A 57,671-nucleotide genomic window follows, 5' to 3' on the forward strand; every position below is an offset into this window, starting at 1 on the left:
AAAACTAATATAGCAATGGGATATGTTCCGTTTGATGGAACTTTAAACCCTAATGGATTTCCAAAAGGTAAGGTTGGAACTAAGTTTAAAGTTCATCTTCCTGAAAAATATTCGGACACTCCAGGAACACCTGTGGATGCTGTAGTTGTAGATATTCCATTCAAAGAGTCTTTCAACGCAAATACGAGAGAAGTTGTAAAAGGGTAAAATTTACTAAGGGGGAGCTAATTTCAGTTCCCCCTTTTCAATTCTAATGACCAAAAGTTTTCTAATAGCAGTTTGCATTATCATTGCTATTGCTTTAATAATATTCCCATTAATTGTTTCTTATAAGGCTCAAAAAAATAAAAATAAAAAAAATTAATGTTTGCTGAATTTTTAAATATAATCTTTAAGTCAATTAAATTAGACAAAACTCTTTATTCGGATAATAAAAATTTTGGGGAAGCATCAATATACTTTGCTGGGATTATAATGATCCTAGATGGTATCGCTGGAGCAGTAGCAGCTAATACTATTATTAAAACAGCTATTGCAATGTCTGGTCTAACTGCAATAGTTACTTGGCTAATATGGGCAATTTTTATTTTTGTAATTGGAGTTAAATTATTTCCTGACAAACAAACCAAAGTATCGTTCAAAAAAGTTTTAACAGCTGTTGGATTTGCGCATGCTCCTGGTTTATTAAGATTTTTTGCTGTCACACCAGATTTAATGATACCAATAATTTTTCTTACACAGTTTTGGATTTTTGCAGGTTTAATAATTTCAACTAAACAGATATTGAGTTTAAAATCTAATTTTAAATCTTTTGGGATTGTACTTTTATCCTTTTTAATTATTGCATTTTTATCTATCTCATTTGTGATGAGTAGAATGAATATGCTTCCAGTAAGTCAAATCAGTTAAAGTGGAAAAATAGTCTTAGATACTCTACAAGATTTACATAATTTAAACCCAGTAAGAATTAAATTTTGAGTGACACTTTCGTCTTCCTCTTTGCATTCGTCACAAATATTATTTAATTCTTCAGTATCTACCTTTGGATTTTTTTCATCAATTTTATCAATCATTATCTGTCAAACCAGCACCTGCCGCACCCTCTTTTAAACTGTCACTCTCTTCAACAAAAGTTTCTTCGGATAACTTGTATAAATTATTCCATTCATCGTTTGTAAAGTTATCTTCATTTTCAAGTAGATTGACCTCAATTGTATTCGCTATCTTTGGAAATTCTTGATCAATAAAATTTGAAAAAATATTTACATTTAGATTTAGTAACATTTTTTTTTCATCTATTTTTACATTAATTTTTTTTCCAATAATTTCTGATGAACGACTTATGAAGGAAATAAAAATTATTGGATAAGCAACATTTTTAAACTCAATTTTTTTTAAATTTTCTAAAACATTTATTTGATCTAAAAAACTAACGCCTAAAGTAATTGGACAGTAAGGATTATTCAATGAAGAGTTATTTTCACTAATTAAATTTAAACTTTCAAATTTACTTTTATTTTTTTGATTTAAATATTCATTAAGGTGCTTAATACCCGGTAAACTAAATAGCTCTAACAATCTTATACTTTTTCCTGTTTCCTCAGAAACTCCCCAAGAATATCCTGCCGCCTTTGAAGCTCTTTTAACAGTAGTTTCAATTTCACTCAGTGATTTCATTATTAAATATTGGTTTTATATACCCATTGCTCGTCATAACTTTTTAACTCATTTGGAAGTGGAGCTCCTTGGAACATGCAAATTCTTAACCATTTGTCAGATCGTGGATCAAATTTTAATGCCCCAAAAAAAGACAATTTTAGTCTAAGCATATCAATAGGCATTAAATCTTTACCAATTGTATTATCTTGTATCTCTGAATAAGGAAATTTTTCTACAATGAATGCTCTCCTCACGACATGTCTTAATTCAGAATTTGATGTTAAAAATTCAGCAATAGTTAAACTATTTTTTGAGACTAATAATTTGTCATAAAGTTTTTTTATATCTCTTGCTATTGCTAAAGGCTGTTCTAATTCTGATCCATGCTCTTCAAAACGATCCGCTAATCTAGGTTCCTCTTTATTTTTTGAAATAAACCAAAAGTTTTTATTATTTTCTTTTTCTTCAAAATTAATATCTAAAATGTTTGGATACTTTGCTTCAATGATATTTCGCAATTCTTCAACTTTTCTATAAGTTGGAATATTAAAATATTTCTCTTCATCTGAGCTCATTTCTTTTACCAAAGGATTTACAATATTATTATAAGGTTCCATCATTATTGAAACAATGTATTCAATACATTCCTCGCAAGTATTATCCTCCAACCATTGATATATTTTGTTAAAAGGATATTCGATCTCAAAATCAAAATCTTTGTTTATAAAGTTTAAAAATCTTTCAACATCTTTTAGTAATGATGTGATTTTTATTTGCTGATATTCGCTATCAGTATTCCAGCTTGTAATATTTTTTAATGATTTTGTTACACAATCTATAAACAAATCACTATCTTGACTTTCTACATCTTTGATTTCTCTAATTTTTTTAAGTGCTTTTTCTCTACTTAAAATCCAATTATTTAATAGAGTTGGGTGATTGACTATAAATGGAGCCATGCCCAAGCCTGTTGAATTACCTATTCCCAAGTTTTTACAAATATTATCATCTAACTTAACGGCTGTTTTTGGATTTTTATAATAAGCAACATGATTAACTTGATCAAAAGTAAATTGTCTTACCAAATATACCAACATCATTTCTAATCTGAATGGGCCATTAATTTCTTCACGATTTTTAATTCTAAATCGATCTGCTAGACCAAACTTACCAGAGCCATATACTGCTGTAGTCCTATATAAATAGCCTACTTTTGATAATAAGTTTAAATCTGGCTGTTGACCTTTGCTCAAACTTTCAACTACGTGATTATAAATTCTTACTGATTTGTTTGCTCTAGATAAAGTTAATTCTTTATAAGAAAGTCTACCAACTTCTTGTTTTGGAACTTCATTTTTTAATCTTTCAATATCTTTTTTTGTAGGAACTCCATCATGTAATGTAAAGGCAGCATCCCATTTTGTTGCAATAACTCTATCTGATCTTTCTTCATCTTTGATTTCATTTGCAAAACAAACTAAAGAATAAACTCTTTTATTTTTTTTAAATGAATAAACAGCTTCTCCAAAACCATTTTCGTTTAAATTAAATAAATCTCTTTTATACTCCCACTCTTTAAATTCATTAAGAAAACTTCTTAAAAAAGATAATTTTGATTGATGAAAAGATCCTAGCCTTGATAATTTCATTATCTTGTTTGGGTCTCTTAATTCAACTTTCATAATTAAATAGATTTATAAAAATTGTACCAGTTATTTCCAAGTATTCCATGTGTCTCGGTATCTGAAAAACCTGCTTTTTTTAGACCTTTTTCAATATTTGAGAACCCTCTTGCATCAAGAAACCAGTCAGGTTGTTTTGGAAAACCTGGTTTATTTTTTGAACCTTCACCATAATTTTTACTTTTAGACCAAGAACCATTTCTCATCCATTCAACAACAGTATCTGGATGATCTAAACAAAGATCTGATCCTATTCCTATTTTTTTTACATCCATTATTTCAGCTGTTTTTGCCACCATTTCACAAAAACTATCTAGACTACAATTTGTATTATCTTTTAAGTGATGAGGGTATAATGATAAACCCAACATACCACCACTATCGCTCAAAATTTTTAATAAATCTGAAGATTTGTTTCTTTTAGCTGGATGCCAAAAAGAAGGGTTAGCATGAGTAATTGCAATTGGTTTTTCACTAAACTCAATTGCATCTATAGTACTTTTTTCTGCAGAATGTGACATGTCAACTACAAGGCCAACTCTATTCATTTCTCTTATAACCTCACGTCCAAAATTTGTAACTCCACTATCTACTTTCTCATAACAACCTGTTGCAAGTAAAGATTGATTGTTATAGGTCAACTGCATAAATCGACATCCTAATTCATGAACCTTTTCAACAAGATTTATGTCGTCTTCAATTGGTGAACAGTTTTGAAAACCAAAAAATATTGCAGTTTTATTTTCTTTATTAGCTTTATCAATATCTTGAAAATTTTTACCAAGGAAAATTAAATCAGAATTTTCATGAAATAATTTTTCCCATTTTTTTATTTCGATTTGTAATTCATCAAAATCTTCATGGTAGACAATAGTAACATGGACAGCATCTAATCCAGCGGATCTGTTTATCTCAAAGATTTTTCTAGACCAGTTGCAATATTGAAGATTGTCGATTTTATAATTCATAGTATGCTTAACTCTAATCAATATGTATTTTAAATACTATTAATTTTATTGAAATTTTTAGTTAATTTTGAAATAAACAGATTGATCAATTTTCATGAAAAAAAATAATAAATTAAAAGTTTCAATCATAATGGGAAGTCAATCAGACTATAAAGTAATGAAACTGGCCGAAAAAACCTTAAAAAAAATTGGAGTTTCGTTTGAAACAAAAATTATATCTGCTCACAGAACACCACAAAGAATGTATGAATATGCTGCAAAAGTTGAGCAAAATCATATAGGAGTAATAATTGCAGGTGCTGGAGGATCTGCTCATCTTCCAGGTATGATATCAGCACTTACACATCTGCCGGTACTTGGTGTTCCTGTTGAAAGTAAAAAGCTTAAAGGTTTGGATAGTTTGTTATCAATTGTACAAATGCCTAAAGGAATTCCTGTAGGAACGCTTGCTATAGGAGAGGACGGCGCTATTAATGCTGCTTTACTAGCAGCAGCAATAATTGCTAATAATAATTCGAATGTTCGAAAAAAACTTAAAAATTTTAGAACATCACATACTAAATCTGTAAAGAAATCTCCAAAATAAAATGTCAGAAATTACTCTTGGTATCATTGGGGGTGGTCAACTTGGAAGCATGCTTGCAATAGCAGCTAAAAAAATAAATGTGAAAACTGTTATTTTTTGTGATGATATAGATGCACCAGCACAAAATTTTTGCAATCAATTTATTAATGGAAGTTATGATAATAAAGAAAAAATATCAGAATTTTTAAATCAGGTTGATTTAGTCACTTATGAATTTGAAAATATTCCATATGAAACATTAAATGAAATTAATAAATTTAAACCAGTTTTACCAAAGCCTTCTGTTAACAGATTAATCCAACATCGATTGGCTGAAAAAGATTTTGTTAATAAATTAAATATTAGAACAACTAGATATGTATCGATTGAAAAAAAATCTGACATAGATGCATTGGAAGATTTTCTGCCAGGAATTTTAAAAACAACAACACTCGGTTATGATGGAAAAGGTCAATATCCAATTAAATCAGGCGATGATCTTAGTGTTTTGAATATTGATTTTTCAAAAGGATATATTCTTGAAAAACTTGTAAAATTAAAAAAAGAGATTTCAATTATAATTACAAGGTTTGGTAATAATAAATATGAAATTTACGAACCAATAGAAAACACCCACGAAGATCAAATTTTAAAATATTCAAAAATACCAGCTGAGATTGATGAAAAGATTTTTAATCAATCTAAAGATTGGGCAATGCTAATTGCAGAAGAACTTAAATATGTTGGAACTTTATGTGTAGAATTTTTTATTGACAGAAATAATAATCTTTATGTTAATGAGATTGCACCTAGAGTACATAACTCAGGACATCTAACAATAAATGCTTTTAATGTGAGTCAATTTGAAAATCATGTAAGAGCTGTGTGTGGTTTAGAACAAATTCCTTTAAAAAAAATATCTAATGCTAAAATGATGAATTTGCTTGGCCATCAAATTACTCATTACAGAAACATACAAAAGTTTAATGATAACGAATTTTTCTTTGATTATTTAAAAAAAGATATAAAAGAAAAAAGAAAAATGGGTCATATCACAACTTTAGTATAAATGTTAAAATCAATAGAAGGTAATTTTGATAATACAGAAGTTAATGAGCTTCTAACTAAGCATTTTGTTGAACTTAGAGCTGCCTCTCCAGAAGGTAGTGCTCACGTCCTGGATATTCCTGGTTTAAAAGTTCCATCAATTAAATTTTGGAGCTTATGGGATGATGAAAAACTGATCGGTTGTGGTGCTTTAAAGTTTTTAGATAATGAACATGGGGAATTTAAATCGATAAGAATTCATGACAATTTCAGAAATCAAGGTCAAGGGATTAAGGTAATCAATCATTTAATTAGTGAAGCTAAAAAACTTAAAATAAAAAGATTAAGTATCGAAACAGGAGCGGGTGATTTTTTTATACCGGCAAGAAAACTTTTCAAAAAAACTGGTTTCGCAGTATGCGAGCCTTTTGCGCACTACAAAGAAGACATCAATTCTGTTTATTTAACTAAGATAATCGATGATAATTAATAAATTATTTTTAATTATTGATCTATTTTGTTGACAAAACTCAATAAAATCTAAAGAAAGCCATTATTACTTAATTATAAGTAATAATTAAACATAACAAAAAGTAAGAAGAAAAATATGAGTCTACAAGGTAAAGTAAAGTGGTTCAATCCAACCAAAGGTTTTGGTTTTATTGAAAGAGAAGATAAAGAAAAAGATGTGTTTGTACATGTTTCAGCAGTAAGAGACGCTGGTATGAACGGTTTAGATGAGGGTCAAGCTTTGACTTTCGATGTTGAAGATGGTCCTAAAGGTCCTTCAGCAGTTAACTTAAAAACTGCATAATTTCACACTTCCTATTGGCTGAAAAATTTATTTTACTTTAGTAAATTTATTATTCAGCCAATACCTTATTTAATAACAATCTTTAAACACAATTATTAATTATAGATTTAAATTAAAATATTAATAAATTAATCAAGATTATGATTGGAATTTTAGGTGGAATGGGAACTCAAGCTGGTCTTGATTTTTGTAACAAACTTGCGGTTTTAAATAGAGGAAAAATTGATCAAGAGTATCCATTATTTATACTTTATAATAAATCAAATATTCCTGGCAGACCTGAATCTATAGGATCTCAAACTAAAAATCTTTCGAACAAATCTACAAACAAAACAAGTAGAGCAAAATATAACAAAGTTTTAAAGAGCTTACTCAAAGGTTGTAAGCTTCTAGAAAAGAATAAATGTAAATTTATAGTTATACCTTGCAATACAGCTCATTATTGGTTCGATGATTTACAAAATAAAATCAATATTCCAATAATCAATATGCCAAAAGAAGTTTTCAAATTTACAAAAAAAAAATGTATAAAAAACTCCAAAGTTGGTCTCTTGGCAACTGAGGGTACTCTTAAAACTGGAGTTTATAAAAAATTTTTTGAAAAAGATTATCAATTAATAGAGCCATCTCAAAAAATACAAAAATTGTCAGTCAATAAAGCAATTAAATTAGTTAAAATGGGTAATGTAAAAGCAGCTGCAAAAGCAATTAAACCTGCAATTGACTACTTAATTAAAATCAAGTGCAAAAAAATTATTTTAGGTTGTACAGAGCTACCTATTGCAATTTTTGCATTTAAATCATTTGAAAATGTTAAATCCTCAAAAGTTTTCTTAGATCCTAACTTAATTTTGGCTCATTCAGCTATGGTTATGCATAAAAATTAGCTTATGTCTAATGAGAATGAAAAGCCATATGTTTTAAGAGCTGCAGAATTTGTTTATTCAAACATAATTGAAATTAAAAAACAAAATCCTGAAATCAATAATATACAGGCATTTGAAATTTTTATGACTACTAAAGAATATGAAATTTTAAGTTCAGGAGAATTTCACAATAAATGGTTTTTAGAACTTAAGAATAATAAATTTATTGATAAGATAACTAAGAAAAAAATTAATGAAGAAACTTTAAAAATTTTAGAGCTTCAAAAAGATTCTATGGTTAAATTTTTAATGAAAATACCTAAACTTTATTATACCAAAAGTCATTTTCCATTAGAAATATCACAAAGAGCTTTCAATCATTTATGGAGAGTTTGTGAAAGCTATGAAATGTGGTGTAAAGAAACTAAGCAAGAAAACTTGATATATCTAAATATTATTGAGTAATATTATTTAAATCAAGTATTGATCTAGTAACCTCTATTCTTTTTTTTAGTAATTTTTGTAAATTTTGATTATCTAGTTTTTGTCTAGTCATTTTAATTCTTGTTTCAACTAATTGTCTTAAATCTTCGTCAAAAGAATTTTTTTTTATTTTTTTATCTATTTGTTCGTTGACTAAAGTTTCTTTAATTAAAACATAGGAATTTTTTCCAGTTTCTTTCTCTATATGTTGATTGACTATGAATTGTGCACTAGCTTTATAAATATTACCCGAAGTAATTGCTGTTACGCTTGGACCTACTAGTGAAAGAATAGGTACAAAACCTGTCAAAAAGAAAAAAGACAGTATAATTGTTAAAATTCTAAATAATCTAAACTTCATAATTAAACTTTAAGTGATTTGATTCTCTGTTGCTACATTTAATTTGTTCATTATAGGTACTGATTTGTTTGATTTTATTTGATTTATTTGTTTATTAAAGATGATGATAAGAATATTTCCTTTCATATTTATACTTCTGTGGTCTTCAGCCTTCATAACTACAAAACCTATCATAGATAATAGTGATCCATTTGCTGCTCTTGCATTTAGATTTGCCTTGGTTGCTTTTGGTTTTTTTTTATTTTCTATTTTTTCAAAACAAAAAATTTTAGTAAGCAAAAGAAACTTTATTGAATCTTTTTTTAGTGGTGTCTTATTTCATGGTTTTTATCTTGGTGGTGTCTTTTACTCAATTTCAATAGGCATGCCTACAGCAATTGCAGCATTAATTGTAACTCTTCAACCAGTTCTAACAAACGTATTAAGTGGTCCAGTCTTAAATGAAAAAGTATCCACAAAACAATGGATAGGTGTTTTATTAGGATTTGCTGGTGCAGGACTTGTATTGGGTTTTGATGTTGGTTCTAAAATACCATCAACAGGATTGATCGCTACAATAATTGCTTTATTAGCAATCACATTTTCAACTTTGTGGCAAAAAAAATTAAGTAACAACTTACCTTTATCTGTAAGCAATATGAATCAAGCTATTGGTGGATGTATATTTCATTTATCAATAATTATTTTGTTTGTTGATCCATATATTGATTTCTCACAAACATTTATTATTGCTATGAGCCATCAAATATTTTTGGTATCATTTGGAGCATTTACAATATTAATGTTTTTAATTAAAAATAATTCAGCAAGCAAAACTGTTTCTATATTTTTTTTAATTCCAGCAACGTCTGCTTTTATGGCATGGCTTTTCTTAAATGAAAGTTTAACTAGTTTAGATTTAATTGGATTTATAATTACTTCTATAGGTGTTTATATTGCAACAAGAGATTGAAAATTTAAGCTTATAAAGAATGAAAGCCAAACTCTAGAGATGCATCTGTGATAGAATGATATAAAGATTCGCCAAAACTTCTTAGAGCAAATAACCTTACTTTATTTGGATTTTCACCCAACTTATCTACAGTAAAAGCTATTCCATTATAAGTTGAGTTAATTGAATTATTTTTCTCCAATGTATTAAAATTAAAAGGACATCCTTTTTTCAAAACTTCAATCGAATCATTTCCTTCGATTTCAATAATAGCTCTAGAATGAGATAAATCTGTTATAGCAAAATCTGTATCTTTAAAATTATCTGATACATTTTTAATTAAATTTTTTTTTGTCGAAACTAAAAGCCAGTTTTTTGGTCCATTCCACATAATCCTTGTAGTTTCGTTAAACACTACATTTAAAGGTTCATTTTTTAATTTTAAACCATCAATATCAATACCCTCAAATGAAACTGAAGAATTTTTGTACTGAACTATTTGAACTATTAGTAAATTTTTAATTTCGGATATTTTAAGTATATCATTTTCATTTTTACCTTCATAATCTCCAAATTGCCCTTTTGTATGAACATTTGATAAAGCTGAAATTAATGTCATGATCTAACCCTTTCACCTTTTGGGTCTACGTAATGTGATGAAACTATCTCAACTGGTATTACTTTATTTTTAAGTGGCGACATTGCAAAAAGCTTTTGACCTATCATATTTTTTCCATCTTTCAAAATTGCTAAAGAAAAAGGATTATCATATTCAACACTCCAACATGATGCAGAGATATGACCTAACTTTGGATTTGGCAATGGTGCTTTATCATCTTTAACTAAGTGAGAGCCTTCTGGTATACTTGTTTGTTTGTCTAATGGAACTACCCCCACTATTCTCTGTCTATCTTCAGCTGTAAATGCAGATCGTTGTAATGATCTTTTTCCAATAAAATCTTTCTTTTTACTAACAAGACCTTCTAAGGCGTTATCGAATGGAATTGTTCTACCATCAAGTTCTGATCCAGCAACATGTCCCATTTCAATTCTAAGAGTTGATAATGCTTCTGTTCCATATGGTTGAATATTAAATTCTTCACCAGCTTCAATTATTTTTTCCCACATGAAATTTCCATAATCAGACTCAACATTTACTTCATAAGCAAGCTCGCCTGAAAACGAAATTCTAAATATTCTTGCTTTAACACCAAATAAATCTCCCTCCATATAGCCCATAAAAGGTAAGCCTTCATTTGATACATCAGAATTTGGAAATAATTTTTTTAATAAATCCCGAGATTTAGGTCCAGCGATAGCTGCTCCAGCCCATTGTTCTGTGGTTGAAACCACATTCACATTTAATTCAGGCCAAACTAATTGCAAATAATATTCTAAATGAGAGAGAACGTTTGCAGCTTGAGCTGTAGTAGTAGTCATGTGATAATGATTTTCTGAAATTCTTGTGGTTGTTCCGTCGTCCATAACAATTCCATCTTCTCTTAACATTACACCGTATCTTGCTTTACCAACTGGTAGCTTAAGCCACGCATTAGTATAAACTCTGTTTAATAACTCTGCTGCATCAGGACCTTTGACATCAATTTTTCCTAAAGTCGTTACGTCACAAACTCCAACATTTGCTCTTACATTTTTAGCCTCTCTTTTAGATGCCTCAAATAAATTTTCATTTCCTTTTTTATAATATCTTGGTCTTAACCAAACACCCGCATCAACAAAAACTGCATTATTTTTTTCATGCCATTCATGCATTGGTGATTTTCTGGTTGGTTTTGAATGTTTTCCAACTTCCCTTCCAACAATTGCTCCAATAGAAACTGGAGTATATGGAGGTCTAAAAGTTGTATGACCTACCGCAGGAACAACTTTATTTTCTATTTCAGATACTAATTGCAATCCATTTAAATTGCTTGTTTTTCCTTGGTCTGTTGCCATTCCTAGAGTTGTATATCTTTTAACGTGTTCAATTGATCGATACCCTTCTCTTAAAGCTATTTCTACATCAGATACTGCTACATCATTTTGAAAATCTAAAAATCTTTTATAATTTTTACCTTTTGGCAATGGAACACACCAAAACTTATCATGTTGAGAAGATTTCTTTTCAACAACATTTGGAATAGCTATCTCATTATCCTTTTCAGTAATTTTTTTTGATAATTCACTTCCTGCTTTAAATGAAGTTTTTAATGTTTCATCAAGCGAAAATATTCCATTAGCTGCACCTAAAGTGATTTCATTTTGTTTTGATTGTCCTGGAACAAATGCATCAATTTCTTCTTTAAACTTTGTTTTATTTCCTGATTGTGAAGCTAAATGAATGGTTGGTGTCCAAAAACCTGAAACGCAAATACAATCACATTGTATATTTTCTATTTTACCAAGTTGTTTTTTATCTTCAGAAATACTTGCTATATCTGCAGATTTTACTTTTTTGTACCCTTGTGCAGCAACCACAACATAAGAATTCTTTATATTAATTCCTAAATTTTTTGCTTCATCAATTATTTCTGATTCAGCGTTTTTTCTTGAGTCTAAAACAACTGGATCTACTCCATGTTTTTTAAATTCAATTGCTGTTTCGTATCCACTATCATTATTTGTAAATACCAATGGTTTTCTTCCAACTAAAACACCATATACTTTTAAATATTCTTTAGCAGCTGAAGAAAGCATTACTCCTGGTGTATCATTATTTCCAAAAACTATTGGTCTTTCAATTGATCCAGAGGAAATCAAAACCTCTTTTGCACGAATGTACCATAGTCTTTTATTAGGATGGTATTTTTTAGTTGATGGTAAATGATCACTAACTTTTTCCGACATCACAAGCATGTTGTGATCATAGTATCCAAAAATTTGAGATCTATTTTTTACAACAACATTTGGCATTGTTTTGAGCTCTGCAATTATCCCCTCAGCCCAATCTTTTCCTGATTGATTGCCAATATTGACATCACTTGTTAGTAAAGATCCGCCAAATCTTGGTTTATCTTCAGCTAAAATTACTTTAGCTCCATTTTTTGCAGCAGCATATGCTCCTGCCAATCCTGATGGTCCTGAACCTGCAATTAATAAATCGCAATATTCGTATTTATGTTCATACCTTTCTTTATCATGCTTGGTTGAAGCTACTCCTAAACCAGCTGCTTTTCTTATGAAAGGCTCATAAATTCGATACCAAAAACTTTTTGGCCACATGAAAGTTTTGTAATAAAAACCTGCTGGTAAAAAAATTTTTAAAAAATTATTGATTGCACCTATGTCAAAATTAACATTTGGCCAACAATTAACACTTTTTGCTTCTAAACCTTCAAATAATTCCTGTTCTGTTGCTTTAATATTAGGTTCTGTTTCACCATTTCTATAAAGTTGAACTACCGCATAGGGTTCGTCTACACCTGCTCCAAAAAAACCTCTTGGTCTGTGATATTTAAAGCTTCTTCCTACTAAATGAACCCCATTAGCTAATAAAGCTGAAGCTAATGTGTCACCTTCATAACCAAAGTAAGTTTTCCCATTAAATTTAAAAGATAATTTTTTATCTCTATTTATTAACCCACCATTTTCAATTCTAAAAGCTTGGGTCATTAAGCAACTTCCTCATCAGCTTTAAAAGTTCTAAAAATTTCATGAGTTGCAGTATCTCTCTCAACCTTTATCCATTGTCTACATCCAGAAATATGTTGCCATAGCTCTAAATGCTTTCCTCTTATACTTTTTCTATTGTAAACAAAATTATCCCATTCTTGATCAGTAACTTCTTTATTAAGTTCCGGTCTTTTAACGCTTGCATCGCCACCATATGAAAATTCATTTTGAGATCTCATTCCACAGTGTGGACAATTTATGTAAAGCATTTACGATATCCAGGTTTTTGTTCCAAGTCCCTTTTCATCAATAAGGTGACCAGTACTAAATCTATTTAAACTATAACCAGCGTTTAATTCATGAACTCTATCTTGTGCAATAGTGTGTGCAAATGTCCATCCTGATGCAGGTGTCGCTTTAAATCCTCCGTAGCACCATCCACAATTTAAATACAATCCTTCAATATGTGTTTTATCAATAATTGGTGAACCATCCATTGACATATCCATTATACCACCCCAAGTTCTAAGCATTTTTAATTTACTTAAAAACGGCATCATCGCTATTCCCTCAGTTAAAACGTGTTGTAATGTCGGTAAATTTCCTCTTTGAGCATAACTATTATACCCATCAAGATCGCCTCCCATCACCATCTCACCTTTATCTGATTGACTTACATAAAAATGACCAGCACCAAATGTAACTACTTTATCTAAAACTGGTTTAACTGGTTCAGAAACACAAGCTTGAAGTAAATGTGTTTCAATTGGTAAAGTCATATTTAATTTTTCAGCTAATATATTTGTGCTTCCAGCAACACACAGACCAACTTTTTTCGCTTTAATATTTCCTCTTGAAGTTCTTATTCCTTTTATTTTGCCGGCTGAAACATCAAACCCAATCACTTCACAATTTTGAATTATATCTACACCCATAGAGTCAGCTTGTCTTGCATAGCCCCATGCAACAGCATCGTGTCTTGCTGTACCTGCACTTGGTTGCATCAAACCACCAAAAATTGGAAATCTTACATTTTCAGAAAAGTCAGCCATTGGAATAATTTCTTTAACTTGTTCTCTATTTAAAAGAACTGCATCAATTCCATTTAACCTCATCGAATTTCCTCTTCTCGCGTATGCATTCATTTGAGCATCAGAGTGCGCAAGGTTAATTATTCCTCTTGGAGAAAACATTACATTGTAGTTCAAATCCTGACTCATCTTTCTCCATAAATCCATTCCAAACTCACTGAACAATCCATTTTCATCGTGCATATAATTGGATCTAATAATTGTAGTGTTACGTCCTACATTTCCCCCTCCAATCCATCCTTTCTCAATAATTGCAACTTTTGTAATGTTGTGCTCTTTAGCAAGGTAATATGCAGTAGCCAAGCCATGACCGCCTCCACCTATGATAACGACATCATATTCTTCTTTAGGTGTTGGGTCTTTCCAAGCTAAATCCCAATTTTGATGGTTTGAAAAAGCGTTTTTAACAAGGTTAAATAAAGAATATTTTTGCATTTAATAATTTTATAACAATCAATTTAAATAGTGCTTATTTTTTTTATATATATTTTTTAGAAGTTTCCAAAAATGGCAAAAAAGGATAAGAAGTCACAGGTAAATATTTTTTAATTTAAGGGATTATTCATGAGTGATGTGAAATCTGACATTCAAATAGCTCGAGAAGCTAAGATGCAACCAATAAAGGATATTCTTTCTAAGGTTGGAGTGCCAGATGAAAATTTTGCTTTTAGTCCAATGGGAAGACACATAGCCAAAATAAATCTTGAATATTTAAATACTCTTAAAAAAGAAAACGGTAAATTAATTTTAGTTACAGCAATCACTCCAACTCCAGCTGGTGAAGGTAAAACTACAACTTCTGTTGGTTTAAATGACGGTTTAAATAAAATTGGAAAAAAATCTATTGTTTGTTTAAGGGAACCAAGTCTTGGTCCATCATTTGGAATGAAGGGTGGAGCTGCTGGAGGTGGTTATGCCCAAGTAGTACCAATGGAACAAATCAATCTTCATTTTACAGGTGACTTTCATGCTATTACATCTGCTCATAACTTACTATCTGCATTAATTGATAATCATATTTATTGGGGCAACAAACTTAACATTGATGTTAGAAGAGTTGTTTGGAGAAGAGTAATGGATATGAATGATAGATCATTAAGATCAATCATTGTAGATCTAGGAGGAGTAGCTAATGGTTACCCAAGACAAGATAGTTTTGATATCACAGTTGCATCTGAGCTAATGGCTATTTTTTGTTTAGCAACAGATTTAAAAGATTTAGAAAACAGAATTGGAAATATTACAATTGGTTATACTAGAGATAAGCAGGCAATTTATGCAAAAGATTTAAATGCACAAGGTCCAATGACTGTTTTGCTTAAAGAAGCAATAAGACCGAACGTAACTCAAACTTTAGAAAACAATCCAGCAATAATTCATGGTGGGCCTTTTGCAAATATTGCTCATGGATGTAATTCAGTTATTGCAACTAAAGCAGGACTAAAATTAGCTGACTATGTTGTTACAGAGGCAGGTTTTGGAGCTGATTTGGGAGCTGAAAAATTTTTGGATATTAAATGTAGAAAATCTGGTCTCAAACCAGATTGTGTTGTTATTGTAGCAACAATAAGAGCTTTAAAAATGCATGGGGGAGTTGCTAAAGAAGATTTAAAAAAAGAAAATGTATCAGCTCTAAAAGAGGGAATGGTAAATTTACGAAGACATATAAACAATATTAGAAAATTTGGGTTACCTGTTACTGTTGCTGTTAATCATTTTATTACAGATACAGAAGATGAAATGAAAACTTTGTTAGATTTTTGTGAAACGCAAGGAGTAAAAGCTTCTAAATGTACTCATTGGTCAAATGGAAGCGAAGGAACTGTTGAACTTGCTAAAAACGTTACAGAAATTTGTGAAGATAAAAAAGATACATTTAAGTTTTTATATGAGGATGACCTTCCGTTATTCAAAAAAATAGAAAAAATTGCACAAGAAATTTATAGCGCCTCTGAAGTGGTAGCAGATACAAAAGTAAGACAACAATTAAAAGATTTTGAAGAAAAAGGTTATGGTAAGTTACCTGTTTGTATTGCAAAAACTCAATACAGTTTTTCAACAGATCCAAATTTAAAAGGTGCTCCCACAGGGCATGTTTTGCCTGTAAGAGAGGTAAGACTTTCTTCTGGTGCTGAATTTATAGTTGTTGTGTGTGGAGAAATTATGACAATGCCAGGGCTTCCAAGAGTTCCAGCAGCCGACTCTATAAAATTAAATGACAAAGGTGAAATAGAAGGTTTATTCTAAATTTAAATAGCCTAACCAGTTCTCTAATTCTCTCATTCTAGAAACTTTATCTAATTTATTATTCTCAGTTTCTATATGTTTAATATGATTATCGACTTCAATCTCATCTTTAAAAGCACCTTTTTCTAAAAGTCTCTTTTTTCTAAAAATAATCAAATTAATCATTTTATTATAAGTAATCTCGGGGTGGTATTGAAGGCCCCATATATTACAGTTGCCAACTTCAAAATTTAATCCTTGCACATCATTAATTGAGTTTGAGGCTAATAAAGTTGAATTTACTGGCATTGTTACCACTTCATCAAAATTAAATGCAGGGGTATTAAATTTTTTATCTTTATTTTTATAAAGTGGATGATTTAATCCATTTTCATTAATTTCTATATTTGAAGCAATACCTCTATGAGATCCTTTTGTAGCTTTTTTAACCTCCCCTCCTGCTGCTGTTACTGCTACTTGCATGCCCCAACATATTGCTAAAATTTTTTTGATTTTTTTCTGACATTCTTTCATAAATTCAATTTGTCTTTTTATTTCTGGAGTATTGTTATAGATGTTTAAACTACTTCCTCCCCAAATAAGACCGTCGTAGCTTTCAAGTGCATCAATATTTTTATTAATATTTTCATCCGAAGAAGGATTGACCACGTGGGTTACTAATTTATCTGTGAAAAACCCCAAACTATCTTTAAGGCTTTCTGTATGTGTTTGAATTCCAGCCTCAGAAAAACTTTGATTTTCTTCTTGTAAATTTCCTTCTACTATCAATATTTTTTTCATTAAAATAATTCTCCAGAAATACTTTTTATATACATTTCTTTTAGATCATTTTGACTTAATTTTTTGGGATTCCCTCCTGTTGATGGATCTTCAAATGCCATTAAGGAAAGTTCATCTAAATCAATATTATTACAATCCATTATATCTGACAATTTGTGTGGAATATTTAAATTATTTCTTAATTCTAAAATCCAATCTAAAAAACTATCAAAATTTTTATTTAAGCTAAGATAATCACAAATCGATATTATTTTATTTTCAATTGATGGTTTATTAAATGTTAAAACATAAGGCATAAATATTGCATTGGATAAACCATGATGAACATTAAATTTACCATTTACAGGATGACTCAACGAATGAATTGCTCCTAGTCCTTTCTGAAATGCAGTCGAACCCATTGAAGCTGCGGATAGCAAATCCATTCTTGCATTAACATCTTTTCCATTTTTAAAGGCTTTAATTAATGAATTTTTAATTAGTTTTATTCCCTCTATTGCCATACCATCAGCCATTGGATGATAACCTGGTGCACAAAAAGCTTCTAAATTATGTGCTAAAGCATCCATTCCAGTTGCTGCTGTTAATCTTGGAGATAAATCTATAGTAAGCAAAGGATCTAAAATCACAATTGAAGGTAGCATTTTAGGATGAAAAATAATTTTTTTTGCACCAGTATCTTTGTTGATAATTGCAGATGCTCTTCCAGTTTCAGATCCAGTTCCAGCAGTAGTAGGAACTGCTATGATTTTTGAAATTTTAGAACTATCTGCTCTAGTCCAGTAATCACCAATATCCTCAAAATCCCAAATAGGTCTAGATTGATTACACATAAATGCTATTGCCTTTCCAACATCTAAACCACTACCACCTCCTAAAGCTATTACGCCATCACAGCCCGAAGTATTATAAACTTTAACACCTTCCTCTACGTTTTGACAAATTGGATTTCCCGTAAAATTAGAAAAGGTAATTAGATTTTTAAAACTTTTTTTTAAACTCAATATTATATTTTTTATAATATCTAAATTAATTAAATCTTTGTCAGTTACAAATAATGGGTTTGAAATACCTAGCTCTTTACATGCCAAAGATAAGTCTTCAATTCTTTTTTCTCCTATCCACATAGTGGTGGGATAATTCCAATTAATACCCATAAACAAAATATAATTTTATTTTTTTTAAAATTGTTAGTAAGATATATTTATAAATTTATTAATGATAGGAAAAATTCTATGTCAAAAGTAGCAATCATAGGCGCTGGTCCATGTGGACTTTCAATTTTAAGAGCATTTGAACATTTAGAAAAAAAAGGAGAAAAAATTCCTGAAATAATTTGCTTTGAAAAACAAGAGAGTTGGGGTGGTTTATGGAATTACAATTGGAGAACAGGTTCTGATCAATATGGAGATCCTGTGCCTAATAGTATGTATAGATACTTATGGTCAAATGGACCTAAGGAGTGTTTAGAATTTGCTGATTACTCTTTTGATGAACATTTTGGAAAGCCAATTCCCTCTTTCCCTCCAAGAGAAGTCCTGCAAGATTATATTTTAGGAAGAGTAAGCAAAGGAAATATAAAAAGTAAGATTAAATTTAATACTAGAGTTACAAATGCTGTTTATAAAAATGATAAGTTTGAAATTGGCTACCATGACAAAGTAAATAATAAAGTTTTAAATGATACATTTGATTATGTGGTTGTCTCTACAGGTCATTTTTCTGTGCCTTTTATTCCTGAATACGAAGGAATGAATTCTTTCCCAGGAAGAATAATGCACTCACATGATTTTAGAGATGCTGAGGAATTCAGAGGAAAAGATGTAATTGTTTTAGGTAGCAGTTATTCTGCTGAAGATGTGGCTCTACAATGTAATAAGTATGGCGCTAAAAGTGTAACAATCGGTTACAGACATAACCCAATGGGTTTCAAATGGCCAAAAGGCATGAAAGAAGTTCATTATTTAGATAGGTTAGAAGGGAAAAAAGCCATATTTAAAGATGGAACAGAACAAAATGCTGATGTAATTATTTTATGTACAGGATATTTGCATCATTTCCCATTTTTAGATGAAAGTTTAAAATTAAAAACACATAACAGATTGTATCCACCAAAACTTTATAAAGGTATTGTGTGGCAAGATAATCATAAGCTTTTATACTTAGGTATGCAGGACCAATTTCATACATTTAACATGTTTGACTGTCAGGGATGGTATGCAAGAGATGTGATAATGGGGAAAATCAAAATGCCTAGTGATGAAGAGATAGATAAAGACATTAATAAGTGGGTCGCTATGGAAGAAAAATTAGAAAACCCTGACCAAATGATTGATTTTCAAACAGAATATACCAAAGAACTTCATGATATGTCAGATTACCCTAAAATTGATTTTGAATTAATTAGAAAACATTTCAAAGAATGGGAGCATCATAAAGTAGAGGATATTCTTACTTATAGAAATAAATCATTCTCGTCTCCTGTAACTGGATCAGTTGCACCTGTGCACCATACACCATGGGAAATAGCGATGGATGATTCAATGAAAACCTTCTTAAATAAATAATAAATTAATAATTTATTTTTAATTTTTTATTTTTGGTAATTGCATTTAGCAAAGTGGTCATTAATGGAATTTTTTTTTTATTAATTTTATTTAAAATATATGGTGCAATTTCATAAGCTAAATCAGCTCCTTCAACAGTATCATTTGTCATAAATTTATTTTTAGCATTTTTAAAAGAAAACCCTTTACCCAAGTATTCACCCATTTTACTATTTCTTCCTCCTACAGCACTAACATACAAATCACCTAAACCTGCTAAGCCTCTTACAGTTTCTTTTTTACCTTTAAAATGTTGAATTAAATATTCCATTTCATCAAACGATTTTCTAAATAATGCTGAGGAGGTATTATTCCCTTCACCTGATCCTATAACCATAGAATAAATATTTTTTATAGCGGAGGAAAATTCTATTCCTCGAACATCTGAAGAGTATTCGGTTTTATAATATTTTGCTGAAACTAGTTTTCCTATTTGTCTTGCTATCCTTATATTTTTATTTGCAATAACTGTATAGCTCTTTATTTTTCTTGCCAATTCTTTTGCCAAACAAGGTCCTTTTAACACAGAGATATTTAATTTTTTATTTCTTAAATCTAATTGTTCTGACATTGTAATTATTTTTTTTGTTTTACGATCAAATTTAAGTCCTTTTGTTAAAATCAATAAATAAGTTTGTTTATTTAAGTTCTTTAAATATTTTTTTACCAATTCTATTCCAACAGAACTTACGGCTACTACAATTAAATCCCATTTTTCAATTAGTAATTGAGATGAAAATCTTCTAATTAATAATTTTTTTGGCAAAGTAATTTTTAAACTAGGATGAAATTTCTTTTTATTAAGAAGTTTATTTAAAAGTTTTGCATTATATGGCTCTGTTAAAGTTACTTTATTGTTATTGTCTAACAATGGAAAAGAGAATGCTGCCCCCATTGCTCCAGCTCCAATAATTAAAACTTTCTTCATAACCAAAACTATGCCAAAGTTTTTTTAATTGCTAGTTTCCATCCTTGTAAAAGTTGATTTCTCAATGAATTTTTGATTTTTGGAGAAAAAGCTCTGTCTTTTTGCCAAATATTTTTGATTTCATTTAAAGATTTAAACTCACCAACCTGATATCCAGCAAAGAGAGCAACACCTAAAGCAGTAGTTTCCAATACTTTTGGTCTAATTACTTTTAGATTTATTGTATCTGACAAGAATTGAGAAAACCAATTGTTTGCAACCATACCACCATCAATTTTTACTATTCTAGGTTTCAAACCGTCTTTATTCATAGCGTTAAAAAGGTCATAACTTTGATAAGCAACGGACTCTACTGTTGCTCTTACTAAACTTTGCCAATTACTATCTCTGGTTAAACCTGTAATTAAACCTCTTGCATCTGGTCTCCAATACGGTGCACCCATGCCGCTAAAAGCGGGAACGATATAGATGCCATCATTTATATTTGATGATCTTGCTATTTTTTCTGTTTCTGGTGCTTTTTTTATTAATTTCATTTTATCTCTTAACCATTGTATGCCAGCGCCAGCTATGAAAATTGATCCCTCTAAAGCATAAGTAGTCTTATTATTCAATCGATAACATATTGTTGTTAACAATTTATTTTTGGAATTTATTTTCTTAGAGCCTGTATTCATAATTACAAAAGCCCCTGTTCCATAAGTGCTTTTGATTGAACCTTTATCAAAACAAGTTTGACCAACCGCAGCAGCCTGTTGATCACCTAAAACAGCAGATATTGGTATCTCTTTTCCAATAATTTTTTTATCAGTTTTGCCAAAGTCATCAGCTGAATTTTTTACTTTGGGTAGAATACTCTTTGGAATATTTAATTTTTTTAAAATCTCATGATCCCATTTATTGTTATTAATATTAAACAGCATTGTCCTACTTGCGTTTGTAGCTTCGGTTAAATGTTGTTTTCCTTTAGTTAATTTCCAAATTAAAAAAGTATCAACTGTCCCAAATAATAAATTGTTTGACTTTATTAATTTTTTAGACTGCTTAACATTATCTAAAATCCACCTTACTTTTGTTGCTGAAAAATAAGGATCAATAAATAATCCTGTTTTCTTTCTAAAATCTTTTTCATATTTTTTGTTTTTAAGTTTTTTACAATATTCTTGAGTTCTTCGATCTTGCCAAACTATTGCATTATAGATTGGCTTTCCTGTTTTCTTATTCCATAAAATTGTTGTTTCCCTTTGATTGGTAATTCCAATACTAATAATATGGCCTCTGGTTTTATTGGCCTTATTAACAACATTCTTAAGTGCTTTAAGGGTTGTTGACCAAATCTCATTTGGATTATGTTCTACCCACCCATTTTTCGGAAAATATTGTTTAAATTCATATTGTGAAACAAATTCAATTTTCCCTTTAGTGTTAAAAAGTATTACTCTTGAAGAAGTGGTACCTTGATCAATAGAAATTATAAATTTTTTCAACGGACTACGCTATGCCTAAGTGTTTTTTTCTTTTTCCAACCCAAGTTCTAATCAAATTATCAAAGATCAATCCTATAAACGCAACACAGATACCTAAAGTTAAACCAATTCCAGCTCCATTTTTATCTGAAAGTGCTTTTAAAATGTATTGACCAAGATCTTCCGTTCCAATGAAGGCTCCAATTATCACCATAAATAAAGCAAAAACTATTGTTTGATTTAAACCAAGCATCATATGAGGAAATGCTAATGGAAACTCAATTTTAGTTAATCTTTGAAATTTATTAACACCAGACATTGTTGCAGCTTCATGCAAGCCAACAGGAACACTTCTTAAACCTTCAATTGTATATCTTGTTGCAGGAATTGTGGCATAAACAATCACTGCAATTAATACAGAAGTATCTGTAATTCCAAAAAGCATCATTACAGGAATTAGATAAACAAATGATGGGAATGTTTGAAATATATCACAAACACCTAACATAAACGCTGCCGATTTTTTATTTTGAAAACATAATGTGCCAACTGTAAATCCAATTAAACAAGAAATAACTACTCCAAAAGTTGCCATATATAATGTAACTAGCGCTCTATCCCACCATGGACTTAATGCTATAAATAAAGTCAAAGCAGCAACAACTAATGCTGATCGAACTCCTCCAATTAAATATCCTGCACCAACTGCTAGTACCAATGTAGCAACTGCAGGCATTCTTAAATACAAAGCTCTCATCGGCTGAAGCACATCTTGAATTAACCATGTATTAAATGCTTTAATATAAACGAAGAAAGTATCAAAAATCCAATCAACTCCTTTATTCCAAAAATCTGCTGTTGATATTCCTTTGTTATGAGGAATTTCAAACAAGTAATTAAAACTACCTTTGAAAATAAAAGTCCCAACATATGCAAGAATTATTCCAATTACGAATGAAGCTGCAAAAAATATTACGTTTTTATTTCTTTGGAAAAATGTCAGATTACCAAAATAATCTGTTTGTTTATTTGCCCAAGCTAAAGACATTTTATCAAGAAGAATTGCAATTAGACTAATACACAATCCTGCTTCCAATGCTAATCCAATATTAAGTTGGTTCAAAGCTAATAATAAATTAAATCCTAAACCTTTGGCACCAATGAAAGCAGATATAACTGCCATTGAAAAACAAACCATAATAACTTGGTTAACTCCAATTAAAATATCTCTTCTTGCTGTTGGAATTAGTACCTTGAACATTAATTGCCAATTGGTACAACCACTCATTCTTCCTGCTTCAATAACTTCTGGGGGTATGGCTCTTAAACCTAATATTGTTAATAATATCATTGGTGGAACCGCAACAACCATAGTAATAATTACAGCAGCGTGATCACCTACTCCAAATAAAACAAGTGCAGGAACTAATACAGCGTATTGTGGCATAGTCTGCATTACTAGAAGAATTGGGTACAATGCTTTTTCAACACGTTTACTTTTGTAAGCTGCAATACCTAGGCCTAAACCAAAAATAAATGAAAGTGGAGCTGCAACAAGTATAAAAGAAAGCGTTTGCATTGATGGTTTCCATTGACCAAATATAGAAATATAGATCATTGTTAAACCTGCAAATAAAGCCAATCCTTTTCCACTTAATTTATAAGATAGTATAGCTGCTCCAGCTGCAACAATGGTCCAAGGTAAACCTGGTAACTCTAACCAAGGATAAGCATCAATAAAATCCCAACTTGTAAATGCAACAATAGTTTCTAAACCTCCAAGTAAAATCTCTCTAATTAATTCAATTAAAAAAGTCATAAATGAAGTTAAATTTCTACTTATCTCTAATAGTAATGGTCGAGTTTTAAATTCTTGAGTATCTTCGTTCCAAAATTCCATTGGCATCCATTCATTCATTAAGAAAAATAAAGAGTCATTTATCCAAATAGGCAGCCATCCTAGAAGTGGAGGCAATCTCCAAAAAACATCAAAGGCATAATACCTAACCTCTTTACCTAGAAAAAAGTAAACACTTTGGTTTGGATCTTTAACAAATTCGGCCTGGCCTCTTATAAATTTATAGGTTTCAGGAACATCAATTGCAAAACATAAAGCAAAAAATACAATTAATAAAAATAACCACTGAAATAATTTTGGATATTTTTTTAAATACTCCATATTTTAACTACCGTTTTTTCTTCCTCCAAAAACTGTATCTATTATTTTTGAAGGTTTAATTGATCCTACAATATTATTATTTGAGTCAATTACTCCTACTAATTTTTCTTGAGTAAGTATTTTTTCTGCAACATTTTCTATAATTTCATCTTTTGATACTTTTAAATCTCCTAAATTATCTTTACTTGAAGCATCCATTACATCCTCAATAATCAAAACCTTCTCTCTCGGTACTTCTTCAGTAAACTTTCTTACATATTCAGTTGCTGGATTAAGTACGATATTTGCAGGTGTATCTAATTGTTCAATTATACCATCTTTCATGATTGCTATTCGATCAGCTAACTTTAATGCCTCATCAAAATCATGAGTGATGAACATGATGGTTTTCTGTAATTTTTCCTGAAGTCTTAAAAACTCATCTTGCATTTCTTTTCTAATCAATGGATCTAATGCAGAAAAAGGTTCATCTAAAAACCATATATCAGGCTCTACTGCTAATGACCTTGCGATTCCTACCCTTTGTTGTTGTCCACCTGAAAGTTCTCTTGGAAAATAATTCTCTCTTCCATCTAGTCCAACTAGTTTTACCATTTCCATTGCTCTACTAATACTCTCTTCAGTATTAGTGCCTTTTATCTGAAGCGGAAAAGCAATATTTTCAACAACTGTTTTATGAGGTAACAAAGCAAAGCTTTGAAAAACCATTCCCATTTTATTTCTTCTAAGCTCAATAAGCTCTTTATTATTTAATTCTAATAAATCTTGACCTTCAATAAAAATCTTTCCACCGGTAGCATCCGTTAATCTTGAAATACATCTAAGAAGTGTTGATTTACCTGAACCAGATAAACCCATTACTACTAACATTTCCCCTTTTGCAACTTCAAAAGAAGCATTATTTACTCCAACAATACATCCTCTTTCCTGAAAGGTTTTTGCGTCTACATTGCCATTAGACTCTTCAAGCATCTTTTTGGCATTTTCTCCAAAAATTTTATAAACCGATTCGCATTTGATTACAGTCTCAGACATAAATTGTTTTAAAGTTATATTAAATTCTATAAAAATAAAATGTTAATAATTGTTGCCTTTCCTAATTAAAAATTTTTAATAAAATAAACTCTGGTATCAATTCCAGTACTTAAAAAACTTAAAGCTTCTCCACTTATAGTAATACTTTCATCAACACCTACATTATTTCCACTAACTGTAAAACCCGCAAAACATTTGTTTTTTTCTTCATCCCATTTAACAAAAGTCTCATCAATTTTATTTCCATTAATTGTATATAGCTCATGTGCTCTAAAATTTAAAAAATTAGCTCCCATTATTGCTCTTTGAGGAATTAGCTTTGTAGCTTTACATACTTGCTCATATACTTCATCTGTTAATTTGTAGTGATCAGTTCCATCAAATGAGACCAATATACCAGAAGGTAATTTAGATATTAATTCGCTAAGTTTTTTTTCTTCAGCAATTCTTTCTTCTTCTAACTTCATTCTTTTTACTAAATCATCACCTTGTCCAAAAATTCCATTTAAAATACTAAAAGATAAAATTACTATTAGAGTAATAAATATAAGACCAATAAATTGTCTCAAAGACTCAGGTAAATCTTTTATTTTATTAATATAATTTTCTTTAGACATTATTCTTGTAACTTACCGTTCTTCCAAATACCTGTTTTTTGTTTTCCATCAGACCAAGTAAATGTTCCTTGACCATTCATAAAACCATTCGCCCACTCTCCTTCGTAAGTAGAACCATCAGGAAATGTTAATGTACCTATTCCACTCCAGACACTATTTTTGAATTCTCCTTTATAAATATATCCATTTGGCCAAGTCTCTACACCTTGTCCTTGTTTTTTTGTTGAAACCCATTCTCCTTCATAAGTTGTTTTATCGGTATAAACCCACTTACCATATCCATTATCACAATTACCTTCTTTACAGCCTGTACTTCGTGCAAAGACTGATGTGCAAACTAGAAAGCTTAAAAGAAAAACAAGAATAGATCTTTTCATAAACATATTTTACACAAAATTATTTAAAAAAAAATCCCCCCCAACAATGTTGGGGGAGATTCAAAATTTTAACTTTTATCCTTATTTAGTAAAAGCTTGCCAAACTGACTTGTTATCAGCTAACCATTTTTTAGCTGCATCTTCGTGAGTCATTTTGTCAACGTCAACTAAAGCTGCCATTGCACCAATTTGACTTGTAGAGAATGACATTTTCTTAAACGTTGCTGCTGCCTTAGGATGAGTTTTTGGGAAATCCTCATGAACTGCTTTTTTCAAGTATCCATCAGGAGAACCACATTTACCATCTCCGCCATCTTCTGGTCTGCAACCAGCTGTGTATGGAGGGAAGTCAATAAATGTAAAACCAGCACCATCTGTAAAGTTAGGCGTCCAGTTGAAGATAATTGTTCCTCTTCCTTCTTTTTCAGCTGCAGCTAACTCTGCCCAAAGTGCATCAGCACTTCCGGCAAATTTAACCCACCATAAATCACCTAAACCTAGTGCATCAACCCTTTGTGGAATTAAGTCACCATGCCAAGTTTGTGGACCTTCCAACATTCTTCCTTTTCCATCTGGAGAGTCAGGTGTTGTAAAGTTTTTTGCACAATCTGGATTTTTTAAAGCTGTCCAATCTGGTAGACCTGGGCATAATCCTTTTTCAGTAACCCAGTTTGGATATCCCATATCCTCAAGAGTTCTTGCTTCATGGTCACCCCAATCCAATAAACCACCTTTATCTAAAGCAGTAGTAAATGATTTACCGAATGCAGATTCCCATACCTCGTGAGATAAAGTTACATCTCCAATTCTAATTGACTCATAAACTGCTTGTGAGTCTGCGTTAACGTATTTAACGTTATTGCCCATACTTTCGAAAATTCCACCAATAACGTAGGCCATTACAATTTGACTTGACCAGTTATGAGTTGGGATAACGATAGGCTTCTTGCTATCAGCGTTAGAAATTCCTGCAAAACTTACTACAGAAATAACTAGAGCAGATAGTAATGATATTATTTTTTTCATGTATACCCCTCTATTAATATTAATATCCAATAGTCTATGACAAAACGAATAGGTAGGTAAAGAATTATTAGTTCTAAAAAATATATATATATTTAAACAATAAAAATGATGATAAAAAATATAACAATATTTAAAAAATTAAAATGATAGGAACAAGTAAAGATATTAAATATCCTGGTTTAAATATTTTACCACCTGGAGTTGAAAGACACGTTGTCAATGGTGGTGGTCTTACTGGTTTTCAAATTTTTCCTGATGATGAAATAGAAATAATCAATAATGAAGGTAATCAAATATGTGAGATTATTTCTTTTGATAAAGATGGAAATTCAGATGTTGGAATATTAAATCTTAAATCAAATAATGAAAAAAACTTCATAAGAAATATTCTTAGTGGGAATGATGAAACAATTTTAGCTACCAACTATCAATTACAAAAAAGAAATTTAAAAATTTCTAATTCAAAATCTTCAATTATATTTGATCTAGACACAGAGCCTGGTGAAAAAATTAAATTAAAGTCAAAAGATAAATGTTATGTAATATTTTCAGCTCCTGGTAAAGATATGGATGTTACAGAACAAAATCCACCAACTGATTTAACCATATTCGTTAAAAGAGCTAAAATTGTTAATGATAAGGAATTGAATGTAATTCCCGATCCTGTTTTCGAACCTGTTTATGAAGAAAATATAAAGAAAGAAAGTTGTATATCTTATGAGGTTAAGGAAGGAGATTATATTCAAGTGATAAGTCCAACTGGTAGACAATGTTCTGACTTTGTGGCATTCGATACAAGAAAATTAGAAAAAGGGATTGAAAAAGGATTAGACTGGCAAACCACGAGAACATTCATGGGTAATACTTTCCCGGGACCAGGTTTGTTCTCTAAATTTTATGACACAGATCATGAGCCACTTGTTGAAGTAATAAGAGATACTGTTGGAAAACATGATACTTTTAATCTTGCATGTACTTCAAAGTATTATGAAGACTCAGGATATTTTGGTCATCCAAACTGTTCGGATAATTTAACTGAAAGTATGTCTAAATACGGTGTTCAGAAACAAAAAGGTTGGCATGCAATTAATTTGTTTTTTAACACTTCTGCTGGAGGATTGAACTCTGTTATTTCTGATGAATCATATTCTAGACCTGGTGATTATGTAATGTTTAAGGCTTTGAAAGATTTAACAATAGGAACAACTGCATGTCCAAGCGATATAGATCCTTGTAATTCATGGAATCCTACAAATATATTTGTTAGAACTTACGACAAAAACAAAGAATTTAAAAAGTCATTTGGTTTTAGAATGAAAACAGACTCTGAAAATAAACTTACTAGAAATTCTGGTTTTTATGAAAGAACTTCAAAATTAACTAGAAACTTTGTTGATGCTAGAGGCTTTTGGCTTCCAAACGATTACACCAAACATGGGTTAGTTAATGAGTACAATGCTTGCAGAAATGATGCTGTGTTAATTGATCTATCATCACTAAGAAAGTTTGAAATAATTGGTCCTGATGCTGAGGAGTTAATGAACTACACTCTTACAAGAAATATAAAAAAACTTTCTGTTGGACAGGTTGTATATTCAGCAATGTGTTACGAAAATGGAATGATGTTCGATGACGGAACTCTTTTAAGATTAAGCGAAACAGGTTTTAGATGGATATGTGGAGATGAGTATGGTGGAGAATGGCTAAAAGAAATTGCAAAAAAAAAGAATTTTAATGCTATTGTTAAAAACTCAACTGACCAAATAAGTAATGTATCTTTGCAAGGTCCAAAAAGTAGAGAAATTTTAAAAAAAATTATCTTTACACCACCAACACAGCCTTCGATAGATGAGTTGGGCTGGTTTAGATTTACAATTTGTAGAATAGAAGAGCTTCAAGGTATTCCGTTAATTGTTTCTAGAACAGGTTATACTGGTGAATTAGGTTATGAAGTTTGGTGTCATCCAAAACATGCTCCTGAAGTTTGGGATAAATTAATGGAAGCAGGTAAAGATGATGGGTTGATACCAGCTGGGTTTGCTGCATTAGATAAACTAAGAATTGAGGCGGGTTTAATTTTATTTGGCGCTGAATTTGATGGAGAGCAAGACCCTTTTGAAGCCGGTATAGGTTTTGCTGTTCCATTGAAAACAAAGGAAGAAGATTTTATTGGTAAAGAGGAATTAATTAAAAGAAAAGCTAACCCTCAAAAGAAATTAGTAGGACTAGAACTTAATGGAAAAGAAATAGCAGGCCACGGTGACTGTGTCCATATTGGAAGGTCACAGGTTGGTATAGTTACGAGTGGATGCTTGTCCTCTACGTTGAATAAAAATATTGCTCTGTGCAGAATTGATGTCCAATACTCTGAAATCGGTACTGAAGTTGAAATAGGTAAAATCGATGGTCATCAAAAAAGGATTGGTGCTAAAGTTGTTGGTTTTCCATTCTACGATCCAACCAAATCAAGAGTCAAAGCTTAAAAATAATGCCAAAAGAAAAAAAGACGTTATTAGATTTTTGGGAAGATCAAATGAGACAATCTCATACTGCTAGTAACTATTTTTTTAGAAAATCTCCTTCTCACTATCATATGATGTTATTAGTAATGTCTGCACATAAAGAAAATAAAAAACTATCTGTTGAAGAACTTAAAACTAAATTATTTAAAACATCTAGACCTAAATCTGCATTAATTATTACTGAAGCTTGTGAAAAAGGATTCTTTCGTCTTGAAAAAACATCAACAGACCAAAGGATAAAAAATATAATACCTAGTGATTCATTTATTAAAGAATTTAATGAATACCTGGATACCTTAAAAAATATAAGTTATTAGCGATAAATTTCACAAAAATCGAAATATCTAAATTATATATATAATTTTTAGTTCTATAAAAAATTATATTAATTACTATTTGCAAAAAATAATGTTTTTTTATGACGACATTACCTTCGAAAGCAAAAGTAGTTATAATCGGTGGTGGAATTCACGGTCTAAGTACTGCTTGGAAACTTTCTGAAACTTACAAAAATCCTGGTGACATCGTTGTCTTAGAAAAAAAAGATACTGCAGCTGGTGCAAGCGGAATTGCTTGTGGTGTTGTAAGAAATAATTATTTCCAACCAGCAATGAGAGAGCTTATGGCTCACTCAGTTTCAGTTTGGGAGAGTGATCCTAAAGCATTTAAATATAACCCTGTTGGCTACTTACAAATTTCACCTGAAGTAATGCATGAAGATGTTGCAAGTATTTATGAGCAACAAAAAGCAATCGGATATGAGTCAGTATTTATTGAAGGTGAAAAAGATTGTTCGAATTATATGAAAAATATTTTTGATGATTGGCAAGCACAAGGCATCACTTCAATACTTCATGAAAAAAAAGGTGGATACGCATTTAACAAAGATTCAATTAAAGCACTTGAAAGCAAATCTACATCAAACGGTGTTCAGGTTATGAAAGGTGTAAAAGTAACAGGTTTTAAAAGAGGAAGTAACAGTCAAGCTGTTACAGGGGTGGAGACAGACAAAGGTACAATTGAGTGCGAACAGGTTGTTATCGGTGCAGGTCCATGGGCGAGAGATTTTTGGAATATGTTAGAGTTACCTAAAACGGCTAACATTAAAGGCAAAGACGGTAAAATGCATGTAACAGATATGTGGACATACTGGATGCTACAAGAAGGTGTTATTGGTGTTGAGCCAGATTTTCTAAAAACTAATGATGGTAAACAACCTCCTGTGGTTCATGTAGACTCGACTGCTCCGTTATATTCAGACAAAACAAAAAAATTATTAACAGATAAAATATGGGGAATTTATTACAAACCTGACATTGAAGGATTAGGTGTACAAGGGGGAACTTCTCCTTACATAGTTAAAAAACATTTTGATCAAGTTAATGTTGATCCTTATGGAATTGAGTCACCTGAGTATCAAACAACAGACGCATTTAGTGAAATGTGGTGTTCAGCGTTAGCGCATTGTCAAAAAAGATTTGAGGGTAAATCTGATTTATATAGAAAAGGACCATCGGGCGGACTTGGATGTATGACACCAGACTCGTTTCCAATCTTTGATAGATTTTTTGAAAACGTTTACATGATTGCAGATGCCAATCATGGTTATAAAATGATTGGGGTTGGAGAACTTGTTGCAAAAGAAATTCTTGGTACTGAAAGTGATTTATTAAAACCATTTAGATTCAACCGTTACGAGAAGGGTGAACTTCACCCTACTTCGAACAGTCCGTTTCCTTGGAGCTAGACTCTAAGCCTAGACACAAATAAATTTTTCAGCTACGTTTGAATAAATTAAATTCATTGAGGGGTGAAAATGACAGATCTAGAGAAACACGTTAACCAACCAGGTAGAGCAAAATTAGTTAAAAAAGTTAGAGAAAAAATTAATGAACTTGGCATCACTTATATTTATTATCAATTCATTTCTGTAACAGGTAGAGTTGTTGGTAAAGGCATACCTGCAGATCACTGGGAAAGAACAGCTGAAAAAGGATTTCAATTAGTTTACGGTGCTACAGCAAACTTGTTCTTAGATCGTCATAATAATTACATTGGATACGGACCAGAAGCTATGGAGCTTGTTGGAATACCTGATCCTGAAACTTTTGTTCAATTACCATGGGATAAAAGAGTTGGAAGAGTATTTGTAACTTGTTTTAGAAACAGAGAAGAAAGAAAAAATCCAGGCGGTCATTTAACTTCAGACTGCAGAGGAAATTTAAGAATTTTCATGGATGAATTTAAGAAAAAACATGGTCTAGAATTAAGAGTTGGTACTGAGCCTGAAATGATGTGGTTAACAAAAAATGAGGATGGAACACCTACAGGAAAAGGTTTTTCTAAACCATTCTGTTATCACATTGATCAATTTGAGTCATTAAGACCAGTATTTATGAAGGTTATTGAGTACGCAAAAGCAATGGGTCTTGATATGATTCAAGGAGATCACGAAGATGCTCCAGGCCAATTAGAATTAAACTGGACTTACGATAACGTTTTAAGAAATGCAGATAGATTGTCAACCTACAGACAAATTTGTGCTCAAGTGGCTAGAGAACATAATTTAATTGCTTGCTTTATGACAAAACCATTTATGGGTGTTTCTGCTAGTGGTTGTCACACAAATATGTCTTTATGGAAAGGTGGAAAAATAAAACTTAACAAACTTGGAAACAAAACTCTTCCAGGTGTAGAAGAAGTATTTAGTTATGTTGAAGGTGGAACTAATACTTTTATGCCAGATACAAAAGATATGCAATTACCAGGTAAAATTGGTTTGCAATCAATTGCAGGTATCATGAAGCATTTACCAGCATTAACAGCTCTTGGATCTTCAACTGTAAATTCTTATAGAAGATTATGGGACCAAGGTTTTTGGGCTCCTGTTTACGCAGACTGGGGATATCAAAACAGAACTTGTGGTTTAAGAGTTTCTGCTCCAGGAAGATTTGAGTATAGATCAGTAGACTCGATGCACAATCCTTACTTATTAGGTGCTGCTTTATTAAAAGCTTGTGATGAAGGTATAACTAAAAAAATGAAACCAGCAGCTCCAGAGTCTAGAAATATTTATGAAGCTCAGAAAGCTGGTAAAGATGTTAAAAAACTTCCATTAAGTTTAGGTGAAGCTTTGGATAGACTGGCAGAGGATGAAGTAATCAAATCTGCAATGCCAGATGAAATGTATAAAGTTTTCCATTGGTACAAAAACGATGAGTGGGAAAGATTCCTTGGTGCAACAACACAATGGGATCTGGATACTTATCTTGATTGTCTACCGTAGGTCACAGAAATAGATAGAAAGGGTATAAATATATGTGTGGAATAGCAGGTTTAATTCATAGAGGGAAATCTTCAAATGTTGGAAGTGAATTGCAAGGTATGCTTCAAGCATTAAAACATAGAGGAGAAGATTCAACAGGTTACGCTTTATATGGCGATACGGATGGAAAAAACTTCATCATGCGTTTTAAAGTTGGAGAAAACGTTGGAGAAGGAAGTTCATCAGTTATGGAAGATGTATCTGTTTACGATGAAAGAAAAAAAATTGTAGATGAAACTCTGGCTGAAATGGGAGCGAAAATAGTTAAAGAAGAAAGAACTCTTCCCTACTCTTTAAGATATGAAATTGACTACAATGTTAAAGACCTTTTGGAATTTTCACAACGTATAGAAAGTATTCCAGGTGTTGAAATTCTTTCGATGGGCAAATCTTTAGAAGTGATTAAAGATCTTGGAAACGCTAAAATGGTTTGTGATAGATATAGCTTAGATAAAGTTGTTGGAACACATGCTATAGGTCATGCTAGAATGGCTACCGAGTCTGGTGTAGATATCAAATCTGCCCACCCTTTTTGGGGATATCCATTTAGTGATGTATCTGTAGTTCATAATGGACAATTAACAAACTACTGGAATAACAGAAGAGTTTTAGAAAACAAAGGTATGAGATTTATGTCTGAGTGTGACTCGGAATTAATTGCAGTTTACCTTGCTGAAAAAATGAGAGATGGAGCAACTTTAGAAGAAGGAATGAAAGCATCTTTAACAGGTTTAGATGGTGTTTTTACCTACTTTGTTGCAACAAAAGACTCTTTGGGAATGGCAAAAGATACAATGGCTGCAAAACCATTGGTATTATATGAGTCTGATGATTTGGTTGCTATGGGATCTGAGGAAATTGCAATTAGATCTGTATTACCACAAGAAATTGATACATATGATCCATTTGATGGGGAGGTGAAAGTATGGCAAATCTAAAAACAGTATCGAAAAAATCAAAAGCCCAATCAATGGGTATGCATACAGAGGTATTAACAGGAAGAACTCAACAAAAATTCTTTAATCCTGATGAAGCAGAAAACTTTTACTACTTTGGTACATACGATGTAGATTTTAATAAAAGAACTGATCTTGATGTTAAAGACATGACAGCTCCTGAGGCTAATAAAGAGATCGATAACTTAATGAGCCAAGGATATGGAACAATAGTAATAAAAAACCCACAAGGTAAACACAGTCTTGGAGTTGGTATTTTAAATAAACTGAATTTAATTTTTGAAGGAAGTTTAGGATACTTTGGAATGGGTTCTTGTGATGGTCCAATAGTTAGAATTAATGGAAGAGTTGGATGGTCATGTGCAGAAAATTTAATGGCTGGTAAAGTAGTGATTGAAAAGAATGCTGGATCTTGTTTTGGTGCGGCAATTAGAGGTGGAGATTTAATTTGTAAAGGTAGTGTTGGTGCCAGAACTGGTATTGATATGAAAGGTGGAACTATAATAATTGGTGGTGACGCTGGTGCATTTACTGGATTTATGATGCAAAGAGGAAGAATAATTATTCTTGGAGACGTAGGAATAAATTTAGGTGACTCAATGTATGATGGGACAATTTTCGTAGGTGGAGAAATTGGATCATATGGTAGTGATGCTGTAGATGCTGAATTAACTAAAAGTGATCAAGATTGGCTAAAAAGAAAATTAAAAGTAGCTGAGATTGGTGAAAATTTTGACGTTAGTAAAATGAAAAAAATTGTAGCTGGTAAAAAACTTTGGAATTATGACAATTTGGAACCTACAGAGAAGAAGGGAGCAATATAATGCCTAAGAAAAAATCTAAAAAAATTAAAAAAAATGGAAAAGGTGTCGGTGGAAAAGCTGATGTTCATGCACATGAAGAAGGCAAAAGAAATAAAAGTTTATTAGGTCATAACGCTATCTTCACACCTGAAGTAATAGACGATATTCATATTAAATCTCAATTAGGAAGATACAGAATGCGAGGAATGGCATTGATGAAAAAAATTCCTACTTTTGATGATTTAGTTTTCTTACCTGGAACACTAACTAGATTTGTAATCGAAGGTTACAGAGAAAAATGTGAAACAAAAACTGTTATTGGACCAAGATGTGAAAATCCAATTGAGTTAGATATCCCAGTTTATATTACAGGAATGAGTTTCGGTGCGCTTTCTTATGAAGCTAAAACAGCTTTAGCAAGAGGAGCAACTATGGCTGGTAGTGCTACATGTTCTGGTGAAGGTGGTATGATACCTGACGAAAGAAGATATTCTGAAAAATGGTACTACCAATGTATTCAATCAAGATATGGTTTTAATCCTCATCATGCACAATTAGCAGATGGTATTGAGGTATTTATTGGACAGGGTCAAAAAGTTGGAATGGGCGGACACTTAATGGGTCAAAAAGTTACTGACCAAGTTGCGGAGATGAGATCGTTACCATCTGGTATTGATCAAAGATCTCCGGCAAGACACCCTGACTGGCTAGGACCAGATGATTTAGCTTTAAAAGTAGAAGAGCTAAGACAATTAACGAAAAATAAAGTGCCAATTCAATTAAAGTTAGGCGCATCTAAAGTTTATGATGATGTGCGTATGGCTGCAAAATGTGATCCTGACTCTATTTACTTAGATGGAATGGAAGGTTCTACTGGAGCTGGCCCACATATAGCTGCTGCAAACACTGGAATTCCTGGTATTGCTGCAATTCGAGAAGCCAGAAGAGCAATCGACGATGTTGGAAAAACTGGAAAAGTAACTTTAATTTATGCTGGTGGAGTAAGAGATGGTGCTGACATGGCTAAAGCTTTAGCTCTTGGAGCTGATGCAATAGCTATTGGTACAGGGTCTATGATTGCATTAAATTGTAACAAAGACATTCCAGAAGCAAACTTTGAAAAAGAAATGGGAGTAAAAGCAGGTGAATGTTATCACTGCCATACTGGACGTTGCCCAGTTGGTGTTGCTACTCAAGATCCTAAATTAAGAGCAAGATTAAACCCTGATGATGCTGCATTAAGAGTTTATAATTATCTTCACTCAATGACTTTAGAAGCTCAGTTGTTAGCAAGAGCTTGTGGAAAAACAAATATCCACTCTCTAGAGCCTGAAGATTTAGCTGCTTTAACATCAGAAGCATCGGCTTTAGCAAAAGTTCCATTAGCTGGAACTAATTACACAGTTGGTGTTGATAACTACCACAAAATATAGAGGTAACTATGCCAAAGAAAAAAAGTAAAAAAGTAGCAAAAACAAAAGAGATTAAAGGTCAGTTAGGTAAAAAGAAAGAGACTGCCAGAGAAAAAATGATTGGTCAGTCTATTGGTTACAGATACGACGTTAATCTTTTACCGGACTATTCTAAGCTAACTCCATTTCTTAAGAAATATATAGAAGCGATGGGATGGGATGATTTAAATTGGTTGGAAGATGTACATATGGGTTATGAAGAAGATAGACCTGCTGTATTCTGTAGAAATGCAAATGGTTGGGTTACAATTCCAAAGTCAATTAAACTCCCAAACAATCAACAAGATAGAGATATGATAGCAAGAGAACTTTTGGTTAAGTTTCAAATGTCTCCAAAACACCCACTTGTTGATTTGAAAAAAGCATATTTAAAATTTTAATATTTCAATTAAAAGTTGATTTTTTTTAAAAACCTAGTGCACAAGCTAGGTTTTTAAACGTTTTTATATTTGTATCGAATCACAAAATTTAATAGGCTCCCATAAACTAATATGGAGAGTGAATATGACTGATCAGTTAGGTGCTCTTACAACCATATTTACAGAATTTTACTACTGGGTAACAGTGGTACTGATGTTCTTAATTCACGTCGGTTTCTGTATGTATGAAGTTGGAGCTTCTCGATACAAACACCATCAACATACTCTTATGAAAAACACGATGCTGATACCACTGGTAACAGTAACATGGTTTTTATTTGGTTGGTGGATTTACTGGGCTTTTCCAACAGGACCTGGATTAGCACCATCAATAATGAATGAAAGCACTGCGCTCATCACGGACGAGTCAGCATTTAGTGCAACATGGTATACGGCTACAAGCGATTTAATGGCTGTCAATTTAGGGGACCATATTTCTGGTGTCTTCTGGGCTGCCTTTTTACTTTTCTCTTGGACGGCTGCTTCCATCGTTTCTGGAGCAATTATTGAAAGAATTACGACTTTTGCATTTGGTATTTTAGCAATTGCAATTGGTTCTGTATTTTGGACAATTGATGCTGCATGGGGATGGCACTTCGATGGTTGGATGTTGAAACTTCTAGGATATCACGATGCTTACGCATCAGGAGTAATTCACGCGATTGCGGGTGGATTTGCTTTAGGTGTTCTAATGGTTTTAGGACCAAGAATTGGTAAGTTTTCGTCTAGCGGTGAACCAAGAAACATTGGACCAAGAAATCCTTGGTTAGTAACAGTGGGATTATTTTTAATTTATACTGGTTTCTGGGGATTTTACGCAGCATGTAACATACCTATTTTCGACCTTGGACCTGAGTACGGTATGGAGGGTATATCTTACTGGACAGCAACTAATATCTACGTAACGCCTACTACACTTAGTGGTATTACATTTAACTTCTTGATGTCATTATCAGGAGGATTATTAGCTGGATACTGGATTGCTAAAGGAGATCCTTTCTGGACTTACTCAAGTGGTCTAGCAGGTGTGATCTGTGCTTCGGCTGGAAATGATTTATATCACCCAATTCAAGCAATGATCATTGGTATGATCGGTGTTGTTATTGCATACAAACTACATTACTGGGTTGAACGTAAGTTCAAAATTGATGATGCAGTTGGTGCCGTAGCGGTACATGGTTATGCTGGATTTGTAGGTCTTGTTATTTGTGGTTTTGTCTTAAATGGTTATCCATCATCTGGTTACAGTGTTGGTGCTATGTGGGACGGAACAACTTATGCAACAATTAATCCATTAGGACAGTTCATCGGAGCATTAATAATGTTCGTTGTTCTTGGACTAATACCAGGCTATATCATAGCTAAAGTTCTTAACGGTATGGGCAAATTAAGAATCCCGCGTGAAGTTGAGATAGCTGGATTAGACTATGAAATGATGGAGTCTGCTAAAGAAGATGAAAAAGCAGTTTCATCTGCAACCAGGTAAAGGAGGAAAATATGGCTACAGTTACAAACTGGATAGATCACCTTAATAAGCCGGCAGAAGAAGTTGCTGGTGCAATTTACCCTGGTGCTGGATCTGTTGAAGGCATACTGGTAATCATTGCATTGATCTTATGGGTTGGTTGGCACGTTTTGACTGCAAGAGCTGAAAGTGACGAACTTTCAAGACTTGCTAGAAAAAGACATAGTGCTAACGATCACAAAAGCAATATTACCGATTGGTAATTCAAATTAAAATTTGGGCGCTACTTAAATGTAGCGCCCTTTTTTATGTTCTATATTTATGGAAGATGATAAAGAAGAATTAAGACCCTCAAAAATGAGAGGTGTAGCATTTCCTAAAGCCAAGTATGGTGTGATACTAGCTATAATTGTAATTATTGTTGTAAATTTAATTTATTATAAAGAAACAATTTTATCTTTTTTTAAATTATTGTGATAACTTAAATTGTGTCTAAAAATTTATTTCAAATTGCTAAGCAAAAAAAAATTAAATATTTTTTAATCAGTTTTGTAGATTTATTTGGTGTATTAAGATCAAAATTAGTACCTGCTCATGCAATAAAAGAAATGCAAAATGCAGGAGCTGGTTTTGCTGGATTTGCAGCATGGTTAGATATGACACCTGCTGACTCAGACATGTTTGGGATTCCCGACCCAGATAGTTTAATTCAACTTCCATGGAATAAAGAAGTTGGATGGTTAGCATCTGATCTATGGATGAATGGTAAACCAGTAGATGCATCGCCCAGGGTAATGTTAAAAAATCAGATAAAAAAACTTAAAAAACAAAATCTAACAATGAAATCAGGTGTTGAGTGTGAATATTTTTTAATTTCACCTGATGGAAACTCAATTGCAGATCCAAGAGATACTCAGTCCAAACCTTGTTATGATCAATCTGCATTAATGAGAAGGTATGATTTAATTAAGGAAATTTGTGACTGTATGATTGAAATGGGATGGGGCCCTTATCAAAATGATCACGAGGATGCTAACGGTCAATTTGAAATGAATTGGGATTATTCAGATTGCCTAAAAACTGCTGACAGACATACCTTTTTTAAGTTTATGGTAAAAACAATTGCTGAAAAGCACGGACTGAGAGCAACATTCATGCCTAAACCGTTTGGAAATTTAACCGGTAATGGTTGCCACGCTCACGTATCAGTTTGGCAAGGTAGTAAAAATAAATTCTTAGATAATAAAGATAAACTTGGTTTAAGTAAAATGGCCTATAATTTTTTAGGTGGTGTAATTAAAAATGCTTCATCTTTATCTGCATTTTTTAACCCAACAATAAATAGTTACAGAAGAATAAATGCACCACCTACAAAATCTGGAGCATCATGGTCACCGAGCAGTATTTCTTACACAGGTAATAATCGAACACACATGATAAGAATCCCCGATCCTGGAAGATTTGAATTAAGATTAATGGATGGTTCTGCTAATCCTTACTTATTGCAAGCAAGTGTTTTAGCAGCTGGTCTATATGGTTTAAAAAATAACGTTAATCCAGGCAAACCTTTGGATTGCAATATGTATGAAGATCATCATAAATATCCCAACTTACCTAAACTGCCTGATGAACTTGCACAATCATTAAATTTATTAAAAAATAATAAAGATATGAATGATGCTTTTGGCAAAGATGTTATTGAAAGTTATATAAAGTTAAGAAGTTCAGAAATCAATGAATTCAAATCAAAAGATAGTTTTGATAAAACAAAAGATGTTACAAAGTGGGAAAAAGATAATACTTTAGATTGTTAGTACATGACTATATTATCTAACGGTCATCAATGGAAATATACAGAATTTACAGACAATAAAAATTACTCATTTAACAAAAAAGAAATTCTTAATTCTTTACCCTCAGAAGAAATTGATGATGCTTATAAGAGTATTTCTGAGTGGAAAGGTTATTCTCCTACTCCCCTGCTTTCTTTAAATAAACTTTCAAAAGAATTAAATTTAAACAAAATTTTTTATAAAGATGAAAATAAAAGATTTGATTTAAAATCTTTTAAAGCTTTAGGCGGAGCTTATGCAGTAGAAAAAGTAACCAAAGGAAATAAAGATATAGTGGTGGCAACAGCTACTGCTGGCAATCATGGAAGATCAGTTGCCTGGGGTGCTAAAAGATTAGGTCTAAGCTGTAAAATATTCATTAGTGAATTTGTAAGTGATGCAAGAGGAAAAGCTATGGCCGCACTTGGAGCAGATGTAGTAAAAGTAAAAGGTAATTATGAAAAATCTTTGATGGAATGCATAAAACAGTCTACTAAAAATAATTGGCAAATAGTTCAGGATGTTGCTTGGAAAGATTATATGGTCGTCCCCAAGTATACAATGGCAGGTTATACGGTAATGATGAAGGAGATAACTAATCAAATCCAGGAAGAGAAAATAACTCACATCATTTTACAGGCTGGTGTTGGTGGCATGGCTGCTGCCATGGTTGCAGGTATTGCAAGATATTTGAACTATGTTCCAACAATTATAGTTGTTGAACCGGATAGTGCCGCGTGTGTAATGGAAAGCATTAAAACTGGAAAAATAGAAAAAATAGATATTAAAAGAGAAAGCTTAATGGGTGGTATGTCGTGTGGTGAAGTATCATTGGTCCCATGGGAAATACTCAAAAATTCAGTTAAATATTGTATTAGTTTACCAGATGATGATATTGCAAAAACTATGAAACTACTTGGAAATTCAAGCTTTAGTGATGATAAAATAATTGCAGGAGAAAACTCAGCACCTGGTGTAATCAGTCTAATTACAAGTTGTGAAGATCAAGCAATTAAAGAAAAATTAGATCTAAATGAAAAATCTAATGTTTTGGTTTTTGGCTGTGAAGGAGATACTGATCAAGAAATGTATCAAAAGTTAATTAACCAAAATTAAATCAATGAGTAGCACAGGTATTTTTTGGATAAGAGAGGATTTTAGAATTGAAAATAATCCTGCTTTATCTTTTGCAACACAAAGTCATGATAATGTAATTGCATTATATATTTATAATAATAATGATTTTGATAACAAAAGAGAAGCTCAAAAATGGTGGGTTTATAAATCTCTAGAAACCTTAAAAAAAGAATTGTCGGATTATAAAATTAATCTTGAAATAGTAAAAGGCGATGAATTAGAAATTTTTTCTAAATTTAATAAAAAGGATAAGCTTTCAGTTTATTGGAATAAAATTTATGAGCCAGATGTTATAGCTAAAGGAAAAAAAATACGTGACCTATTTATTAAAAATGAAATCAATTATAAATATTTCAAAGGAAATATTTTAAATGAATTTCAAGAGATAACAAAAAATGATGGAACTCCCTTTAAAGTGTTTACCCCTTTCTGGAGAAATGCGGAGCAAGTTTATTTAAATCAACCACCAAGCAAAAACTATATTGTTAAAAAGAAAATAAAAAAGATTACAATTTTTAAAAAATGTATTGAACCAATAGATATTTTACCAAAAAAAAATTGGTATAAAAAATTTGAAAAATATTGGAAAGTTTCAGAAAATGACTCAAAAAAAATATTAAAAAATTTAATTGAAAATAAAATTAAGGATTATGGAACTTCTCGAGATATACCATCTATCGAAGGGACCTCTAAATTATCTCCTTACATCAAACATGGCCAAATTCATGTAGGCAGTATTTGGAAAAAATGTTCTAAAATTAAATCAAAAGGAATTGGTTATAGAAAATATATTAATGAACTTGGTTGGAGAGAGTTTTCACATAGTTTAATTAATTATTTCCCAGAATTCTTAAAAGGGAATTTTAGAAAGGAATTTGATAAATTCCCTTGGGCAAAAAATGAGAAATTCTTAAAAGCATGGAAAAGAGGAATGACCGGTTATCCTATTGTCGATGCAGGTATGAGAGAATTATATGAGACTGGATGGATGCATAATAGAATAAGAATGGTTGTTGGTTCATTTTTAGTCAAACATTTGAGAATTAATTGGACTGAAGGTGAGAAGCATTTTAGAAATTGTCTACTAGATTTTAACAAAGCTAATAATGTTGCTCAATGGCAATGGGTTGCTGGCTGTGGTGCAGATGCAGCACCTTATTTTAGAATATTTAATCCAATACTTCAGGGTGAAAAATTTGATAAAGAAGGCAATTATGTAAAAAAATGGGTTCCTGAACTTAAAAATGTTCCAAATAAATTTATTCATAAACCATGGGAAATGGAATTAAAGTATCAAGAAGCTATAAAAACAATTATTGGCAAAGATTACCCAGTGCCCATTGTTGTTCATGAAAAAGCTAGAGCAGCAGCTCTTGAAGCGTTTCAATCTTTGAAGAAAAAATAAATTTAATTTTATTCTCCAATAAAATGATGAATTATAGTTCTTTTTTGAGCCTCTAATCTGTGTTCAAATAAATATATACCCTGCCAAGTTCCAAGCAACAATTCACTATCTTTCACACTTAAAGAAATTTGATTATTTGTTAATGCGGATTTAATATGTGCAGGCATATCATCTTTTCCCTCCGTAGTATGAACATATAGTTTGTTATCCATAGGAGCTAATTTATCAAAATAATTTATTAAGTCTGTTTGTACATCTGGATCTACATTTTCTTGAACAATTAATGAGGCACTTGTGTGCTGGATACTTAAATTAAGAATACCATTTTTAAAGTTATTTTGACCAATCCAATGAATTGTATCATTAGTAAACTCATATAACTTTTGACCATTAGTCTTAATTTGAAGATTATAAAATTCTTGTTTCATTATATATACTCCTTCGATGTAAGCTCATACAATCGACTAATGGTTCGTTTAAATGGTTTTTCTAATAATCTTGAAGAGGTAAATTGATTTAAATTTAGATCAGCTGTCACTGCTAATGAAATATTTTTATCATAAATTATATCTAATAAAGTGATAAAACGTTGTTGTTGATTTGAATTTATATCATTAAATCGAGGTATTTGATCTATTACCATAAATTTACAGTTTTTAACTATTTCTAAATAATCTTCCGATCCTAAATTTTGATCACAAAGTTGATTGAAATCACATCTAACAATTCCCTCATAAAAGTTTTCTATTTTAAATTCTCTTCCCTTTACATTAATTTTTATTGAAGATTTTTTTTTATCCTTTGTTATTGTTCGAAAAAATTTGTTAATCTTAAAATTAGTTTCTTGATTAAGTGGAAAAAAATATCTTTGTTTTTGATTATCATTAGATTTTCTATAATCATCCTCAATTTTTAATTCATGCTCGATTGATTGATCTTCCATTATTTTTATAAAAGGTATAAATTGTTCACGTTGAAGACCTTCTTTATAAAGTTCCGAAATTTTAGTATTTGAAGTAAGAATAATTTTAATATCTTCTTTAAATATTTGTTCAAATAGTTTTCCTAAAATCATTGCATCAACAATGTTTGTTACTTGGAACTCATCGAAATAAACTAATGAAGCTTTTGATTTTAAATTTTTGACAAATTGATTGATTACATTTTCTTCATTTTTTTCTTTTTGCTCATGGACAAAATCATGAAAACCTAACATAAATTCATTAAAATGCTTTTTTAATTTTTTTTCTTCAAGATGATCATAAAAGAAGTTTAAAATCATTGTTTTACCAACCCCTACACCACCATATAAATAAAATCCTTTTTTAGTTTTTTGTTTGGAAAATAATTTTGAAAAAAATGATTTGTAATTACTATTATGGTAATCTTCTAATTTTTTAATAACTTTGATTTGATTAGGATTAACTTCTAAATTTTGAATTTCACAATAAGATATGAATTCTTTTTCAAATTTTTTTGGCATCAATTTTTTTTAGTTTTAAAGTCAATACCATACTCTGATCTTGGTCCTTTCCTAAGCCCGAATGGACCTGAGATAAATAAAGTTAATGGTTTAGTTCCCGGTTCCAAATCTACTCTATGCAAATTATTTGCTGATCTAAAACCAATATACCCAGGTGGACGCCAAAACTTGCCGGTGCTTAATGTTTCCCAATAACCGCCTCTTAAAATTATAGTGATATAAGGAAATGTGTGATTATGAACTCCTTCTCCATGGTCATCTGCTAGCATCTCATGAATTAATATATTGAATGGAAACCATTTAGGTCGATACCTCATCAAAACATAGTAACGGTTCATCCAAGGCTTTGCCTCTTTAAAATTTGGATGTGAAGGTCCTCTATCTAATACAACTTTTTTTCTACCAATTTTTTCTAAAAATTTTAAGAACATGTTTAGTTATATTGTACAATTGATCCATTTCTTACTACATATAAATTGTTATTAAATATAAATGGTTCAGATACTAATCCACCAGAAACTTTTTCAATTTTTATTATTTTTCCATCCTCAATCCCAGCTATGATCATTTTACCATCTGAGCTAGTCAAAAATACGTTTTTATGTCCAATTACAAAACCAATTGGATAAATATTTTTTCTTTTTTTATCTTTGTAATTCATAAATAGATCTGTAATTCGAACTATATTGCCTTTATTTTTGTCAATTAAATATAAATAACCTTCATTAGAGATTGTAAAAATTAGATTTCCAACCAAAATAGGTTTTACATTAGAATTAACTTCATTTATCCAGTTTGTTGTTCCTGTTTTTAAATCAATTGAATAAAACTGATTTTTATTATTTGAAAAAAATACTGAGTTTCCATCTGATACTAGTTTAGAACTCTTAAAGTTATAAGTTTCATTTATTATCGAGCTACTCTGTGTAGGTAGTTGCCATGTAATTAAACCTGTTTCAATATCTACCGCTGTAATATCTCCTATAGAATTATTGAAAATAACATTGTCGTTTAAAATAATTAAAGAATATTTAATATTTGAAATTGTAAATGAGTCCTCTGTTTGCAAATTCCAACATTCAGAACCATCTTTAATTTTAAAACATCTCAACGTATTTTTATAATCAATAACAAATATTTTATCCTTATGCTTTTTAATATTTGAGTTAAACGGATAATCATTATTATTTGACCAATTTAATTCTCCAGTACTAATATTCATAGAATAATATTTTGCTATGCTATCAGTTACTAAAAGATTTTGACCATCTACTAAAAAATTAAGTTTTGGTTTTAATTTTTTTTCAGATTTTGAATAATGATTTTTTTTCCAAATAACTTTCTGATTATTATCATACCTAATAATTGAACCTTTTTTATCAAAAAATATTATTCCATTTTTCAAAAAAATCGGTTCGAAATCTAATTGATTAATTTCCTCTAACTTTGAAAATTTAAAATTGCCAATCTTTGCTAATTCACCTTTGTAATTTTGCAAACCAAGATTATTTTGATTTTCATTTTTTTTATTATTTATTTTTATTGAGGATAAATCTAATTTTAAATCTCTATTAAATTCTGAAACACTTATATTTTCTTCTGCAAAAACTTTTGTTATTTTTTTATCTGTTTCTAATTTATTTTCTTTATCTTTCCAAATTCTGGAGTTTTCATTAAATGAACAGTTATTAAGAAAAAATAATGCAATGAAAGTAAAAATTAATTTATTCACTCAAGTCTCTGTTCAATCTTTTCTCTGCTTGAAGTCTTATGTCTGGATTTGAATTTTCTAAAGCTATTATTTGATTGAAAAATTCTTTAGCTTTTTGTTTTTGATTATTTGCATAAAAATATTCTGCTATTAAATATAAAGAATGTGATTTCCAGACACTTTTTGAATTAATCAGTGGATTTAGCATGTTTAGAAGGTCATTCTCCTGAGCGTTATCTGCATTGTAGAGTGCCTTCTTGTATATAATCAAATTGTTAATCTCACTGTCTAACGAAGTATCGTTTATCAATATATCAAATAGTGAATTAATTCTAGACTGATCACTTACAAGATTATTATCAATGATGAAATAAAGGGATAAAGGTGAATAAGTTGGATCTTTCTTGTTTACAATTTCAATCAGGCTACTAGCTGTTTTTTCTTTTGTTTTTTCTGAATAATCAATGATTATTGAATTATAACTATCTGAGATATCTTTTTTTTTATTAATTAAATATTTATCGTAACTAAAAACACCAACTATAATAATTATTAAGATAATTATACCTGAAATTATTTTATTTTTATTATTTACAAAAAAATTCTTAATTTTTTCATTTCTAGTATTGGTATTTATAATTGATAAATCTTCATCCATAACTAAATCATATTCCTTAAAACGTACTGCAGAATACCTCCATTTTTATAATACTCTAATTCATTTTTTGTATCAATTCTGCATAAAGTTTTAATTTTCTTTATTTCGCCTGAAGCATATTTAATTTCAACTGTCACTTCATCTGAGGGATTAACACCCTTTTCTATATTTAGAATACTAATTAATTCAGAACCAATTAATTTTAAATTTTTTCTATTTACATCTTCAATAAATTGTAACGGTAATATTCCCATTCCAATCAAATTAGATCGGTGGATTCTTTCAAAACTCTCTGCGATTACTGCTTTTATCCCAAGTAATTTTGTTCCTTTAGCTGCCCAATCTCTAGATGATCCAGTTCCATACTCTTTTCCACCAATAACAACCAAATCTGTTCCTCTTTTTTTATATTCAACAACTGCATCATAGACAGGAAGAACTTTTTCTTCTGGGTATAACTTAGTAAAACCACCTTCTGTACCTGGAGCCATTTCGTTTCTAATTCTTATATTTGCAAAAGTTCCTCGCATCATAACTTCATGGTTACCTCTTCTTGAACCGTATGAATTATAATCTTTAGGTAAAATTTGGTGTTCCATGAAATATTCACCAGTTGGACTATCTTTTTGAATACTACCAGCTGGCGATATATGATCAGTTGTAACCATATCACCTAAAATTAATAATGGTCTTGCGTCCTTAATTTCTTTAAATCCTTCTGGTTTATCTGGTAACGAGTCAAAAAACGGAGGTTTTTTTACATATGTTGATCCCTCATCCCAATTATAGATGCTGCTTTTATCAGTTTTAATTTTTTGCCATTGAGTTGGGCCCTCTGAAACATTTGAGTATCGTTGTATAAACATGTCAGCATTAAGTGAATCTTTTAAAGTTTCTTCTATCTCTTTATTTGAAGGCCAAATATCTTTTAAAAATACATCTTTTCCTTCTTTATCTTTTCCCAATGGATCTTTGTACAAATCAACTTCCATATGCCCAGCTATTGCGTATGCAACAACAAGTGGAGGTGAAGCCAAATAGTTAGCTTTTATATGTGGAGAAATTCTTCCCTCAAAATTTCTATTCCCAGATAAAACTGAAACAGCATAAATATTTTCTTTTTGGATAGCTTCTACAATATTTTCTGGAAGTGGTCCTGAATTTCCAATGCAAGTAGTACAGCCATACCCAACTAAATTAAAGCCAAGCTGATCTAAATAAGTGTTTAATCCAGCTTTTGCCAAATAGTCTGTAACTACTTGAGATCCAGGTGCTAAAGAAGTTTTTACCCAGGGTTTAACCTGCAAACCTTTTTCAATAGCTTTTTTAGCTAATAGTCCAGCCCCGATTAAAACATTTGGATTAGAAGTGTTAGTACATGAAGTTATTGCAGCAATTAATATTGAGCCATCTTTAATTTCGTAATCTGTATTTGATACTTTCGAAATTGACTTTTCATTTTTATTTGTAGCTTCCTGCAATACTTTTTGAAACGAACTAGGTGCATCTGTTAACAGAACTTTGTCTTGAGGTCTTTTAGGTCCTGAAATAGTTGGTACGACTGTGGACATATCTAAAGATATAATGTCAGTAAATTCTATTTCGTTACTCGCCCATAAACCTTGTTCCTTGGCATAATTTTCTACGATATCAACAGTTTGTTGATCTCTTCCAGAAAATTTCAAATACTTTAATGTTTCTTCATCGATAGGAAAAAAACCACAAGTAGCACCATATTCTGGTGCCATGTTTGCAATTGTTGCTCTGTCCGCTAGTGTTAAATTTTTTAAACCCTCTCCATAAAACTCAACAAACTTACCAACCACTCCTTTATCTCTTAACATTTTAACAACAGTTAATACTAAATCAGTTGCAGTAGTTCCTTCTGGCATTTTGTTCTTCATTTCAAAACCGATGACTTCTGGTATTAACATGGAAATTGGTTGACCTAACATTCCTGCTTCAGCTTCAATTCCTCCAACACCCCATCCTAAAACAGATAAACCATTTACCATTGTTGTATGACTATCCGTTCCAACTAAAGTATCTGGAAAAAGATATTTTTCACCTTTAAATTCTTCTGACCAAACAACTTTTGACAAATATTCAAGATTTACTTGGTGACAAATTCCTGTTCCTGGTGGAACTATTCTAAAATTATCAAATGCCTGCTGTCCCCATTTTAAAAAAGAATATCTCTCACCATTTCTTTCAAATTCTATATCGACATTTTTTTCAAAAGAATTTGCTTTTGCAGATTGGTCGACTTGCACAGAGTGATCAATTACAAGATCAACTGCAGACAGTGGATTTATTGTATTTGGATCTTTATTTTTTTCTTTAACTGCTTCTCTCATTGCAGCTAAATCTGCAACTGCAGGTATTCCTGTATAATCTTGAAGCAAAACTCTTGCTGGTCTATATGCAATTTCAGTTTTAGATTTTTTTGTCTTTAGCCAGTTTTTAATCGCCTCTATTTGAGATTTTGTTACACTCAAGTCGTCTTCGTATCTTAATAAATTTTCTAGTAAAACTTTAAGAGATTTTGGAAGTTTATCTATTCCTTCAAGTCCATTTTTTTCTGCTTCATTTAATGAATAATAATTGTACTCCTTGTCATTGACTGTGATTTTTTTTAGTGATTTATAAGAATTTTTATTTCCTGGGGTCATATTATAAATAAAAAGTTATTATGCTTGTTAAAAGAAGCAGTGACATAGCATAATTAAAGTAATTAATAAATTTCTGATTTGTCGCAAATTTCCTGAAAAATTTACCTAAGAAGGTCCACAGAGTTATACTGGTCACTGAAACAATTAAGGCCATAATGATAATTTGAGTCGTATAACTTACAAAGGTTTCTCCTGGATTAATATAAGTTGAAACAAGAATAATTGATGCAATAACGCCTTTAGGATTTAAGAATTGAAAAATAAAAGTTTCATGAAACTTAATTGGATTTTTGTTTTTATTTTCCTGATCAGAAGGTCCTGAAAAAGAAATTTTGTATGCTAAATAAATTAAAAATAGAGTTCCTAAATATTTCAATACCTCTTGAATTAAAGGATAAAGTTTAAAAATATTTATCAACCCTAGAGCTAAACATAATAACAAAAATGGAAATCCTAAAGTTACACCAATTATATGTGGCAGTGTTCTAAGAATACCAAAATTGAAACCAGAATAGAAAGCAACGAAATTATTTGGTCCAGGTGTAAATGCTGCAACAATTCCAAATAAAGTTATAGAAAGAATTTCAGGATGCATTATTAAGCAATCGGTAATCCGTTTTCTGCTTTTTGAGAAGGATGAACAAGTATAACTTTGCCATCGGCATCAATTGCTCCTAAAACCAATACTTGAGAAACTATTCCGGCAATATTTTTTTCAGGAAAATTACAAACAGCAATAACCTGTTTTCCTTTTAAATTCTCCTCATTATAATAATGGGTAATTTGAGCCGAAGATTGTTTAATGCCAATTTCGCTTCCAAAATCAACTTCAACCACTAAAGATGGCTTTCTCGCTTTTTCATTTTTTTTTACAGAAATTACAGTACCAATTCTAATATCTACTTTATCAAAATCATTATAGGTAATTTGCTCTTTAATCATAATATAATATAGTGTTTTAAGTTTATGAGTATAGATAACAATTTATATGAAAAATCAATCAAGATTTTAACTGACTTAATCGCATTTAAAACTATCTCAGGTCAAGATAACAGTAATTTAATTGATTATTGTGAAAAAATTTTAAATAACATCGGAATAGATACTTTCAAAGTTTATGATGATGATAAAAAAAGAGTAAATCTTTTTGGAACTCTAAAAGCAAAAAATCAAAGCATAAAAAAACCAATTATATTATCTGGTCACACTGATGTGGTTCCCGTATCTAAAGGTTGGAGCAGTGATCCATTCGTTGCAACTATTAAAAATGATAAATTATATGGAAGAGGCTCATGTGATATGAAAGGTTTTATTGCATGTACACTTGCTTATGCACCTATCTTCAAAGAAAGTAATTTAGATAGAGACTTACATTTCTGTTACACATTTGATGAAGAGACCGCATGTATTGGAGCCCCTTTATTAATAGAGGAATTAAAAAAAAGAGAAATCAAAAATGGAATTTGTATAATTGGTGAACCAACTAAAATGAAAATTATTGACGCCCACAAAGGTATGAATGAATACACAGTTCACTTTGGAGGACTTGCGGGACATAGTTCTAAACCACATTTAGGAGTAAATGCAGCTGAATATGCTACTAGATATGTTGGAAAACTTTTAGAAATTAGAGAAGAATTAAAAAAAAGAGTTCAAAAAGATAGTATTTTTGATCCTCCACATTCAACTTTATCAATTGGTGGAATTAAAGGTGGTATTGCTCATAATGTCATTGCAGATAAATGTAGTGTTGAATGGGAAACAAGACCAGTTGTTAAAGAAGATGGAGAATTTGTTACGAAAGAAATTGATAAATATGCAAATGAAGTACTTCTACCAGAGATGAAAAAAGTTTTTCCAGATTCATATATTAAAAAAGAAGTGATAGGTGAAGTTGTTGGTTTTAACAGATTAGATGAGTCTGAAGCATGTGAATTTGTATCAAATATAACTGGTGATAATTCTAGAGAAGTAGTTTCTTTTGGAACAGAAGCTGGTTTATTTCAAGAATTAGGTATCAGTACAGTTGTTTGTGGACCTGGATCCATAGAACAAGCTCACAAAATTGACGAGTTCATAGAATTAAATGAAATGAAAAAATGCCTTAAGTTTTTAGAGGGTGTAAAAGATAAGTCAGTAAATTAACTCCAACCACCTACGGCTTTTACTTCTAAAAACTCTTCTAATCCGTGTTCGCCTGCTTCACGACCTATTCCGGAATGTTTAAAACCACCGAAAGGTGCATCAACAGCAATTCCAGCTCCATTAACATCTACCATTCCAGATCTTAATTTTCTTGCAACTCTTTGTACCTTTTTAGAGTCTTGGGTTTGGATATAGTTTGTTAATCCATAAGCAGTGTCATTTGCGATTTTTATTGCTTCTTCCTCTGTTTCAAATGGAATAACTGACAAAACTGGTCCAAAAATTTCTGTTCTTGCAACATCCATATTATTATTTACGTCCGCAAAAACAGTTGGTTTAACAAAGTAACCTTTGTCTAATCCATCAGGTTTACCTGTTCCTCCAGCAACTAATTTTGCACCTTCATCTATTCCTTTTTGAATTAAAGTTTGTATTTTATTGTATTGATTTTCTGAAATAACTGGACCTATATGTTCTCCTTCTTTTTTAGGGTCACCAACCTCAAAACTTTCAGTATATTTTTTTAATCTCTCAATAGCTTCTTCATACATTGATTTTTCAACTAACATTCTTGTTGGCGCATTACAAGATTGTCCAGAATTTCTAAAACATCTTAAAGCACCTCTTTCAATAGCCTCTGGATCAGCATCTTTAAAAATTATATTTGCTCCTTTACCACCTAATTCTAAGCTTACTCTTTTAAAATCTTTAGCAGCATTTTGTGAAATCAAAGCTCCTGCTCTTGTTGATCCCGTAAAAGAGATCATATTTATATCTGGATGACTTGTAAGAGCATCACCTGTTGTTTCTCCATCACCATTAACTAAATTGAACACACCTTTTGGAAATTTTACATCATCAATAATTTCAGCAAGTATCATTGAAGAGAGTGGTGCTAATTCTGATGGCTTTAAAACCATTGTACAACCTGCAGCTATTGCTGGCATTACTTTTAAACAAACTTGGTTCATCGGCCAATTCCATGGTGTTATTAATGCACAAACACCTTTTGGTTCATAAATTAATCTTTGGTTAGGAGCATGATCTCCTAACGGTTTTTCAAATTCAAAATTTTTTAAATATCTAATAAATGATTTGATATGACTTGCTCCTGTACCTGCTTGTAATTTTGTTGCAAAATCTTTTGGAGCACCCATCTCAAGAGTTATAGCTTCTGCAATGTCTGCCCATCTTTTCTTATAATTTTCATAAAGTTTTTCTAATAATCCAATTCTTTCTTCTTTAGAAGAAAAAGCCCAAGACTCATAGGCGTCATTAGCTGCATTAACAGCAATATCAACATCAGCCTTATTTCCCAAAGTAATTACAGCACAATTTTCTTCAGTAGCAGGATCAATTACTTTAATTTCCTCTGAGCTATTTGGTTTTACCCAAGCTCCATTAATGTAAAAATTTTTTTTGTCTAACATGTTTTGACGTTATCCTTTCTTTATGTTTTTGCAAATAAATTAGTTAATTCATAAACAATAGTTGCTGCTGCTAAAGAAGTTACTTCTGCATGATCATATGCTGGAGAAACCTCAACGACGTCTGCTGAAACTAAATTTAATCCAGACAAACCTCTTAAAACGTTTACCATTTCTCTTGTAGTCATCCCTGCAATTTCTGGTGTACCAGTACCTGGAGCAAATGCAGGGTCTAAAACATCAATATCAATTGATAAGTATAAAGGATTATCTCCCACTCTTTTTCTTATTCTTTCTGCTATTTTATCCGTTCCTTCTGTTTGAAACTCATCACAATGAATTATTTTAAATCCAAAACTTTCATCATTTTTAATATCATCTCTACTATAAAGTGGGCCTCGAATTCCAACATGCATAGAAGCATCATCTAAAAATAATCCTTCTTCTCTTGCTCTTCTGAATGGAGTTCCGTGAGTATAAGGTGCACCAAAATATGTGTCCCAAGTATCTAAGTGAGCATCAAAATGAACTAAAGATACAGGGCCTTTATTTTTTTTATTGATTGCTCTTAACAGTGGTACTGCAATAGTATGATCTCCACCTAAACTTATAATTCCCCCAACCTTATTTAGTAAATCTGTTGCACCTACTTCTATTTGTTTAATTGCTTCATCAATACTAAATGGGTTACAAGCGATATCGCCAGCATCTGCAACTTGTTGGATTTTAAAAGGCTCAACATCATAGCTTGGATGATAATTGGTTCTTAAATGTCTTGATGCTTGCCTGATGCTTTGTGGACCAAATCTTGCTCCTGGTCTATAACTAGTTCCAGCATCAAACGGAACACCAACAATTGCAACATCACAACTTTCTACATCTCTAAGTTCAGGAAGTCTTGCAAAAGTGCTTGGGCCAGCAAATCTTGGAACTTTAGTTCCACTAACTGGTTGAATTGGATTTTTGTTTCTTTCTTTTTTCATTTTTTAATAATCTAAGATAATATTATCTCATCTAATTCGTCTATAATAATTTAATGAAAATTTTATTTTTATTTATTCTTATTTTTCATATTTCGCATGTAAATGCTGATGAAATTTATAATCTGATAAAAATTCCAAATTTAGAAATTTATAAATTAAAAAATGATAATAATATTCGTTATTTAAGCGCTAAAGGTAATTTTAAAATTGGTGTAAATAACAACATTTCTTGCGATAAAGTTAATATAAATAATTTAAATTCAAAATTTCCTCTAATTGAAAAAAATCTTAATCGATATAATTCTAATTTTCTTAATAAGATAAAATTAAAATACATAGTATTTTGTGAAAATTTATTCATCTCTGAAATTAATACTGGTGGAATACCTGATAATAAAAACAGGACATTAATTTTAGATATTAATTTTAATAAAAAATATTTTGAAAGAATGATTCATCATGAAATTTTTCATATGATGCAAAACACTCACATTGAATTTTTCGATGAGGATAAATTTTCTTCTTTTAATTTAACATCATTTAATTATGCTGAATGTTCAACTTGTTCTGATAGATTGAATTTAGATCTATATGAAAAAACCGATGGCTTTTTAACAGAATATTCTAAATCTATCCCATCTGAAGATATGGCGGAAATTTTTTCATTTTTAATGACTGATAAAGAAACAATTGAAGATAAAATTAATAGTGACAAAATCCTAAATAATAAAGTGAATTTTATAAAATTAAATTTAGCTAAAATAGATAAAAATATTTTATGATTAAAACTATTAAAGCCTCAAAATCAGAAAAAATTTTATTTATATTTTTAATTTGTCTTTCAATTTTTGCTTTTACATCTTTTTTTTTATTAAAAAATAAATGTCTATTTGTAGAAAAAAATAATTTAAGTAAACTTAAATTTAATTATCCAGATAATATTGCAGTAATGAATGTTGAGTGTGGAAATGTAATAATTGAACTTTATCCAGATATTTCTCCTAAAGCGGTGGAAAGATTTAAAATATTAATTGAACAAAAAATGTATGATGGTTCTGCTTTTTATAAAGTTTCAGAAAATACTTTTGTACAAGCTGGAGATATTGAGTATGGAAATATAAATAATTTAGATTATTCCAAAATTGGTAGCGGAAAGTCTGGACTGGGATTGTTAAAATCAGAACTAAGCAACGATTTTAAATTTACAAAGGGAAGTGTTGGTTTTGCTAGAGCAACAGAATTTGATACAGAAGATAGTGAATTCTTTATTACATTAAAAGAAATTCCAATTTATCAAGGTGAATATACTCCAATTGGTAAAGTAGTTTATGGTTTAGATATATTAACTAAAATTAAAACAGGTAATAAGGCAATTTATGTTTTAAGACCTGATTATATTAAAACCTTTAGAATGTTTAATTCTAATTAATTAAAGGTTTACCTGTCGATAATGTATGTTTAATTCTTTCTTGAGTTTGTTTTGTTTCTATCAGTCTCATAAAAGAATCTAGTTCTAGTTTATACAGGTCATCCTCTGACAATACTTTTTCAATAGTAGTGTCTCCACCACTTAAAACGTTTGCAAGCTCAGTTCCAACATGCATACCATGATCTAAAATTACCTTTTCGTTGTATAATTTCTCTAAAACCTTAATCATTTTATCTTTCAACGGCTTTCCAGAAAGTTTGAAATTGCACTCTTCTGGAGGAACAAAATCATTATTTTGATCAATTAAATTTTTTGACTCCTCAAAAAGACTGTTTCTGTTCATTATTTTTTTGTCTTCTGGTCTTAAATACTTTAATGGCTCAGCCTCGATTGGAGATGTAGCTGTTTTAGCATAACCAATAATATCAAAAACTTTTAGTGGTGCATAATCTGGGTCTGATTTTGCTTCTTCTGTTTGTGACCATCTCCACAACATTTCCTTACATCCCCCGCCTGCTGGAACTAATCCAACAATAGTTTCAACCAATCCAATAACTAAATTTGTATGTGATGCAACAAAATTACTTTGAACTAAAACCTCGAAGCCTCCTCCAAGCGTAAGTCCAGAGGGAGCTGATACAACAGGGTACTTAGAGTATTTTAAAGTTTTGCATGTATCTTGAAAATACTTAATGAATTTTTCAATTGATTTAAAATCTCCTTTGTCAGCAAAATTCATAGTATAACTTAAATTTACACCTGCTGAAAATTGCATGCTTTCATTAATTATTATTAAGGGTTTGTCAGTTGCATTTTTCAGTGCATCCATTGAGTCATAATCTAATGCACAAGCTTTTGTTGTAAATTCAACAATATTAAAATCTTTAAATCGATGAATTTCAGCTGAATTATTTTTATCTAGTTTAATTGATGATGGTCTTATTTTTCCTAAAGTTTGAATGTCTGTATAAATTTGTCTTTCTCCATAAAAATTTTCATCTTTTGTTTTTGATAAATTTTCTAAAAATTTATTATTTTTAAAGTTATCAATTCTTTCAAAGAAATTTGTAACACCTATCGATTTCAACATTTCAAAAGGACCCATTGCCCAATTAAAACCAAGTCTCATAGCTTCATCAATATCGTTAAACTTATCAGTAATCCCCGGAACAAGTGAAGATGCATATTTAATTATTTTTGAAATTACAATCCAGGCATACTCACCAAACTTATCTTTTCGATTAATTAAATTACTAATATCAACAGTCTCAATTCCTAAATCTATTTTTTTTGTTGCAGAATACTTTCCTGTTTCTAAATTTATTGCTTCTAAAATTTTTTGATCCCCACTTTTATTCATTCTATAAAAGCCGCCTTTTCCTTTGCGCCCTGTATAGCCTGTCTCAATTAATTTTTTGACTAATGGAATTTCTTTTGCAACAATTTGAAATTCGTCTTTTTTTGAAAGTTCTTTTATAAAGCTCTTTAATACATCAGCCATCAAATCAATTCCAATTAGATCGTATAATCCAAATACTCCTGTTTTGGGTATTCCCATCGGTCTACCAAAAACTGCGTCGGCTTCTTCTATTGAAAGTTTCATTTTGAATGCTTCTGTCATAGCAACTTGCATTGCATAAACACCAATTCTATTACCTAGAAAACCTGGGGTATCGTTGCAAACTATAGCGCCCTTACCGAGCTCTACTTCACAAAATTTCTTTAAAGAATTGATTTTATTTAAATCGTTATTTTCGTTTTTAACAATTTCTAACAATCCCATGTATCTAACTGGATTAAAAAAGTGAGTGATACAAAAATCTTTTTTTTCTTCGTCATTTAATTTTTCTGATAAAACTTTAATTGGAATTGATGATGTGTTTGATGAAACTATTGCACCTTTTTTTCTGTTCTTAAATATCTTCTCATAAATATTATGTTTAATATCAATTCTTTCTACTACTGCCTCTACCACCCAATCTGCATCTTTTACTGCGTCAAAATTTTCTTCAATATTTCCAACATTAATATTGTTAATTTTACTTTTATCTATTAGCAAAGGAGGTCTAGATTTGTGTATTCTTTCTCTAGCTTTTTCACTGATTTCAGTAGTTAAATCTAAAAGAGTAACTGGTATACCTGCATTACATAAATGGGCAGCTATTCCACTACCCATTGTGCCAGAGCCAATAACTACAACTTTTTTAATTTCCATACCAACTTCTATATATGATTAAGTTATTTGGGTAAATTATCTATTTATTCCTCTTAATCTTTCAGATCTTCTTCTTAACAATTCAGCACTAATTAAGATTAATGTAGATAGAATAATTAAACATGTAGCTACAGCAAGAATTGTTGGACTTAATTGCTCTCTTAATCCAGTCCACATCTGTATAGGAATAGTTGTATTTTCTAAACCTGCCAAAAATAACACAACTACAACTTCATCAAATGAAGTTACGAACGCAAATAATCCTCCTGAGA

57 protein-coding genes and 1 pseudogene (1 of these 58 running past the window's edge) are annotated in these 57,671 nt (G+C 30.9%); 28 read left to right on the plus strand and 30 right to left on the minus strand.

All coding sequences use genetic code 11. From position 1 onward, the window contains the following. Positions 1–207, plus strand: a pseudogene (locus AMN83_RS01875) (aminomethyl transferase family protein); the annotation flags it as partial. A gap of 156 nt (positions 208–363) precedes the next feature. Next, positions 364–909: a hypothetical protein gene (locus AMN83_RS01880; protein ID WP_075503920.1), complete on the plus strand. Its 546-nt coding sequence runs from the start codon at positions 364–366 to the stop codon at positions 907–909. Here the strand turns inward: AMN83_RS01880 and AMN83_RS05185 are convergent. The 4 genes from AMN83_RS05185 to AMN83_RS01895 are packed head-to-tail and all read right to left on the minus strand — an operon-like array spanning position 906 to position 4,309. Beyond that, entirely contained in the window at positions 906–1,073 is a 168-nt protein-coding gene (locus AMN83_RS05185; protein ID WP_179850403.1) for a hypothetical protein, read from the minus strand. The two genes, AMN83_RS01880 and AMN83_RS05185, sit on opposite strands and share 4 nt — an antisense overlap. Next, entirely contained in the window at positions 1,066–1,677 is a 612-nt protein-coding gene (locus tag AMN83_RS01885) for a DUF3726 domain-containing protein (protein ID WP_075503922.1), read from the minus strand. The genes AMN83_RS05185 and AMN83_RS01885 overlap by 8 nt, the downstream gene beginning before the upstream one ends. 2 nt (positions 1,678–1,679) lie before the next feature. Beyond that, the gene (locus AMN83_RS01890; protein ID WP_075503924.1) at positions 1,680–3,341 is read right to left on the minus strand and encodes a hypothetical protein; all 1,662 of its coding nucleotides are present in this window, start codon (positions 3,339–3,341) and stop codon (positions 1,680–1,682) included. A gap of 2 nt (positions 3,342–3,343) precedes the next feature. Next, positions 3,344–4,309 (minus strand): membrane dipeptidase, encoded by a 966-nt coding sequence (locus tag AMN83_RS01895; protein ID WP_075503926.1) that lies wholly within the window; start codon positions 4,307–4,309, stop codon positions 3,344–3,346. 94 nt (positions 4,310–4,403) lie between these two features. Between AMN83_RS01895 and purE the strand changes: the two genes are divergently transcribed. The 6 genes from purE to AMN83_RS01925 all read left to right on the plus strand — a co-directional run bounded on the left by purE (position 4,404) and on the right by AMN83_RS01925 (position 8,066). Next, positions 4,404–4,895 (plus strand): 5-(carboxyamino)imidazole ribonucleotide mutase, encoded by a 492-nt coding sequence (gene purE / locus AMN83_RS01900; protein ID WP_075503928.1) that lies wholly within the window; start codon positions 4,404–4,406, stop codon positions 4,893–4,895. Between the two features lies 1 nt (position 4,896). Further along, positions 4,897–5,943, plus strand: coding sequence for a 5-(carboxyamino)imidazole ribonucleotide synthase (locus tag AMN83_RS01905; protein ID WP_075503930.1), 1,047 nt, complete (start codon positions 4,897–4,899; stop codon positions 5,941–5,943). Beyond that, the gene (locus AMN83_RS01910; RefSeq protein WP_075503932.1) at positions 5,944–6,411 is read left to right on the plus strand and encodes a GNAT family N-acetyltransferase; all 468 of its coding nucleotides are present in this window, start codon (positions 5,944–5,946) and stop codon (positions 6,409–6,411) included. 117 nt (positions 6,412–6,528) lie between these two features. Beyond that, positions 6,529–6,735, plus strand: a complete 207-nt coding sequence (locus AMN83_RS01915; RefSeq protein WP_008545539.1) for a cold-shock protein — start codon at positions 6,529–6,531, stop codon at positions 6,733–6,735. A gap of 140 nt (positions 6,736–6,875) precedes the next feature. After that, on the plus strand, positions 6,876–7,622 hold the full coding sequence (locus tag AMN83_RS01920; protein WP_075503935.1) for an aspartate/glutamate racemase family protein: 747 nt from the start codon (positions 6,876–6,878) through the stop codon (positions 7,620–7,622). Positions 7,623–7,625: 3 nt separating this feature from the next. Further along, positions 7,626–8,066 carry a hypothetical protein gene (locus tag AMN83_RS01925; RefSeq protein WP_075503937.1) on the plus strand — a complete coding sequence of 147 codons (441 nt, stop codon included), beginning with the start codon at positions 7,626–7,628 and terminating at the stop codon, positions 8,064–8,066. On the opposite strand, the gene AMN83_RS01930 is transcribed toward AMN83_RS01925, so the two are convergent. Beyond that, positions 8,056–8,445: a hypothetical protein gene (locus tag AMN83_RS01930; protein ID WP_075503939.1), complete on the minus strand. Its 390-nt coding sequence runs from the start codon at positions 8,443–8,445 to the stop codon at positions 8,056–8,058. The genes AMN83_RS01925 and AMN83_RS01930 overlap by 11 nt on opposite strands. 103 nt (positions 8,446–8,548) lie before the next feature. Between AMN83_RS01930 and AMN83_RS01935 the strand changes: the two genes are divergently transcribed. After that, positions 8,549–9,397, plus strand: a complete 849-nt coding sequence (locus AMN83_RS01935; RefSeq protein WP_075503941.1) for a DMT family transporter — start codon at positions 8,549–8,551, stop codon at positions 9,395–9,397. Between the two features lie 10 nt (positions 9,398–9,407). Here AMN83_RS01935 and AMN83_RS01940 read toward each other — a convergent pair whose 3' ends face one another. From AMN83_RS01940 to AMN83_RS01955, 4 genes are read right to left on the minus strand one after another with little or no spacing between them, the layout of a single operon-like run. Then, on the minus strand, positions 9,408–9,995 hold the full coding sequence (locus AMN83_RS01940; protein ID WP_075503943.1) for an aminomethyltransferase family protein: 588 nt from the start codon (positions 9,993–9,995) through the stop codon (positions 9,408–9,410). After that, a complete protein-coding gene (locus AMN83_RS01945; protein ID WP_075503946.1) occupies positions 9,992–12,988 on the minus strand; it encodes a sarcosine oxidase subunit alpha family protein in 2,997 nt (998 codons plus the stop codon). The genes AMN83_RS01940 and AMN83_RS01945 overlap by 4 nt, the downstream gene beginning before the upstream one ends. After that, positions 12,988–13,257, minus strand: coding sequence for a sarcosine oxidase subunit delta (locus tag AMN83_RS01950; protein WP_075503948.1), 270 nt, complete (start codon positions 13,255–13,257; stop codon positions 12,988–12,990). Before AMN83_RS01950 ends, AMN83_RS01945 begins: the two co-directional genes overlap by 1 nt. After that, positions 13,258–14,514, minus strand: a complete 1,257-nt coding sequence (locus AMN83_RS01955) for a sarcosine oxidase subunit beta family protein (protein ID WP_075503950.1) — start codon at positions 14,512–14,514, stop codon at positions 13,258–13,260. Between the two features lie 129 nt (positions 14,515–14,643). Between AMN83_RS01955 and AMN83_RS01960 the strand changes: the two genes are divergently transcribed. After that, positions 14,644–16,326: a formate--tetrahydrofolate ligase gene (locus tag AMN83_RS01960; RefSeq protein WP_075503953.1), complete on the plus strand. Its 1,683-nt coding sequence runs from the start codon at positions 14,644–14,646 to the stop codon at positions 16,324–16,326. Here the strand turns inward: AMN83_RS01960 and AMN83_RS01965 are convergent. Together AMN83_RS01965 and AMN83_RS01970 are read right to left on the minus strand one after the other, a co-directional pair. Continuing rightward, a complete protein-coding gene (locus AMN83_RS01965; RefSeq protein WP_075503955.1) occupies positions 16,318–17,106 on the minus strand; it encodes a type 1 glutamine amidotransferase in 789 nt (262 codons plus the stop codon). The genes AMN83_RS01960 and AMN83_RS01965 overlap by 9 nt on opposite strands. Then, on the minus strand, positions 17,106–18,263 hold the full coding sequence (locus tag AMN83_RS01970; RefSeq protein WP_075503957.1) for an iron-containing alcohol dehydrogenase: 1,158 nt from the start codon (positions 18,261–18,263) through the stop codon (positions 17,106–17,108). The genes AMN83_RS01965 and AMN83_RS01970 overlap by 1 nt, the downstream gene beginning before the upstream one ends. 78 nt (positions 18,264–18,341) lie before the next feature. On the opposite strand from AMN83_RS01970, the gene AMN83_RS01975 reads away from it, so the two are divergent. After that, positions 18,342–19,673, plus strand: a complete 1,332-nt coding sequence (locus AMN83_RS01975; RefSeq protein WP_075503959.1) for an NAD(P)-binding domain-containing protein — start codon at positions 18,342–18,344, stop codon at positions 19,671–19,673. Positions 19,674–19,677: 4 nt separating this feature from the next. Here AMN83_RS01975 and AMN83_RS01980 read toward each other — a convergent pair whose 3' ends face one another. The 7 genes from AMN83_RS01980 to AMN83_RS02010 all read right to left on the minus strand — a co-directional run bounded on the left by AMN83_RS01980 (position 19,678) and on the right by AMN83_RS02010 (position 27,340). Continuing rightward, positions 19,678–20,640, minus strand: coding sequence for a 2-dehydropantoate 2-reductase N-terminal domain-containing protein (locus AMN83_RS01980; RefSeq protein WP_075503961.1), 963 nt, complete (start codon positions 20,638–20,640; stop codon positions 19,678–19,680). Positions 20,641–20,648: 8 nt separating this feature from the next. Further along, the gene (gene glpK, locus AMN83_RS01985) at positions 20,649–22,127 is read right to left on the minus strand and encodes a glycerol kinase GlpK (protein WP_075503963.1); all 1,479 of its coding nucleotides are present in this window, start codon (positions 22,125–22,127) and stop codon (positions 20,649–20,651) included. Positions 22,128–22,131: 4 nt separating this feature from the next. Further along, positions 22,132–24,285 carry an ABC transporter permease gene (locus AMN83_RS01990; RefSeq protein ID WP_075503966.1) on the minus strand — a complete coding sequence of 718 codons (2,154 nt, stop codon included), beginning with the start codon at positions 24,283–24,285 and terminating at the stop codon, positions 22,132–22,134. Positions 24,286–24,288: 3 nt separating this feature from the next. Next, positions 24,289–25,320: a quaternary amine ABC transporter ATP-binding protein gene (locus tag AMN83_RS01995; protein ID WP_075503968.1), complete on the minus strand. Its 1,032-nt coding sequence runs from the start codon at positions 25,318–25,320 to the stop codon at positions 24,289–24,291. A 65-nt stretch (positions 25,321–25,385) separates the two neighbouring features. Beyond that, positions 25,386–25,937: a hypothetical protein gene (locus tag AMN83_RS02000; protein WP_075503970.1), complete on the minus strand. Its 552-nt coding sequence runs from the start codon at positions 25,935–25,937 to the stop codon at positions 25,386–25,388. After that, the gene (locus tag AMN83_RS02005; protein ID WP_075504073.1) at positions 25,937–26,314 is read right to left on the minus strand and encodes an MORN repeat-containing protein; all 378 of its coding nucleotides are present in this window, start codon (positions 26,312–26,314) and stop codon (positions 25,937–25,939) included. The genes AMN83_RS02000 and AMN83_RS02005 overlap by 1 nt, the downstream gene beginning before the upstream one ends. 81 nt (positions 26,315–26,395) lie before the next feature. Further along, positions 26,396–27,340, minus strand: coding sequence for an ABC transporter substrate-binding protein (locus AMN83_RS02010; RefSeq protein WP_075503972.1), 945 nt, complete (start codon positions 27,338–27,340; stop codon positions 26,396–26,398). Between the two features lie 143 nt (positions 27,341–27,483). Between AMN83_RS02010 and AMN83_RS02015 the strand changes: the two genes are divergently transcribed. The 14 genes from AMN83_RS02015 (at position 27,484) to AMN83_RS02075 (ending at position 42,676) form a co-directional block, all read left to right on the plus strand. Continuing rightward, positions 27,484–29,823, plus strand: coding sequence for a DUF1989 domain-containing protein (locus tag AMN83_RS02015; RefSeq protein ID WP_075503974.1), 2,340 nt, complete (start codon positions 27,484–27,486; stop codon positions 29,821–29,823). A 5-nt stretch (positions 29,824–29,828) separates the two neighbouring features. Continuing rightward, entirely contained in the window at positions 29,829–30,179 is a 351-nt protein-coding gene (locus AMN83_RS02020; protein WP_072090444.1) for a hypothetical protein, read from the plus strand. A 101-nt stretch (positions 30,180–30,280) separates the two neighbouring features. Next, positions 30,281–31,609, plus strand: coding sequence for an NAD(P)/FAD-dependent oxidoreductase (locus tag AMN83_RS02025; protein WP_075503976.1), 1,329 nt, complete (start codon positions 30,281–30,283; stop codon positions 31,607–31,609). Positions 31,610–31,678: 69 nt separating this feature from the next. After that, positions 31,679–33,148, plus strand: a complete 1,470-nt coding sequence (locus AMN83_RS02030) for a glutamine synthetase family protein (RefSeq protein WP_075503978.1) — start codon at positions 31,679–31,681, stop codon at positions 33,146–33,148. Between the two features lie 32 nt (positions 33,149–33,180). Beyond that, positions 33,181–34,125, plus strand: coding sequence for a class II glutamine amidotransferase domain-containing protein (locus AMN83_RS02035; protein WP_075484315.1), 945 nt, complete (start codon positions 33,181–33,183; stop codon positions 34,123–34,125). Continuing rightward, positions 34,113–34,967: a GltB/FmdC/FwdC-like GXGXG domain-containing protein gene (locus AMN83_RS02040; protein WP_075503983.1), complete on the plus strand. Its 855-nt coding sequence runs from the start codon at positions 34,113–34,115 to the stop codon at positions 34,965–34,967. Before AMN83_RS02035 ends, AMN83_RS02040 begins: the two co-directional genes overlap by 13 nt. Then, complete coding sequence (locus AMN83_RS02045) at positions 34,967–36,379, plus strand: FMN-binding glutamate synthase family protein (RefSeq protein WP_075503985.1); 1,413 nt, start codon at positions 34,967–34,969, stop codon at positions 36,377–36,379. Before AMN83_RS02040 ends, AMN83_RS02045 begins: the two co-directional genes overlap by 1 nt. Before the next feature lie 8 nt (positions 36,380–36,387). Further along, on the plus strand, positions 36,388–36,798 hold the full coding sequence (locus tag AMN83_RS02050) for a hypothetical protein (RefSeq protein WP_075503987.1): 411 nt from the start codon (positions 36,388–36,390) through the stop codon (positions 36,796–36,798). Positions 36,799–36,922: 124 nt separating this feature from the next. Beyond that, positions 36,923–38,323, plus strand: a complete 1,401-nt coding sequence (locus AMN83_RS02055) for an ammonium transporter (protein WP_075503989.1) — start codon at positions 36,923–36,925, stop codon at positions 38,321–38,323. Between the two features lie 11 nt (positions 38,324–38,334). Next, positions 38,335–38,565 carry a hypothetical protein gene (locus AMN83_RS02060; RefSeq protein ID WP_075503991.1) on the plus strand — a complete coding sequence of 77 codons (231 nt, stop codon included), beginning with the start codon at positions 38,335–38,337 and terminating at the stop codon, positions 38,563–38,565. Between the two features lie 58 nt (positions 38,566–38,623). Then, a complete protein-coding gene (locus AMN83_RS05190) occupies positions 38,624–38,779 on the plus strand; it encodes a hypothetical protein (protein WP_179850404.1) in 156 nt (51 codons plus the stop codon). 11 nt (positions 38,780–38,790) lie between these two features. Further along, positions 38,791–40,116, plus strand: a complete 1,326-nt coding sequence (glnT, locus tag AMN83_RS02065; protein ID WP_075503993.1) for a type III glutamate--ammonia ligase — start codon at positions 38,791–38,793, stop codon at positions 40,114–40,116. A 3-nt stretch (positions 40,117–40,119) separates the two neighbouring features. Next, positions 40,120–41,250, plus strand: coding sequence for a diaminopropionate ammonia-lyase (locus AMN83_RS02070; protein WP_075503995.1), 1,131 nt, complete (start codon positions 40,120–40,122; stop codon positions 41,248–41,250). Between the two features lie 4 nt (positions 41,251–41,254). After that, on the plus strand, positions 41,255–42,676 hold the full coding sequence (locus tag AMN83_RS02075; RefSeq protein ID WP_075503997.1) for a cryptochrome/photolyase family protein: 1,422 nt from the start codon (positions 41,255–41,257) through the stop codon (positions 42,674–42,676). Between the two features lie 8 nt (positions 42,677–42,684). Here the strand turns inward: AMN83_RS02075 and AMN83_RS02080 are convergent, their stop codons facing one another. From AMN83_RS02080 to AMN83_RS02115, 8 genes are read right to left on the minus strand one after another with little or no spacing between them, the layout of a single operon-like run. Further along, the gene (locus AMN83_RS02080) at positions 42,685–43,104 is read right to left on the minus strand and encodes a secondary thiamine-phosphate synthase enzyme YjbQ (protein ID WP_075503999.1); all 420 of its coding nucleotides are present in this window, start codon (positions 43,102–43,104) and stop codon (positions 42,685–42,687) included. Continuing rightward, on the minus strand, positions 43,104–44,159 hold the full coding sequence (gene zapE, locus AMN83_RS02085) for a cell division protein ZapE (RefSeq protein WP_075504001.1): 1,056 nt from the start codon (positions 44,157–44,159) through the stop codon (positions 43,104–43,106). The genes AMN83_RS02080 and zapE overlap by 1 nt, the downstream gene beginning before the upstream one ends. Then, positions 44,159–44,590 carry a hypothetical protein gene (locus tag AMN83_RS02090; RefSeq protein ID WP_075504010.1) on the minus strand — a complete coding sequence of 144 codons (432 nt, stop codon included), beginning with the start codon at positions 44,588–44,590 and terminating at the stop codon, positions 44,159–44,161. Before AMN83_RS02090 ends, zapE begins: the two co-directional genes overlap by 1 nt. A gap of 2 nt (positions 44,591–44,592) precedes the next feature. Then, positions 44,593–45,891, minus strand: a complete 1,299-nt coding sequence (locus tag AMN83_RS02095) for an outer membrane protein assembly factor BamB family protein (RefSeq protein WP_075504012.1) — start codon at positions 45,889–45,891, stop codon at positions 44,593–44,595. Next, positions 45,884–46,528 carry a hypothetical protein gene (locus AMN83_RS02100; protein WP_075504013.1) on the minus strand — a complete coding sequence of 215 codons (645 nt, stop codon included), beginning with the start codon at positions 46,526–46,528 and terminating at the stop codon, positions 45,884–45,886. The genes AMN83_RS02095 and AMN83_RS02100 overlap by 8 nt, the downstream gene beginning before the upstream one ends. Before the next feature lie 2 nt (positions 46,529–46,530). Then, on the minus strand, positions 46,531–49,200 hold the full coding sequence (acnA, locus tag AMN83_RS02105) for an aconitate hydratase AcnA (RefSeq protein ID WP_075504015.1): 2,670 nt from the start codon (positions 49,198–49,200) through the stop codon (positions 46,531–46,533). Between the two features lies 1 nt (position 49,201). Then, entirely contained in the window at positions 49,202–49,795 is a 594-nt protein-coding gene (locus AMN83_RS02110; protein ID WP_072090462.1) for a LysE family translocator, read from the minus strand. A gap of 2 nt (positions 49,796–49,797) precedes the next feature. Next, positions 49,798–50,139, minus strand: coding sequence for a tRNA-binding protein (locus AMN83_RS02115; RefSeq protein WP_075504075.1), 342 nt, complete (start codon positions 50,137–50,139; stop codon positions 49,798–49,800). 27 nt (positions 50,140–50,166) lie between these two features. On the opposite strand from AMN83_RS02115, the gene argE reads away from it, so the two are divergent. Further along, positions 50,167–51,345 carry an acetylornithine deacetylase gene (gene argE / locus AMN83_RS02120; protein WP_075504017.1) on the plus strand — a complete coding sequence of 393 codons (1,179 nt, stop codon included), beginning with the start codon at positions 50,167–50,169 and terminating at the stop codon, positions 51,343–51,345. Here the strand turns inward: argE and AMN83_RS02125 are convergent. Both AMN83_RS02125 and speB read right to left on the minus strand, forming a co-directional pair. Further along, entirely contained in the window at positions 51,342–52,775 is a 1,434-nt protein-coding gene (locus AMN83_RS02125) for an aldehyde dehydrogenase family protein (protein WP_075504019.1), read from the minus strand. The two genes, argE and AMN83_RS02125, sit on opposite strands and share 4 nt — an antisense overlap. 20 nt (positions 52,776–52,795) lie before the next feature. Then, entirely contained in the window at positions 52,796–53,755 is a 960-nt protein-coding gene (gene speB, locus AMN83_RS02130) for an agmatinase (RefSeq protein ID WP_075504021.1), read from the minus strand. Positions 53,756–53,808: 53 nt separating this feature from the next. Here speB and AMN83_RS02135 point away from each other — a divergent pair, with 53 nt between their 5' ends. Both AMN83_RS02135 and AMN83_RS02140 read left to right on the plus strand, forming a co-directional pair. Beyond that, complete coding sequence (locus AMN83_RS02135; RefSeq protein ID WP_075504023.1) at positions 53,809–54,537, plus strand: putative zinc-binding metallopeptidase; 729 nt, start codon at positions 53,809–53,811, stop codon at positions 54,535–54,537. Then, entirely contained in the window at positions 54,534–55,184 is a 651-nt protein-coding gene (locus AMN83_RS02140; protein WP_075504025.1) for a peptidylprolyl isomerase, read from the plus strand. The genes AMN83_RS02135 and AMN83_RS02140 overlap by 4 nt, the downstream gene beginning before the upstream one ends. Here the strand turns inward: AMN83_RS02140 and AMN83_RS02145 are convergent. Beyond that, entirely contained in the window at positions 55,177–57,399 is a 2,223-nt protein-coding gene (locus AMN83_RS02145) for a 3-hydroxyacyl-CoA dehydrogenase/enoyl-CoA hydratase family protein (protein WP_075504027.1), read from the minus strand. The genes AMN83_RS02140 and AMN83_RS02145 overlap by 8 nt on opposite strands. 36 nt (positions 57,400–57,435) lie before the next feature. Further along, a protein-coding gene (locus AMN83_RS02150) for an ABC transporter permease (protein WP_075504029.1) crosses the window boundary here: on the minus strand, positions 57,436–57,671 show its 3' portion. 619 nt of this gene lie beyond the right edge of the window; the window shows 236 of its 855 coding nt (coding positions 620–855); the start codon falls outside the window, past its right edge; its stop codon occupies positions 57,436–57,438.

The organism is Candidatus Pelagibacter communis (assembly GCF_001180025.1).
GTDB lineage: Bacteria > Pseudomonadota > Alphaproteobacteria > Pelagibacterales > Pelagibacteraceae > Pelagibacter > Pelagibacter ubique_A.

Excerpts from the sequence above, each read along its gene's own strand:
- AMN83_RS01880 (WP_075503920.1), top strand. The coding sequence starts at position 364 with ATGTTTGCTGAATTTTTAAATATAATCTTTAAGTCAATTAAATTAGAC.
- AMN83_RS05185 (WP_179850403.1), bottom strand. The coding sequence starts at position 1,073 with ATGATTGATAAAATTGATGAAAAAAATCCAAAGGTAGATACTGAAGAA.
- AMN83_RS01885 (WP_075503922.1), bottom strand. The coding sequence starts at position 1,677 with ATGAAATCACTGAGTGAAATTGAAACTACTGTTAAAAGAGCTTCAAAG.
- AMN83_RS01890 (WP_075503924.1), bottom strand. The coding sequence starts at position 3,341 with ATGAAAGTTGAATTAAGAGACCCAAACAAGATAATGAAATTATCAAGG.
- AMN83_RS01895 (WP_075503926.1), bottom strand. The coding sequence starts at position 4,309 with ATGAATTATAAAATCGACAATCTTCAATATTGCAACTGGTCTAGAAAA.
- purE (WP_075503928.1), top strand. The coding sequence starts at position 4,404 with ATGAAAAAAAATAATAAATTAAAAGTTTCAATCATAATGGGAAGTCAA.
- AMN83_RS01905 (WP_075503930.1), top strand. The coding sequence starts at position 4,897 with ATGTCAGAAATTACTCTTGGTATCATTGGGGGTGGTCAACTTGGAAGC.
- AMN83_RS01910 (WP_075503932.1), top strand. The coding sequence starts at position 5,944 with ATGTTAAAATCAATAGAAGGTAATTTTGATAATACAGAAGTTAATGAG.
- AMN83_RS01915 (WP_008545539.1), top strand. The coding sequence starts at position 6,529 with ATGAGTCTACAAGGTAAAGTAAAGTGGTTCAATCCAACCAAAGGTTTT.
- AMN83_RS01920 (WP_075503935.1), top strand. The coding sequence starts at position 6,876 with ATGATTGGAATTTTAGGTGGAATGGGAACTCAAGCTGGTCTTGATTTT.
- AMN83_RS01925 (WP_075503937.1), top strand. The coding sequence starts at position 7,626 with ATGTCTAATGAGAATGAAAAGCCATATGTTTTAAGAGCTGCAGAATTT.
- AMN83_RS01930 (WP_075503939.1), bottom strand. The coding sequence starts at position 8,445 with ATGAAGTTTAGATTATTTAGAATTTTAACAATTATACTGTCTTTTTTC.
- AMN83_RS01935 (WP_075503941.1), top strand. The coding sequence starts at position 8,549 with ATGATAAGAATATTTCCTTTCATATTTATACTTCTGTGGTCTTCAGCC.
- AMN83_RS01940 (WP_075503943.1), bottom strand. The coding sequence starts at position 9,995 with ATGACATTAATTTCAGCTTTATCAAATGTTCATACAAAAGGGCAATTT.
- AMN83_RS01945 (WP_075503946.1), bottom strand. The coding sequence starts at position 12,988 with ATGACCCAAGCTTTTAGAATTGAAAATGGTGGGTTAATAAATAGAGAT.
- AMN83_RS01950 (WP_075503948.1), bottom strand. The coding sequence starts at position 13,257 with ATGCTTTACATAAATTGTCCACACTGTGGAATGAGATCTCAAAATGAA.
- AMN83_RS01955 (WP_075503950.1), bottom strand. The coding sequence starts at position 14,514 with ATGCAAAAATATTCTTTATTTAACCTTGTTAAAAACGCTTTTTCAAAC.
- AMN83_RS01960 (WP_075503953.1), top strand. The coding sequence starts at position 14,644 with ATGAGTGATGTGAAATCTGACATTCAAATAGCTCGAGAAGCTAAGATG.
- AMN83_RS01965 (WP_075503955.1), bottom strand. The coding sequence starts at position 17,106 with ATGAAAAAAATATTGATAGTAGAAGGAAATTTACAAGAAGAAAATCAA.
- AMN83_RS01970 (WP_075503957.1), bottom strand. The coding sequence starts at position 18,263 with ATGGGTATTAATTGGAATTATCCCACCACTATGTGGATAGGAGAAAAA.
- AMN83_RS01975 (WP_075503959.1), top strand. The coding sequence starts at position 18,342 with ATGTCAAAAGTAGCAATCATAGGCGCTGGTCCATGTGGACTTTCAATT.
- AMN83_RS01980 (WP_075503961.1), bottom strand. The coding sequence starts at position 20,640 with ATGAAGAAAGTTTTAATTATTGGAGCTGGAGCAATGGGGGCAGCATTC.
- AMN83_RS01990 (WP_075503966.1), bottom strand. The coding sequence starts at position 24,285 with ATGGAGTATTTAAAAAAATATCCAAAATTATTTCAGTGGTTATTTTTA.
- AMN83_RS01995 (WP_075503968.1), bottom strand. The coding sequence starts at position 25,320 with ATGTCTGAGACTGTAATCAAATGCGAATCGGTTTATAAAATTTTTGGA.
- AMN83_RS02000 (WP_075503970.1), bottom strand. The coding sequence starts at position 25,937 with ATGTCTAAAGAAAATTATATTAATAAAATAAAAGATTTACCTGAGTCT.
- AMN83_RS02005 (WP_075504073.1), bottom strand. The coding sequence starts at position 26,314 with ATGAAAAGATCTATTCTTGTTTTTCTTTTAAGCTTTCTAGTTTGCACA.
- AMN83_RS02010 (WP_075503972.1), bottom strand. The coding sequence starts at position 27,340 with ATGAAAAAAATAATATCATTACTATCTGCTCTAGTTATTTCTGTAGTA.
- AMN83_RS02015 (WP_075503974.1), top strand. The coding sequence starts at position 27,484 with ATGATAGGAACAAGTAAAGATATTAAATATCCTGGTTTAAATATTTTA.
- AMN83_RS02020 (WP_072090444.1), top strand. The coding sequence starts at position 29,829 with ATGCCAAAAGAAAAAAAGACGTTATTAGATTTTTGGGAAGATCAAATG.
- AMN83_RS02025 (WP_075503976.1), top strand. The coding sequence starts at position 30,281 with ATGACGACATTACCTTCGAAAGCAAAAGTAGTTATAATCGGTGGTGGA.
- AMN83_RS02030 (WP_075503978.1), top strand. The coding sequence starts at position 31,679 with ATGACAGATCTAGAGAAACACGTTAACCAACCAGGTAGAGCAAAATTA.
- AMN83_RS02035 (WP_075484315.1), top strand. The coding sequence starts at position 33,181 with ATGTGTGGAATAGCAGGTTTAATTCATAGAGGGAAATCTTCAAATGTT.
- AMN83_RS02040 (WP_075503983.1), top strand. The coding sequence starts at position 34,113 with ATGGCAAATCTAAAAACAGTATCGAAAAAATCAAAAGCCCAATCAATG.
- AMN83_RS02045 (WP_075503985.1), top strand. The coding sequence starts at position 34,967 with ATGCCTAAGAAAAAATCTAAAAAAATTAAAAAAAATGGAAAAGGTGTC.
- AMN83_RS02050 (WP_075503987.1), top strand. The coding sequence starts at position 36,388 with ATGCCAAAGAAAAAAAGTAAAAAAGTAGCAAAAACAAAAGAGATTAAA.
- AMN83_RS02055 (WP_075503989.1), top strand. The coding sequence starts at position 36,923 with ATGACTGATCAGTTAGGTGCTCTTACAACCATATTTACAGAATTTTAC.
- AMN83_RS02060 (WP_075503991.1), top strand. The coding sequence starts at position 38,335 with ATGGCTACAGTTACAAACTGGATAGATCACCTTAATAAGCCGGCAGAA.
- AMN83_RS05190 (WP_179850404.1), top strand. The coding sequence starts at position 38,624 with ATGGAAGATGATAAAGAAGAATTAAGACCCTCAAAAATGAGAGGTGTA.
- AMN83_RS02070 (WP_075503995.1), top strand. The coding sequence starts at position 40,120 with ATGACTATATTATCTAACGGTCATCAATGGAAATATACAGAATTTACA.
- AMN83_RS02075 (WP_075503997.1), top strand. The coding sequence starts at position 41,255 with ATGAGTAGCACAGGTATTTTTTGGATAAGAGAGGATTTTAGAATTGAA.
- AMN83_RS02080 (WP_075503999.1), bottom strand. The coding sequence starts at position 43,104 with ATGAAACAAGAATTTTATAATCTTCAAATTAAGACTAATGGTCAAAAG.
- zapE (WP_075504001.1), bottom strand. The coding sequence starts at position 44,159 with ATGCCAAAAAAATTTGAAAAAGAATTCATATCTTATTGTGAAATTCAA.
- AMN83_RS02090 (WP_075504010.1), bottom strand. The coding sequence starts at position 44,590 with ATGTTCTTAAAATTTTTAGAAAAAATTGGTAGAAAAAAAGTTGTATTA.
- AMN83_RS02100 (WP_075504013.1), bottom strand. The coding sequence starts at position 46,528 with ATGGATGAAGATTTATCAATTATAAATACCAATACTAGAAATGAAAAA.
- acnA (WP_075504015.1), bottom strand. The coding sequence starts at position 49,200 with ATGACCCCAGGAAATAAAAATTCTTATAAATCACTAAAAAAAATCACA.
- AMN83_RS02110 (WP_072090462.1), bottom strand. The coding sequence starts at position 49,795 with ATGCATCCTGAAATTCTTTCTATAACTTTATTTGGAATTGTTGCAGCA.
- argE (WP_075504017.1), top strand. The coding sequence starts at position 50,167 with ATGAGTATAGATAACAATTTATATGAAAAATCAATCAAGATTTTAACT.
- AMN83_RS02125 (WP_075504019.1), bottom strand. The coding sequence starts at position 52,775 with ATGTTAGACAAAAAAAATTTTTACATTAATGGAGCTTGGGTAAAACCA.
- speB (WP_075504021.1), bottom strand. The coding sequence starts at position 53,755 with ATGAAAAAAGAAAGAAACAAAAATCCAATTCAACCAGTTAGTGGAACT.
- AMN83_RS02135 (WP_075504023.1), top strand. The coding sequence starts at position 53,809 with ATGAAAATTTTATTTTTATTTATTCTTATTTTTCATATTTCGCATGTA.
- AMN83_RS02140 (WP_075504025.1), top strand. The coding sequence starts at position 54,534 with ATGATTAAAACTATTAAAGCCTCAAAATCAGAAAAAATTTTATTTATA.
- AMN83_RS02145 (WP_075504027.1), bottom strand. The coding sequence starts at position 57,399 with ATGGAAATTAAAAAAGTTGTAGTTATTGGCTCTGGCACAATGGGTAGT.